Here is a 57,671-nt window from a genome sequence, read left to right as displayed (position 1 = left end):
AAGCGTTTTGGTGAAACTGTGATTGCCGAAATGCGCGGTGTGAGCGATGCCGATGGTCATTCACCTTTCTATGGCTGGCTGCAAAAACACTTTTTAGGCATTGATTTTATTCAGGCGGATTATCTTTCTGGCTTAGGTAAAAAGGCATTTATGGCCGAAATGATGCCACGAAATCCTGTCTACGTTTGTCTGTTGCCGGAAGAAGCGCAGAAAGTGATTGGCGAAGTGCATACCAATACCCGTCCCGCATTAAGTCTGCTGCAGGCCGAAGGTTTTAGATGCCGCGGTTATGTGGATATTTTTGATGGTGGTCCAACGGTTGAGTGTCGTTTATCGGATATTCGCGGTGTGCGTGAAAGTCGTTTATTGACCGTCGATATTGGTGACATGGTCGAAGCCGACAGCCAATTTATTATCTCAAATACCCAATTAGCCAATTACCGAGCGACGTCTGCCGCACTGGCCGTGGACGACAAATCCGAACATATCATCATTAGCCCTGAGCTGGCAGCGGGTTTGTTACTCGCAAAAGGCGATCAAATCCGTATTTTGGCAATGTAGGAATAACCAATGACACATTATATTCAAGGCCAGTGGCATGCTGGCAAAGGTCATGACGTGACCTCAATTAACCCTGCCAATGCACAATCTATTTGGACCGGTAAAACGGCCACTGCAGAACAAGTTAATGCCGCCGTTGATGCCGCGCGCGCCGCACAGTTTGATTGGTTTATGTTAGGTTTCGATGCACGTTTAGCCATAGTTGAAGCGTATCGCACCCAACTTGAAGCCAATAAAGCGGAACTGGCAGAAACGATTGCCCAAGAAACCGGTAAACCTCAGTGGGAAACCGCGACCGAAGTCGGCGCCATGATAGGCAAAATTGCTTTATCGGCCGCGGCTTACAATAAACGTACGGGCACAGAAGCCAATGATACGCCAGCAGGACGTGCGGTTATCCGCCATAAGCCCCACGGTGTTGTGGCGGTGTTCGGTCCTTACAACTTCCCTGGTCATTTGCCGAACGGCCACATAGTCCCTGCGCTGCTGGCTGGGAATACCGTGATTTTCAAACCTTCAGAGCTCACGCCTAAAGTCGCCGAGTTGATGGTCAGCCTATGGGATAAAGCGGGTCTGCCAGCTGGCGTACTTAACTTAGTCCAAGGTGAGGTTGATACGGGTAAAGCACTGGCTTCTCACCCGCAGCTCGATGGTCTGTTCTTTACCGGCAGCTCACGCACAGGTCATTTTTTACATCAACAATATGCCGGTCATCCAGGCAAGATTTTAGCACTTGAGATGGGGGGTAATAACCCACTGATCATCAAAGGTGTGCAGGATATCAAAGCCGCAGTGCACGATATTTTGCAGTCGGCTTATATTTCATCTGGCCAACGTTGCACTTGTGCGCGCCGTTTATATGTCGAGCAAGGCGAGCAGGGCGATGCGCTGATTGCCATGTTAGTCGATGCGGTTAAACAGATTAAAGTCGGTCCTTGGAATGCGCAGCCACAACCTTTTATGGGCTCAATGATTTCTGAAACTGCCGCCAAAGGTATGGTTGCGGCGCAGGCGAATCTGCTGAGCTTAGGCGGCGTGTCTTTGGTCGAGTTGACCCATCTAGAAGCGGGTACAGGCTTAGTGTCTCCTGGCCTTATCGATGTGACAGCGATCGATGCATTGCCGGATGAAGAATACTTTGGACCTCTACTGCAGCTGGTGCGTTACAGTGATTTCGATCAAGCGATCAAATTGGCTAACCAAACGCGTTACGGCTTGTCTGCGGGATTACTTGCCGATAGCCGTGAAGATTATGACTATTTCCTCGCGCGTATTCGTGCTGGCATTGTTAACTGGAACAAACAAATCACTGGCGCATCTGGCGCGGCACCTTTTGGTGGCGTAGGGGCTTCGGGTAACCACAGAGCGAGTGCTTTCTATGCCGCCGATTACTGTGCTTATCCGGTCGCTTCGGTCGAGGCTGATGCCGTGAGTTTACCCGCGACATTAAGCCCAGGTTTGAGCTTGTAAGCGGGTAGATATTTGACTTTTATGCGGTAAAGAATATGTGGGAAAGAGGAGGAAGGACTAATGTTCTTCCTTTTTAATAACAAGCAGTAACGTTACTTGAGTTTCTACTGTGGGTATGTGTGACGCTACAACAGTGGCATTTAGGTCGTTACATTTAGTGTTCGCGGCAAAATAACAGCAATAACCGCAGCACAATAAAAGGAGTTTTTATGCATACCGACATCAACGCGTTATTTGCCGCTCTGTGGCAAGACTATATTCAAATGACCCCTTCTGCGGCAAAAGTGCACGCGTTGTTGGGTCATGGTAAGCCGATCATCAACGACCATATTGCCCTGCGTACTTTCAATATCGCTAAGGTGAATTTGGATGTACTGGCTAAGCATTTCACTTCGTTAGGTTATGTACCTTGCGGTGATTATAAGTTTGAACAGAAAAAACTGATCGCTAAGCATTTTGAACATCCAGACTCGACTCAGCCTAAAGTGTTTATCTCTGAGCTGTTGGTTGAAGAATTTAGTTCTGCGCTGCAAAAAACTATTCAAGGCTTAATCGCCCAAGTGGACGCTGCAGCGACTACCGCTGACAACTTTATATACTCAGGCCGTCATTGGTCTTTAGATGCTAAAACCTATCAGGACTTATTAACTGAGAGTGAATATGCAGCTTGGGTAGCGGCTTTTGGTTATCGCGCTAACCATTTCACTGTGTCTATCAATCACCTCGATGGTTTTGAGACTTTAGAGTCAGTGAATGAAGCTCTGAAGCAAACGGGCTTTGTGCTCAATAGTTCAGGTGGTGAGATCAAAGGTTCGCCAGAAGTATTATTAGAACAATCGTCGACTATGGCCGATAAAATTGGTGTTGAATTTACTGACGCGACAGTGGAAATCCCAAGCTGTTTCTATGAGTTTGCGCTACGTTATCCTATGGCTAATGGCGAGCTCTACACAGGCTTTGTGGCGGCGTCTGCCGACAAGATTTTTGAAAGCACCAATGTGAATAAAGCCTAACGTCCTCAAATTGCTTTCTGCATAAAAAAACGCCATCAATTCGATGGCGTTTTTTATGGATATTTCAAACAAGGCATTTAATACGATTGGCATAGCCTGGGCTAGCTAAAGGTCAGCTCGATCCTCAATCCACCTAAGCGAGTGCTGTGATTAAACTGCAGTTCAATCTCGTATTGCTCGGCAATTTCTTTCACTATTGATAATCCTAAACCGTGACCCATCACTGACTCATCAAGCCTTGTTCCTCTTTGTGTGAGCTTATCTAGCTCATCATCAGCAACCCCTGGACCATCATCATCAATACAAAGGCAGAGACGCTCTTGCTGACGCGATAGCTGAATGCTGACTCGGCTCTGGGCCCATTTAAAGGCGTTGTCTAGCAGGTTGCCTAAGAGCTCCATGCCATCTTCTCTGTGAATAGGCAGTCTGAGAATATTGGGATCGAGTTCGAAATTGCATTCAATGGATTTATTGCGGTGAACCTTATTTAGCGTGTTGGCTAGGCTATGTAAATCCCTAGGGATAACCAATTGCGCTGCGGGGAGCATGTCGCCAGTGATCCTCGCCGCAGCCAGTTTACGCTCGACCATCTTGTGAATCGAATCAAGTTGCTGCTGCAGGGCAATGGCAGTTTCAGGATCTTTGAGGCCAAGAGCTTCAACCTGTTGCTGCATCACGGCAAGTGGCGTTTTGAGCCCATGGCTCAAATTACCTAAGTTATTGCGGCTACGTTCAATTTGCTTGGCTGTGTACTCAAGTAGTTCATTATAGGTTTTTGCTAATGGTTGTACTTCGGGGGGAATATTATTGAGCTCAAGCGCGTTAATTTCCCCTTGTCTTAGCCGAGAAAGTGCGTGCTGTATGTGCTTAACTGGCTTAAAGGATTGACGTAGGATCAAGAATATCCCCGCGATCATAGCAACTAACATCGCCAGATTGACACCAAGCTTAGTGCCATAAACCTCGCTAAACACACGTCTACCGATACTCAAATCTTGCGCAACGGTTAAGGTGGCGCTGACATTGGCACTGCTGGAATTTAATCCCAGTGATAACAACTGCATATCGTTATTTTTTGGCCCTTTAGCTTGCCAGACGCGGGTTTGATTCGGTGCCAGTGGCTCGATATCTAACTGCATATCCCACAGGGAGCGTGAGCGAATCACTTCATTTGGCAGGTTAAGCTGAAAATAACGGCCTGAATAGGCGGGCTTGTAGAAACTGGAAAGCTGGCTTTGATCTATGCTGATCTCCCCATCGTGGATATGGGTTGCCAGCATGATATGTTCGAGATCTTCTTCTAAGCGATTGATAATAGAGTCGTGGAAGGCCTGACGTAGCATGGACTCAAACAGTATCAGTCCAATCACAGTACCTAACACGAGTAAGCCAGTTAACCATAAACTGAGCTTAGTGCGGATCGAGATCATTCAATAATGCCGTGGAAGATGTAACCTTGGCCGCGACGGGTTTCGATCGTGGTTTTACCCAGTTTCTTGCGTAGATGGGTGACATACACCTCGACCACATTACTCTCTTTTTCATCGTCAAACTGATAGAGCTTATCGGTTAGCTGCGTCTTAGATAGCAGCTTCTTAGGTGACATGAGGAAGATTTTTAACAGCCTGAATTCCATTGCTGTGAGTTCATACAGATGCTCGGCCACTTTTACCGTTTGCTCTGCTTCATCTAAAACCACGCCACCATAACTCAATTGTTTACTTGAGGTGTTTAGACGACCATGTGCACGGTGGATTAAAGCTTGGATTCGGGCCAATAATTCCTGGGCGTGGAAAGGTTTACCTAAGTAATCGTCGGCGCCAGCATTAAAACCTTCTACTTTTTCATGCCATTGGCTGCGGGCCGTCAGCATGATGACTGGAGTGCTGATCCCTTGATTTCGCCAGCCTTCGAGCAGTTCGAGGCCGTTGCCATCGGGCAAACCTATGTCTAAGATTACGCAATCGTATTGGGTTTCTTTGATCAGATAATCGGCTTCAAGCGCTTTGTCTGTAATATCGGTTACATAGCCAGCGAGTTTGAGTTGTTTCTCCAGCTCGGTGACTAGCATTGGGTTATCTTCAACGAGTAACAGTTTCATGTTTTCGACATTCGCTCGGTAGTGCTATTGATTGATCGGCTTGACCATTTGTTGCATCAATACTGAGATTAACGATTTGGCCACGCTGAACTTTGATTTGCAAATCATAGCGCCATTTATGATCTTCTTGATAGAGATGAGCATCAATTAGTTCACCTTGGCAAAATTGGTTTACTACGGCGAGTGTACCGTTTAAGGACAATATTTGCCCAGAGTTAACTAACGCCTTGGCTTGATAATGTTCTAATTCAATAGGTTCGGCATGCAAGATTATTGGATGCACCAGCGTGAATAGGCTGAAAAAACAGATTAAAAACAGCCGTTTCATTTGAGCTCCCCAATAAAAAATGGCCTAGAATTTATTCTAGGCCACTTTAATAAGGCAGGCTTAAATCAAGCTGAAGACTAGCTTAACGGGTACCGTATACCACGATTGTCTTACCATGAGCTTGGATCAAATTCTGTTCTTCTAACATCTTCAAGATACGACCCACAGTTTCCCGTGAACAGCCAACGATTTGGCCTATCTCTTGACGAGTGATCTTAATCTGCATGCCATCAGGGTGTGTCATAGCATCAGGTTGTTTAGCCAGATGTAATAGAGTTTGAGCAATACGGCCTGCAACGTCTAAGAATGCAAGGTTACCCACTTTCTGGCTGGTACTTTGTAGGCGATAGGCCATTTGCGCAGACAGCTTCATCAGAATTTCAGGGTTAACTTGAATTAACTGTCTGAATTTCTTATATGAAATCTCAGCGATTTCACAAGCTTGCTTAGCACGAACCCAAGCGGTACGTTCGGCTTGTTCTTCAAACAAACCTAGTTCACCGATAAAGTCACCTTGATTCAGATAAGAAAGGATCATCTCCTTACCTTCTTCATCTTTAATCAATACCGCTACAGAACCTTTTACTATGTAATAAAGGGTATCTGAGTCTTCACCAGCATGGATAAGAGTGCTCTTTGCAGGGTACTTATGAATGTGACAGTGTGATAAAAACCATTCCAAAGTTGGATCAGGTTTTGGCTTACCAATCAGAGCCATGTTGGTGTTCCTCGATTGATTAAAACGAAAGTAAGAGTATTCTAAATAAGCATTTTACGTCAATTAAACTCACAAAAACTTGATGGAAGTCTTAGTTTAGAATAAGTGAATAAATGCAATTAACCATCTAAAATTAGAGCTTATTTTGCTACTTTAGTGATTTAAGTCAACTAAATCGGTATGAAACTCGCTGGATTCACTTAACTCTGTCGAGTTAATCACATCTTACCAGTCTATTTCAGCAGTTTTATTATAGATTATGAATAAAATATGCCACTAAATTACACAATAACATGTTTCACTTTTTAAATTTGACATTCCATTTGGCTTAACTTCCCCCATTATCCTGAGGTTTGTGTGTATTTAGGCTCGACTTATGGGGTTAATTCTGGCTAACTTTGAGGGCAGTTGTTTTTAAGAGAGGTAAGCAAGTGAAATACAGATTATGGGTTTTAGGTGCAGGTTTAAGCTTAACAATAGGGCTGAGCTCTGCGGCGCACGCATTTTCTATCCCGCAGCCAGCAGCTGAACTTGCGGCCAGTAAGTTTGTGCATATTCAGGTGACGGCAGAGCAAGGTGATGCCGATGCTCAATTTTTGCTGGGATTAATGTATCTCTCCGGACGTTTTGTGTCGCAAGAAGTGCCCACTGGATTGCACTGGATCTCACTTGCCGCCGAACAACAACATGAAAAAGCGCAGCAAACCTTAGCGGATCTGTCATTTGAAGGCCAATTGATCAAGCGTGACTTGTCAGTCGCTGAGCATTGGTATAAAGCGTTGAGTGAGCAGGGCAGTCGTTGGGCTCAATTCCGTTTAGGCTTTATTTATGCGTCTGGCGGTGACGGTGTGCAGCGCAACTGCGGTAAAGCGGTCGAGCAATTTTCCCAAGTGGGTGATGATGTTGCTTTGGGTAATGTGGCGTGGATTTTAGCAACTTGTCCCGAAGCAGAATATCGTGATGGCAATAAAGCGGTCGCGTTGTCCTTAAAATTACTCAAAGTGAATGAAAACGATCCTACAAATCTTGATAATTTAGCCGCGGCTTATGCGGAGTTAGGCGATTTTGGTGCTGCTATTTCGACGCAGCAGAAAGCGATCGAAGCGTTGAAAATGAATGCTGAAATGACTAAGACTGATGAGTTTATGCTGCGGTTACAAACCTACGAGCAAAAGCGTGCCTATCGCGAAACCTTACGTTTACTCGAATAGGGCTTTCTTCATCATCGCTCTCTAGTTAACTGCTATTTTTATTTTAGTATTGATTCATAAGTTTAAAAATAAAGCCTGAGTGGATACTCGGGCTTTTTGTTTTTGATTTAAGGCTCACCGAGCGCCCAAGAATCTAGGATGTGATATTCGACACCCGTGCTTGTGCTTTTTGAATGGTATAAATGCAAATTATCGGGCGTTAACGTCAGCGTATTCATACCTTTGAGTTGCAATAAAGCCGACTCATCTAGTGTCCATTGTTTTGCTTTTCTAAATAAACTGATGTGCGGGCAAAAGTTGTGCTCATTCCGATGCAATTGCAGTCGGTCAGCAATTTCTTGCGTCTGTTTAGCGAATTGCGCTAACGGAGGCTCAATATCATCGCCTTTCAAGCAACATACTTGCGCATTGGGCCATACATCGAGCTGGTTAAGCCGAACGCTAAATCTTGGCTTCACTAAGCGGTCAACCGCATCAAGGAGGGCGATTTTTTGCTCGTTGTTAGCTTGACCCATAAAGCAGAGCGTTAAATGCAGATTGCTGACACTCACCGCTTTCGCCTCAGGATTAAGGTGGCATATCAATAGCTGCTGCAATTCACTTAGATATACCCTTTGACTATCTGTGGGAGCGAAGCCGAGGAATAGCCTTTGTTGCATCGGTTTATCATCCTTTTGGAGGGCTTAATATGGATTATCTCAGCGAACACTTTGACGTTAAGCGCATTTGAGCGTTAATCTAGCTGTTGAATTTATCAGCTAATTTGTGACTCAAGCAGACGTTTAATTCACTGTGAGCCTATACTTAATGCACGTCGATAATACCTTAAATGGATTTTTAGGTAAGGAAGAGACTTTTCATGTCAGTAGGTTTAGCTAATCCACTCCAACAGGCTTTGGTCAGTATTTTTAGTGAATCCCCGCTAGAAACCTTAGAGCAGAATGTTGACAGAGCGCTTGAGACTATTACTTTGCAACTGCATTGTGACGGGGTATTTGTATTAACCGGAAGCCAGTCACTGGATCGTTTACGCACGCGTAATTTGTATTTAAAACCTCAATTTGCCCAAGGCCAACAGACACGAGTCTGGCCCTTGGCACGAATGCCATTTTTTCGCTCTCTTGTCCGTACTCCGCGTCTATTAAATCTGGCTGATGTAAATACCTTACCTGCTGATGCTCAGGCTGAGCGAGCTTTATTAAGGGATTGGGACGTCAAGAGTCTATTAGTATTGCCGCCAGTCGTGTTTGGCGAAACCCGTATTGCCTTGGGGGCTGTCAATTGCTCAGAATGTTGTGAATGGAGCGAAGAGTTTATAAGTGATTTTAATCATGCCGCTGTGATGATTGGCTCTGCGATGGAATTGACGCGTATTGCTTTAAGCATGCTTGCCAGTGAACATAAATACTGTGAAGTATTCAACCAGTTGCCCTTAGCTTGCGCCTTGTTAGATAAGCATGATCAATTGACTATGCTGAATAAAGTCGCTCTGCAAACCCTGCCAATTCAACATGGCTATGATTTATTCGACATGGTGCGTGAGGAAGAACACGCCATGCTAACTGATACCTTACATGTGGTACGAGAAGGCGTGCTCGGCCAAGCTTGGTGTGAATTACCTTTAAAATCAATTCATCAATTAACTTGGTTAAAACTGAGTTTTAGCCAGATTAGCGGCGATAAAGATACTTTAGTGATGATTGCCGAAGATGTCAGTGAAAAGTACCGCTTAGCCGATGAGCTTTCGTTCCATGCCAATTATGATGCGCTCACAGGATTGCCCAATCGGTTACATTTCGAAGCCCTATTAGAAAACCTACTACACGCCCACGACGATATGCCTATTTGCGTGGCGTTTCTCGATTTAGACCAATTCCAAGTCATTAACAATATCAGTGGCCACCAGGCGGGCGATAAACTGCTTTGCCAAGTCGCATTACGTTTGAAACAGCTCGTACGTAAAGGCGATATTGTTGCCCGTTTAGGGGGCGATGAGTTTGGTATCCTGATGCATTACTGCAATGTGGACTCTGCGAAACAGATTGCTAAGCGGATTTGTACCCAGTTAGCAAATCATGAGTTTATTTGGGAAAGTCGTAGTCACAATGTCAGTGTTAGTATGGGGATTGCTAGGCTAGATAAAAAATCCGCCGATATTTATACCGTCATGAGTCAAGCTGACGCTGCTTGTCGATTAGCGAAGGATCAAGGCCGAAATGGCTGGCATTTATACAGTGCGAGCGATCCTAAAATGAACCGTCTCTACACCGAGATGATGGCCTCTGTTGATATCGTCGGCGCACTCGCGTTAAACCAATTCGAGCTTTATTTTCAAAGCATAGTGCCGTTAAACCGCGAGGAAACTGGCTTACATTTAGAGATCCTACTGCGTATGGTGCAGACTAACGGCACTATAGTGTCTCCAGCTATCTTCTTACCCGCCGCCGAGCGATACAACTTGGCTTCTAAGGTTGATCTTTGGGTGATCGATAATTTGCTCAAGTGGGGTGGTAGTCATTTAGATATTTGGCAGCAATTGGATCTTGTGTCTGTGAATCTGTCGGCAACTTCTTTGGGCGATCATGAGTTTATGAATTGGCTAGAAATGCGCTTGATGGCCGAACCTGAGCTGGTGGATAAGCTTTGCATCGAGATCACAGAAACCGCGGCTGTGAGTCAGCTCGATCAAGCGACAAAGCTACTCGAGATACTTCGTCCGCTCAATTGTAAATTAGCCCTCGATGATTTTGGTGCAGGCTTTTCTAGCTTTGCTTACCTTAAGCGCCTCAATGTGGATTTTGTAAAGGTTGATGGCCAATTTGTCGTCAATATTTGCGAAGACTCTGCGGATCAGGCGATCGTAAAATCCATCTGCCAACTTGGTCAAGATATGGGGTTTGATGTGGTTGCTGAATTTGTCGAATCCCAAGAAATAGGGTGGAAATTGCAAGCCTTAGGCGTCGACTATGCTCAAGGTTACGCCATCAATAAACCGATACGCTTAGCTGAACTACAGTCAGGGCTCAGTCAACCTTGGCTCGAAAAGCGTGAGATTTTTGCTCCCTATCCACAGCTGTAATCTTGGGCATGGCAGCCTTTAGCTGTTACTTATGTCAGCACTGACTTGATAATGTTTGCTGTGAAATGGTACTCAAAGCCGATTGTTAGTACACTGACGCCCTGTCTTGGCCGCTGATGTCTTTTTCTTGAACTCTCTACCTATTCATAGCTTATTAGCACCGCTGCGCGCGGCTTTTTCTCGTCACGCCCAAGTGATCCTCGAGGCACCGACAGGTGCGGGTAAATCAACGGCGTTACCTTTGGCTATGTTGGATTGGCCAGAAATCAGCGGACGCATTTTAATGCTCGAACCGCGGCGTGTCGCGGCGCGTAGTGTGGCGCACTATATTGCCAGCTGTCGCCAGCAAAAGGTGGGGCAAGAAGTCGGCTATCGCGTCCGCGGTGAAGCTAAAATCAGCGCTAATACCCGTTTAGAAATTGTCACCGAAGGCATACTGACGCGAATGATCCAACAAGATCCCGAGTTAACTGGGATTGGAATGATCATCTTCGATGAAATTCATGAACGTCACCTCACCACAGATTTAGGTCTTGCCCTAGCGCTCGAAGTGCAAGCTTCACTGCGGGACGATTTAAAGATATTAGCTATGTCAGCGACTCTATCTGGTCTTGCCTTAGCTGAACTCATGCCAGAAGCGGTGACCTTGCACAGCGAAGGCCGGAGTTTTCCTGTCGACATCGAATATCGCCCTGTGCCAACTCAGCAGCATTGGATCGATCACCTCGGCCGCTGCGTGCTCGAACTGGTTTCGGCCAGCAGCAGTGCCAGTGTTGATAAAACGGCTGCCAATAATGCCGTGCTCGTGTTTTTACCCGGTAAAGGGGAGATCTTACGATTACAGCAGTTTTTGCGCGAGCGCTTAGCGGACGATGCTTTTTTGATTTGCCCTCTTTATGGTGAACTTTCGGGTGCCGAGCAAGATAGTGCGATCGCTGTAACTATAGATGGCAGGCGCAAAATTGTGCTAGCCACTAACGTGGCGGAATCGAGTTTAACTATTGAAGACATAGGGTTTGTCATCGACAGTGGTTATAAACGACAAGCGAGTTTTAACCCTAAAACCGGTGTCACCCGCTTAGGCTTGAAACGTATAAGCCAAGCCTCCGCAACTCAGCGTAGTGGTCGCGCCGGGCGTTTATCAGCGGGTGTGTGCGTTCGCCTGTGGAGCCAAGAAGAACATAGCCGCATGCTCAGGGCCGATGAACCCGAGATCAGCCAAGCGGATCTGGTGGCTATGGCCCACGATTGTGCTTACTGGGGCGCAAAATCCTTTAGCGACTTGATGTTGTTAACGCCGCCACCTAGTGTGCATGAGGCGCTGGCGTGGAAACTGTTACAAGATTTAGGCATGGTCGATACTCAAAATAAACTCACTCCCCATGGTAAAGCGGCCTACGAGCTAGGGTGTCACCCAAGGCTTGCTCATATGTTATTGGGCGCAAAAAGTTTGGGCGCAAACAATGGGGGAGTCAATAATGCTAACGAACAAGCAACGCAATTGGGCAGTTTGGCCTGCTTGTTGTCGGGGGTTTTAGAGGCGCGCGGTTTGCCTAAAAAGGGCGCTGATATTATGAATTACCTGCACTTTGCCTGTCATGGACAAGCTGGGCAACAGGCAAAACAGTGGCAGAAAAAGCTAGGATTAGCGGCGGATTTGTCTAAGATAGCGACCCATGCACACCACAGCGATGTGGGGTTGTTATTAGCACTTGCTTATCCGGATCGTATTGCTAAAGCCCGCGGTGTTGAGGGCTACCAATTAGCCAATGGTACTGGCGTTGTGCTCGTAGCCGATGATGCATTGGCGCAAACGCCGTGGATGGTGGTGGCGGATTTTCAAGAAACTGAAGGCAGAAACGCTGGGCGGATTTACTTAGCGAGTCAGCTTCAGCCAAGCTTGTTCGACGGCGAGCTAAAAGGTTTACTGGACATTCATGAGATTTGTGGCTGGGATGAAGCTAAAGGTCGAGTGATTGCGCAGCGCCAATACAAGGTCGGACAAATTTTAGTAAAAACCGAGACGATTGCTAAGCCTGAACCTAAGCAAATTGTCGCGGCCTTACTGGGCTATATTCGCCAGCAAGGATTACAAATCCTCAATTGGAACGCTAACTTAGAACAGTTTCAATACAGGCTCAAACTGGCAACTGAGTTTGACGCGGGCGGTGACTGGCCCAAGGTTGATGATGAAGCATTATTAGCGGGCCTAGAAACTTGGCTGGCGCCTTACCTCGAAAATGTGAATAATCTGCCGCAATTAGTTAAGCTTGATTGCTTTGGTTTTGTGGCAAACTGTTTGAGCTGGCAGCAGAAACAGCGACTTGACGAGTTATTGCCAACCTCTTGGCCGTTAGTGACTGGTACCTCTGCGCCAATAGCATACGACGAGTCTGGGCGTGCGCTACTGCGTGTACGTCTGCAAGAAACCTTTGGCATGGCGCAGAGTCCTATGTTGGCGCAGGGCAAACTAAAGGTGACGATGGAATTACTCTCTCCGGCCCAGCGTCCATTAGCCTTGACGGCAGATTTAGCCAGCTTTTGGCAGGGACCTTATGTGGAAGTTAAGAAGGAAATGCGCGGTCGATATCCAAAACATCTGTGGCCAGACGATCCTGTGAATACACTGCCGACAAAATTTACCAAGAAGAAAACCTTGGGTTTAGCTCAGCCCTAGCACCACGCCGCTGGTTTTATAACATTTTGTTATGAAGCACTTTGATTCGCACCACGTTAGCTTTGTGCCTATGGCTGATGTCTTTAAATGCATGAATGATGAAGTAGATATGACAACTAAGACGACAAAAAAATCACCCGCTTCCCGTCGGGCTAATCATGGCCGCGGTTTATTTCGACGAATTTGGTCTATCAGTTGGAAATTAGGCTTGGCTGGATTAGCTGTAGTGACTTTCTACAGCATTTATCTTGATCAAATTATTGCGCAAAAATTTGAAGGCCAAAAATGGCATTTGCCAGCGCAGGTGTTTAGTCGTTCTATGGCGCTGTACCCCGGTGCGGCAGTCAGCCATCCGCAAATGATGGCTGAGCTTAAGTTGCTCGGCTATCGCAAAGTCGCTAACCCACGCCAAGTGGGAGAGTTTTCGGCATCGAGCACTCGTATTGAATTGTGGCGTCGGCCGTTTTTGCATCCAGAAGGCGATCAAGTCGAACAAAGAGTCATGATCAGCTTTGACAGCAATGGCATCAGTTCGGTCACTCGAGTCTCAGACAAGCGTCAACTTGCCGTATTCCACCTTGAGCCAGTATTGCTCGACCGCATTATTACTGGCGACGGTGAAGACAGGCTGTTTGTGCCGACCGAAGAAATGCCAAAGTCGATCGTGCAGGCGTTACTGCTGGTGGAAGATCGTAGTTTTTATGAACACCATGGTGTGAATCCCTTCGCGATTGCGCGCGCGGCTTTTGTGAACATCAGCGCCGGTCGCACTGTGCAAGGTGGCTCGACGTTAACTCAGCAGTTAGCGAAAAACTTTTTCCTTTCGAGTGAGCGTTCCTTGCTGCGTAAGGTTCGCGAAGCCTTAATGGCGGTCATTATTGATTTTCGTTACAGCAAAGACGAAATCCTCGAAGCGTATCTTAACGAAGTGTATATGGGGCAGGATAAATCCCGCGCCGTCCATGGTATGGGGTTGGCCTCACGTTTCTATTTCGGCCGTCCTATCAGTGAGTTGACTATCTCCCAGCAGGCATTCTTAGTGGCTGCGATTAAGGGACCGTCTTACTACAATCCATGGAAATATCCGGATCGTATTCAAGAACGCCGTGATCTGGTATTGCGCTTGTTAATGGATGCGGGGGATTTAACCACGGCGGAGTACAAGGTGGCGGTAGAGTCACCCTTAGGGATCCGTAATCTGAATAAACCAGCACATCAAAAATTACCTTCTTTCTTCGCCTTGGTAAAACAGGAAGTGAACGAGCGTTATGGCGATGCGCTATTGAAGCAATCTGGGGTGAAAATCTATACCACGCTTGATCCTATGGCCCAAGAAGCCGCCGAAATTGCGGTGACTCAAACCCTCAAGAGCTTAGATAAGAGCAATAAATCATTGCAGATTGGTATGGTCGTGACCGACAAATACACGGGCGGTATCGCGGCTATGGTCGGCGATAAAACCCCAGGATTTGATGGCTTTAACCGCGCAGTTGAAATTCGTCGTCCTATTGGCTCGTTAATTAAGCCTTTTGTGTATGCTACGGCTTTGGCACCTAATAGCCAATTTACCTTAGCGACCCCTCTTAAAGATCAACCTATTACCTTAAAAAGCGAGCAAGGTAAGACATGGTCACCACAAAACTTTGATAAGAAGTTCAGTGGTCAGGTGCCTTTGTTAACGGCATTGAAAAAGTCGATGAACGTACCGACGGTAAATCTTGGAATTGCTGTGGGTGTGGATGCGGTCGCCACAACATTGGCTAAATCGGGTTGGCAGGAGCCGTTAAACGAGTATCCCTCCATGTTACTCGGCGCCGTCAATGGCTCGCCATTAATGGTAGCGCAAGTGTACCAAACCTTAGCTGATAGCGGTGTTTACCGTAAGTTAACCACAGTGACCGCTGTGCTAGATTCTGATAAGAACCCATTGCCAGTGACGCGATTGCCTAAAGAGCAAGCTATAGCACCTGAGACAGATTTCTTAATTCAATTTGCTATGCAGCAAGTGGTGAATACGGGAACGGCGACGCGTTTAGGTAATGCTTTCCCTGGCGTTGGACTTGCGGGTAAGACTGGCACCAGTAACGACAGCCGCGACTCTTGGTTTGCGGGCTTTGATGAGCGTAATGTCGCCGCCATTTGGGTTGGTCGTGACGATAACGGCAAAACCAGTTTGTATGGTAGCAGTGGCGCCATGGCCGTATATCTTGCCTTCTTAAAGGAACGTCCACCTATTAGTCTGCGCTCAATTCCAGTGAACGGCGTAGTGAAGGGCTTTTTTGACCGAGATACAGGTGTGGCTAAGGAATCCACTTGCAGCAATGTCGATGCGCTTCCGGCATTAGCTGCGACCTATCGTCCAGTGAATAACTGCGGCGACCCTTTGCAGTGGTGGCAGAAAATTTTCTAGGTTAATAGGGTCGATAATGGGCCAATAACGCACTTATGCGTTGGATATAAAACCTTTTAGTCAGTAGAACCTGTGCCGATGGAAGTGGTGTGATCGAGGGCAAACTCGGGGCGCCAATCTTCCCTTTGCACGGGACGTTAATCCAAAGTGAGAAATGACATGTTTAAAACCGCTGCCGCTGTGCATATTTTAGTGAAACACAAAGAACAGGCTGAGGATATTGTTAAGCAGCTGAATAATGGTGCTAATTTTGCTGTGCTCGCTAAGCGTTTTTCCTCTTGCCCTTCTGCCAAAAAAGGCGGCGATTTAGGTGAATTTAAAAAAGGCCAAATGGTGCCACAGTTCGATAAGGTTGCATTTTCAGGTGAATTACTGGTGCCACATATAGTGAAAACTAAGTTTGGCTGGCATGTGGTTAAAGTGCTGTATCGCACTTAATACCCCAGTAATAAGCACATCTTCACCGAACGTTATTTTCGACTAATCAAATAGATTGGAAGATTAGGGAGCGATCAGCATGAAATTTAGTTTTAACACCGAAGATGCGAGCCAAGTTTGCGTAGGGGCTTTTGCCCTTGCGGTTCCCGTTGCATTTTCTGAGGAAGCGTGGCATCTCGGTGAGACTTTACCTTTATTGAATATCGGTATGCTTTTTAGTTTATCGCTGCTCTTTCTTGGGGTATTCACCTATCACAGCGTGTTCCAACAGAATATTGCTTCCCGCGTTCCTGTGTTTATTTTTCGTATCGTGGTGGCGTATTTGCTCACTGCCCTCGTGGTTTTCCTCGTGCTGCTTTGCCTCGATAAAGTGCCATTTTTTGAGGATCCACTAACCTCTATAAAACGGATCATAGTGATCACTATGCCAGCCTCTATGGGCGCTATTGTTGTGGATAGTTTTGATAAAGAATGACACTGTTTCGCTAAATCTCATGACTTTTGTCACTGGTTGATTGCGGTTGTCTTGCGCATACTTATTTCCATGTTCTGACTTTGACATTGATTAAGCGTCATAAGCAGACCTAAATTTTGAGCTTGATAACGATAACGCCAATAGATAAAGGAAATGACTATGAACACTGGTGCCCTCGCTTTACTTATCCCAATACTCGCAATTGTTGGCGGATATGTGGTCGCTATAATGAAAATCCGCAACAAACAAGGTGTGTCGACTCGTGAGCAAGTGGCCGAAAACCAAGCTTTGCAGACCGAGTTAGCCATCCTTCGTCAGCGTATCGAAGTGCTAGAGCAGTTAGCCACTGACGATGGTTTTCAGTTAAAGCGTGAATTTAAAAAGGTTTAACGATTTATTCCTTGGCTTATCGGTGGCTAGGCAATACTTACGTTTTAGATGTTATTTGTTCTGACAAGGTATTGCTCGCCAAATGAAAAATGATGTTGAGTTATTTTAAATGAGTCACGAGTGATGAAAACGGCCTTATTTAGCTAACATTTCTGCGGCATTATCGGCTGTTATATGTCGCGTCATCTCGCCATACAGGCTCTATCTTGCATAAAATTCCGCCTAATATCTGCAGAATAAACCTGAAACGTCAACAGATCCTGATACCCCTGTCATTTGTTTGGCTTTACAAATGTGGGCAGGGTGTTACTTTGTACGCCTTACGTGGGTCAAGTCATCGGGTGAGTTAAATACCTATTTTAAGGTAGACTCGTGATAATTTTGTTATCCATCCCTGTATTGAGTTATTACAAATAGAGTTTATATGTTTCTAGCGCCTTATTTTTCTAAGCAAAATCAAGCTATTTCCGTTTCAGCACAACAAGCCAGTGACTTCGCGAAGAAAATTGCGCAGGACTTTAATCCTATCCACGATGTGGGGGCAAAACGCTTTTGCGTACCGGGAGATTTACTGTTTGCCCTAGTATTGACTCAATATGGTTTGAGCCAGAGCATGAAGTTTAGCTTTGCGGGTATGGTGGGTGATAGCGTCGAACTGCAATTCCCTGAACAAGTGAGCGAGAGTTTTTCGATTCGCGATAGTCGTGAAAAAACCTATCTTAATGTCAGCCGTCATGGCGATGTGAGTTGTTGCGATGCGCAGACCGAATCCTTTATTCGTCAATATGTTGCTTTCTCTGGGCATAATTTTATCGATATTCTGATCCCTTTGATGAAACAACATCAAGTGATGATCAACCCAGAACGGCCTTTAGTGATTTACGAAAGTATGTCGTTTGACTTAACCACCCTCGATTTTGTGCAAGTGACCTTATCCCTCGTTGGCCAAGATTTAAAAATCGATGGTAAACGTGGCGATGTGACATTGCACTTTGAATTACACAGTGGCGACACTTTAGTTGGCACAGGTATCAAAACCTTAGTGATGAGTGGATTACGTGCTTACGATGAGGTTCTTGTACAGCAAATGCGCGCCACCTATGAAGGTCGTAAAACTGATTATTGATTGACGTAAAAGCAATAGGTTGGCGTTTTGTCTTTTAGATAAAGCGCCATGCAATCCTTGATAGCGCGATTAAATGCTAGCAATTAATTGTTATTGACTGATAGCTGCGACACGATTGCTGAGACGTTTTCCGCGCCGCTACGTATTTCTCCCATCACTAATGTTACCTCCGCTAACTGTTGTTTTCCTTCCAGTGCAATACCTTCAACTTCGTTCATCATGCTAGTTGCACTTGTGGTGAGTTGTGTATTTTTAGTGACGACGGCGGCAATCTCACTGGTTGATTTACTGGTTCTGGAAGCAAGCTGCCTCACTTCATCGGCGACAACGGCAAAACCTCGGCCTTGTTCCCCCGCTCGTGCGGCCTCAATTGCGGCATTTAATGCTAGTAAATTAGTTTGATCGGCAATCGAACTAATGGTTGCGACTATCGCTTGAATACTTTGAGATTGTTCATTGAGTTGAGTTATCGCCAAGGTCGCTTTATGGGTTTGCTCGGCAATAGCATTAGAGGTATTTACAGTCGCATTGAGTAAATGTACGCCTTGTTCTGCTTGCTCGACGGTACGTTGTGACGTGGTCAGTGCAATATTGGCGGCTTCACGTACAGCGTGGCTTTGCTCGATCCGCTTGCTGATATCGCTCGCAAATTTAATCACTTTAACCACTTTACCTTGCTCATCCATAATAGGATTGTATGCTGCTTCTAACCAAATCGAATCGCCATAAGCATTTTTACGTTCAAAGAGACCGCTGCTATATCGACCTTGCTTTAGATCGTCCCAAAAGTGTGGATTTTGTCGATAAAACTCATCAAAACAGAAAATACGATGGTGTTTACCAATAATCTGCTCTTTGCTAAATCCCATTGTCTTTAAGAAGTTAGTATTGGCTTTCAAAATCGTGCCATCGGTAGTGAATTCAATAATGGCTTGCGAGCGATTCAAGGCATTAAAAATGGCCGCTTGGTCGTCAAGTTGGTGCTTATCTTGGGTGATATCAACGGCTGTTTTCATTATTTTAACGACTTTACCTGCCTGTTTTATAGGGAAGTAAGTGGCTCTAAGCCAGATCTCTTGGCCATTTTTATTCACTCGTGCAAAATTGCCTTCCTGTGGATGACCTGCTTTTAGATTACTCCAAAATTGCTGGTAGGTAGCAGAATTACCATAAGCCGCCGAGCAAAATAGCTTGTGATGTTGGCCTACGACTTCATTAAGTGAATAACCTACCGTTTTTAAAAACAACGCATTAGCATCGAGAATTAAACCATCAGGCGTAAATTCTACTGTGGCAATACTGTGCTTAATCGAGTCGATGATCGACTCCGCCTCTTGGCGTTTACTTTCGCTCACTTCTAGGCTTTTACGTAATGAAGAGTTGAACACTGAGATACTCCTGATGAGTCTAACTGACTCAAAAACTGCAGTTCTTTATTGAAAGCTCGATATTTCGAGCTAGATATACTGATAAATATAGCTGTGATTTTAATATGTGGTTTATTTCTATGAAACGCGTGATCGGGATCTATATACCTAAATTGAGTAAAAAAGATCACTATTCCTCGGTTTATTCGCGAATAGGCATAGCTAGAAAGCATTAATGATGCGATTAGACTTAATCAGATTGAATTAACGCTAAAGAAAAAGCTGCCAAAGGGCAGCTTCTTAAGTGTCATCTATGCTCGGCGGTTAGCTTAGTTTTTCAATCTTAGCTGGCAGCCCTTGTCTGGCCGAAGCGCCACTTGCCCAATCCACCAGCGGGTAGCGGCCGTGGCGACTCGGATCAAACAGATTCAAGTCGTTCATATTGATGCCGACTCGGATCAGCGGATTGGCGGCGATTTTAAGGTTGTCGATCACTACGTCCCGCGCGCCGAGTTCCTTATGACCATAACCGTGTTCGATAGCGATACAGTCAGGGTGCACTCCGGCAACACATTCCACTAAGGCGATTACACTGCCGTTGGGCGTGCTGATCTTGACCGTGTCACCTGTGCTGATCCCAAGGCGAGTGGCGGTTTTTTCGTTCAGGCGCACCGGATTATTAGGGTGCACTTGGCGCAAACGATCCGAGCCAATACTCATAGAGCTCATGGTGTGGGATTTGTAACTACTGATCAGCAAAGGCCATTGTGATTTATTAAACGCCTTATCGAGCGGTGTGCCATTGGCTAAGGCGGGTTGATATAAGCGTGGGCAGCCACTCATAAATTCCCCTGTGAGACTGTTACGGCGACTGCCCACTTCGGGATTCCACAGCATCATAGGTTTTGGCCAAACCTTGGTTGGATTCCCCACTTCATCCCGTGCACCGCTCATATTTTCAAAGCGGCCGCCGCGGGCAAATAAGTAGCTGACTTTTTTGACTTCATCTGGCTTGAGTCTGGCGTTGAGCTCACTTTGGATACGACTCACACTGCTAAGATACATGTCCTCAGCGTTAATATCGGCGACGGCTTTACCCAAATAGGCTACATTGGCGGCGCCATAGAGTGAGTAATCCGCTGCGCGCGTTAACGGATGTAAGCTGCCATCGGCGGCCTTAACGGCATTTTCGCCAAAGCCGGGTAGTTGCAGTTTCATCGCCACTTGGCTTAAGAAAGACTCCATGCACACCACATCACCACTGGCCATCTTTGTGACCCTTGGTTCGACAATCGGCCAGCGACCTGTCGTTTCCTTCGTCAGAGTCCCATGCCACGAAGGGCTCCAACCCCATGACTCGTAAGTTAATGTGTCGGGCACGATATAATCCGATAGCGCCGAGGTTTCGTTAATAAAGCTGTCGATACTGATAAACAGTGGCAGCACTTTGGGATCTTTCAGTTGTTCACCAATGGCTTCACCTAGGCCCGCTTGACCATAAATCGGATTGCCCATGTGGTTAATCCATGCTTTGAGTCGATAGGGATAACCGTGCACCGCTGCGGTTAAATGTTCGCCAAGCAAGGGTGATGAAATCGGAAACCAAGGCTCCTTTGCAGGATAAGGCGATTCGCCCGCTTCGACTTTACGGCGATACTCTGAGGTTTTCTCGTAGGGGAATTTAGATCGCGATAGGAATACGCCCTTAGGCTCGACCATGCCGTCAAACTCCTGCAGATTATACCTTGGGCCTTTACCAAAGGCGGGAAAGGAACCGCCGGAAGCTAATGCGCCACCTTTTAAATTGATGTTACCTATCATGGCGTTGAGCATCATGATTGCCCACGCGCTATAAAAACCATTAGCGCTCATTGTACCGCCGTGGGAGATCACCGCAGCCTTAGTGCCATGGCTGGTAAATTTATCCGCGAGGGCGATAATTTGCGCCTCGCTGATATCGCACTCCTTGGCATAGTGTGCCATCTCGAAGCTCTGCGCCGCTTCGCTTAATAGCTGGAAGCTAGATTTAACCGCAATCATTCCCTTAGGTGTGTCGACGCTTTGGTCAACGTCGAGCTTAGCTTTCTGACTTTGGCTAGCCAAAACTATCTTGCCACTCGCGGCATCGACAACCAACTGCGAGTCTTGCTCGCCATAGGCTTTGCCGTCGAAAGGTAAGCCAAGATCGCTGGCAAAGAGATATTGGCCATATCTTGGATGGGGAGGTTCGCTGACGATCAAGAAACCTGCGTTACTGAAGCCACGGTAACCTGATGCTTTTGCGGCATCGACATTGGGCGCACTCAAAAAATCGGCGGCATAGCGCTGGTTATCGATAATCCAGCGCAACATGCCCATAGCGAGTGCCGAGTCGGTGGCGGGGCGGATCGGCAGCCAAGTGTTGTTGCCCGCACAAGGTTGATTCGAAGTATTGGGCAGCATGGGCGACACCACCACATAACTGAAATTAGTGTTATTCACCCGCGCGTTAGCCAATTGTCTTGCTTGGCGTTTAAAGGGATTGCCCGATTGCTGCGGTGAAGTGCCGATAAAGAGTAAAAATTCGCTATGGTCCCAATCGGGTTTCAAGTGGGCGTATTTTTTCAAATCATCCAATAAGGCGCCTGCTCCGGCGCGGTAGGTAAATCCACAGTAAGCGCCGTGGTTGGCAAAGTTTCGGGTGCCAAAGCTGTTGAAGGTGAAGCGTTTGATAATGGCATCGCGGCCTTCATCTGATGCGTTTGAGACCAGTAACTGATTAGCTTTAGGGCCGTATTCTGGATTATTGGCGTCGAGCGGCGTGGCGATATCACGAATCCCTCTTAGCCCTTCGACTTGGCCCTCACCAAATAAATCACCACCTTCGACGACTTCATTCAGCAATTGCTCAAAGCTAATGCTCTGCCATTGGCCGCTGCCGCGCTTACCCACGCGTTTAAGACATTGGGTAACGCGGTGTGGGCTATCTAATTGTTCTAGCATGGCATTACCGCGGGCGCAGGCGGTGGAACGTCCTTGCAGACCCTGTTCTTGAAAGGCGCTAAGCCCAACAAAGGCGGTTTTGATTGGCGTATCGAAATCGATATGTTCCCGCGATGACAACGGATGATAAGGATTACCGCTGATACGGATGATTTTATCGGTTTTTTGATCGATACGAGCGCGCACGCCGCATTTGGTCCAGCAACCTAAGCACATAGTATTGGCGATGCGTTGATCGTCATTGCTGATTAACTGGCCTGACTGTAAATCGACTTTGTATTCAGGTACTAAGGAATTGCCGTGCAGCGGATCTTGGGTTGGTTTTCCTGAGGTACCATTGACGACACCTTTACCTATTTGCGCTAATGTATGGCTATAACCCGCGGCAAATAATCCCACACCACCCGTTACAGCGGCCCCTTTGATAAAACGACGTTTACTCTTATCCATGATGGACTCCTTAATTCTGTAAACTAATTGGGTGCTCAGCGAGCAAGTTTTGCCGCAGGCGTGTGGCGAATAAGTTCGGAGACCAGCGCCATTAATGCTAACCAAAGGCCGAAGGTACCAGCTATGCCTAATAGCCCTTCAGGTCCCCAAGGCAGTTGATAGAGATAAGTCCCCGCGCCGTATTTAGGATCGGTTTGCGCTTGAATTAACACTATCCAGCGAAATCCCCACGCAAGGTGAATGGCCGTGAGGCTGACGACGATCATTGCCGCATTGGGTAAGTGACGAATGGCGAGCATTAATGCCAGCACGGCGAGTGTGATTAGCACCCAAATCGCGGCCAGTTGCCAGCTTGGGCTGGTTTCAAGCAATAATGCGGCTTCAGGGGCCGAGCCCTTATCGAATAACGCCCAGCCGATAAGGCATAGGGCGAATAGACCAAAACTCGCTCTTACCCAGAGTAATAGGCTGTCTTGGGTGCGCTGTTGGTAGCCCTTTAATAGTCGATTCAGTACCACCAAAGTGCCGCAGGCGGCGAGCAGGGCACTCATTGCCATCAAAGGTGGAAGCCAATAGGTATGCCACAGTGGCCGCGCCTTAATAGCCATGGTTTCCATGCCAGTGTAGAGGGCGATACTGCAGGCACTCAGGGCCGTGAACAGTGCGATCGGCTTGATGAATTTGTCACTGTTCCAATCACCGAATCTCAGTAATTGGCCTATTTTATTCACCCAATCTGAGTCTTGATTCGTGGTGTGCTTAGGCAGATATTGACGCAGTAGCAGCCAAGCAAATACTGCGCTGGTGCCCGAGAATACGGGCAGTAAAAAGGCGCCATACCACATCCAAGAATCAGGGCGAACTTGCGCATAAAAATGCCAAGCCCGCAGCGGTTGGTGTAAATCGGCGAGTAAGGCGATAGGAGCGACTATGCCTGCGGTTAACATTAAACAGGCGCAGAGCTTCAGCAATCTGTCATCGGGTTTGGGTTGGCTAAACAAATGTATTGTCGCTACCCATACGCTGGCGTAGGCGAGCCCCATCATAAAAAAGTATTGCACTGCCCAAGGTAGCCAAGTAATGGCGATATCTGGGGTAAAGATTTCTTTAATGACCATGGTGGATCTCCTCGCCAGTATCGGTAAGTAAGGTTCTAACGGGGGCTTGGCCGCTAATCTTGTCCTCAAAAGCGCTGCTCATGCCGATGTAGAACACCCGTGGCGCAGTGTTGGCCGTCGGTTTGAGCACCTTGATATCGGTTTTGTTGGCGGCAAGCAGTTGGCTTATCTGGCTGTTGGGATTATTCAGATCGCCAATCACACGGGCTTCTCCTACGCAGGTTTCGACACAGGCAGGCAGTAATCCTGCATCTAACCTATGGGCGCAGAAGGTACATTTGTCGGCGGTATTGGTGTCGTGGTTGATAAAGCGCGCATCATAGGGGCAGGCTTGTACGCAATAGCCACAGCCAACACACCATTCATTATTGACGACCACTATGCCGTCCTTGCGCTGGAAGGTCGCGCCCGTAGGACAAACTGGGATGCAGGGCGGGTTTTCGCAGTGATTACAAAGTCTTGGTAGCATTAAAAACGCAGGCGGAGTGGTATCTTCCTGCTGCGAGACTTCATACTGCTGCACTGTGGTGCGAAATTGCCCGAGGGGCGGTTGATTCTCGATAGTGCAAGCGACGGTACAGGCTTGGCAGCCCACACAGCGGCGTAGATCGATCACCATACCGTAACGTTTACCCACTTGGCCTTCGCTGGCACTGTGCATTTGAGGGCTGCGCTTATCATCCTGTGCATACACTTGCACGACAGGGATGAGTGCGGCGCCAACACTGACGCTGGCCATTTTGCCGAGAAACTGACGTTTACTCTTGTCCATACAGATTTCCTTCACTACTTGCAGATGGCGAATAAACTGGCTCATAGACCTAGAGTTAAGGTTTATGGCGAGGTTTACAGGCATTCTGTAAAAGGGGAGGCGGCATAACTATAGTGGTTTTCCACATATCGGGTGTGGACTTGATCTAGCGCAACAAATATCCGTTAGAATAGCCTTCAAAATGCTAGGGTTTTATTTTTTGTTACTTGAGTTTGGCCTTTTCTTAGCTTGAGTTGGACTTGATTTTAGTTTGAGTGACTGGGGATAAAGGATTGCACTTCATGTTATTGAGGATGATGAAAACTGTGTTTCGCTTCGCTGTATCGGTCAAGTGTCCGTTATCGATTCTAAGCACTCCACATTCCGTGGCAATACCGAGAAAAAAGCCAAGGAACGCAGTGTTATTCCTATGCTTGCTGGCTTCAGTTAAGGTGTTTGCTGCGGAGCCACTGAATCAAAGTGCGCATTCGGGATTAACTGACCCTGAGGTTGTTGCTCAAGTTGCTATCGAAGAGCCCAGTTATCAAGTGGTCGATGTTGGCGTGTTAGCCATCCGCGGTTATAAGGCAACCATCAACCGCTGGCAACCTTTGATGGGGTGGCTCGAAACCCAAATTCCCAACAGTTACTTTAGGTTACATCCTCTCACCCTCGATGAGTTAGCCAAGGGCGTTGAAACCCAAGGGCTCGATTTTGTGATCACCAACCCAGGGCAATCCGTGTTGCTGGCGCGGCAATATTCCCTCACTTGGTTGGCGACCCTGCGCAGTCCGTTAAATAATGGCGCGGCAATGCAAGTGGGCTCGGCGCTGGTGGTGCGCGCCGATTCACCCTATCACACCTTAAGTGATCTTAAGGGACGTCGACTCGGGATCGTATCGAAAAATGCCTTTGGTGGTTACTTGACCTTAGTGTACGAAGCGCAGCTAAAGGGTATAGATTTACCTCGTTTTGTGGGAGAGATCATTCCGCTGGGGTTCCCGCTAGATAACTTGATTTATCAGTTAGATAACCGAAAAAATTCCACAGAGCGACATCAACAGTTAGATGCTGCGGTCGTGCCCGTGTGTCAGCTTGAGCAGATGCAAACGGAAGGCCTTATTAACATCGCCCATTATCGAGTGCTCGATAATCAAGCGCCTGCGGGATTTAATTGCCAAGTCTCGACTCACCTTTATCCCAACTGGTCTATGGCAAAGACCAATCACGCCTCCCAGTCTCTGGCTAAAAGTGTGACTCAAGCTTTGCTGGCGCTGCCCGAAGATCATCTCGCCGCTAAGTCTGCTGATTCTGCGGGCTGGACCACGGCCGTGAGTCAGCTTGCGATCGATCAACTGCTTAAAGATCTCGATATGCATCCTTTGCAGGCACCATGGTGGCAAAGGGCGTGGCAGTGGATCAAGTTACATCAACAATGGGCTTGGCTTGTTTTGGGGATTTTGGTTTTACTCAATGTGTATCATTTTTGGCTTGAATACCGCTTTAGTCGCCGCGGCCGTGAGTTGATTAACACTCAGCGTCAGCTCAATGAAAACCGTGCGTTACTGGAACATGCACAGCGTATTGCTATCGCGGGCGAGCTTGGCGCGAGTCTCTCCCATGAACTCAATCAACCTTTGGCGGCGATTGGCCATTATTGTCATGGCGCCGAAGTGCGATTACAGCGGGGGACGAGCCCTGAGGAGTTGCAATCTGTATTGGCGCTGATCCAGCAGGAAGTTACACGGGCCGACAGCATTATCAGCCGTTTACGCAATCTGTTGAAGAAACGGCCCGTATCAAAACAACCTTTGTACTTGCATGAGCTGGTCAATGAGACTGTGCCGCTACTCGCCTATGAGTTTGAACAACATCAAATCAATCTTGCCGTAAACGTGAGCGGCGAGCCCTATTTACAGTCCCTCGATGAAGTCGGCATGCAGCAGTTGTTGCTTAACCTGCTGAAAAACGCCGCCGATGCCTGTGTTCAGCGGCTGGAACTTGAACCCAGTGGCACAGAACAGATCATCACGCAAAAGCCCTATGCGCCGACGATCGATATCGATCTTCGCTACCAAGAACGCACACTCTTGCTGACAGTCACGGATAATGGCACGGGTTTAACCGAAGCCGCCAGCCTGCTGATGCAAGCCTTTTATTCCACTAAATCAGAGGGATTAGGTTTAGGCTTAGTGATTTGCCGCGATATTGCCGAGAGCCATGGCGGGACGTTTAGCCTAGAAAGCGCTATGGGTGGCGGTTGCCAAGCGCAGGTGGCTATACCGCGTAAACCTGAACCTAATGGAGCACTTTAATGAGTCTTGCGTTACCTGTGTATTTAATCGATGACGATGACTCAGTGCGTCGTTCTTTGCGTTTTATGCTCGAAAGCTATGGCCTCAAGATCACCGACTTTGATAGCGCCGAAGCCTTTTTTACCGCCGTAGACTTAACCCTGCCGGGTTGTGCGCTGGTCGATGTGCGTATGCTGGGCTTGAGCGGCCCGCAGTTGCATCTTGAATTAGTCGCCAAAAATAGTCCGTTAGCGGTGATTTATTTGACCGGCCATGGCGATGTGCCTATGGCAGTAGAAGCGCTCAAACTCGGTGCGGTGGATTTTTTCCAAAAGCCCGCCGATGGCGCTAAGTTAGCCGAAGCGGTCGTCAAAGCGTTGGAACATGCTAAAACGCATTATCAAGACAATCAGTATCTTGAGACGTATCAAGCGCTCACACCAAGGGAGCGGGAGATACTCAACCTGATTGCCCAAGGCCTGAAGAACCAAGAGATTGCCGATAGCCTCTGTATTGCCATGCGCACGGTCGAGATCCACCGCGCCAATTTGATGAAAGGCATGCAAGTGGGATCGCTGGCGGAAATGATGCTGATTTATAGCCGGATCGCTGATCGCCTGCGCCTTGAAGATAACCGCTAAAATTTACCTTTTACTGCGCTAATTGCCGCTTTGTTAGCCGCCTATTTTGGCTAAGTTGTCGTATCATTGGCGGTTAGTATTGGCTTTGCTAGTAGCTTAGTTCTGGGCTTAAAGAAGAGCTTAGTTCTGGGCCCAATTCTGGGCGTAAAGATTGTGAGCCATGGCATTAGTGCAGCGCCGCTTAATTGCCAATACACCGCGATTGCCTTATTTTAGGGGCACTATTTTTAGGTCATGATTTTAAAATCACTTTTTACAGTGCTTTTTAAGGTCTGTGGCCCTCTTGGATTGTTTTCTCTTTGTCCTGTAGAAGGCTTCTGCAGCTTAGATAAGACTCTCCCGTTTGCATAAGGAATGAAATGGCAAGCTTGATTCGTATTGTGCTGATTGATACGCACCTTCCGGGCGTTGTGGAACTCGCCCTCAATGGCCATACCAACATTTGTGGTACTAACGCCTCGGGTAAGACGACATTACAACGTCTAGTCCCTGTTTTTTATGGCGAATACCCAAGCCGCGTGGTGCCTTCGACCCGCGACAGTTTCGAGCGTTGGTACTTGCCACACGATTCAAGCTACATCATTTACGAATATCAAAAAGCCGATGGGTTACTGTACCAAGCCGTGCTGGCCTCGGCGGGCGATGGCAAGGGCGTTAACTATCGCTTTATCGCCAAAGGTTTTGAGCTAAGCGATTATATTAAATCGCAAAACGGCGACATTATTCTGTGCCATACCATGGCGGAATTAGGCCGTGATTTAAAACGTGCCGGCATCGCCACCACTAACTTGCTCAACACCCGCGAATATCGCGCCATTATCCAAAACGATCGCACCCTATTAAGCACGGGCAGCAACCGCAGCGAACTGCGCGGCTATGCGCGCCAATTTGCCCTGTGTGAGGGCGAGCATTCCCTGCGCCACATCGAAAAACTCGCCAAAGCGGTGCACTCCAAAGAAGGTAAGATGGAGACGGTCAAATCCATGATCGCCGCTATTTTGGAGGAAGACGGGGTTAATCCGCCCAGCTCTCGCTTAAATCCGCAGCGCGTTGAAGCGTGGATCCGTGAAAGCCAACTTATCCAAGGGTTTGAAGTCATTCGCCCTGAGTTTGAAAAACTCGAGCAAGAATTTAACCAATTGCTCAGCGCCGAACTGCGCTTATCAAGCTTGTCCCGTGGTTATCGTAACGATGAAACCTTAGAAGCCGATCGCCAAGATATTCAGCAAACCTTATCTAAAGAGCTGAATTTAAAACTCAGATTGCTCGATGATGAATGGAAAGAGCAGCGCGATGAGCTCAACCTCGATTTATCGGCTGCCAAGGGCGATGTGGCCAAGTGCGAGTATGAACTCGATGCCATTGAAGATCAGCACAGCGCCTTTTTAGATGCCAACATAGAGCAAGCTAAGGCCGATCTTGAGATGCTGCCGAATTGGCGCACCGATGTTGAAAACTTAAGTGAACGCCATAAGCTGCAAACCGAGAAGCACCAAGATATCGAGGCGGCCTACAATGCCCGTCGCAGTAAGATTGGTGAGCAGTTAAACCGCGAGCTAGAAGGTTTGCATGCCGACCAAGACAAGCAGCGTGAAGCCCGCGATAAACAACGTGAAGTGGCGCGCACCGATATTGACGCCCTAGAGCTGCAATGGCGCAACCAAATGGATGCGGGCAAGGCTAGCTTTAGCGAGCAGGAATACCAATTCAAACTCACTGCCGCCGAACTTAAATTACGTGTCGATGGTGTGACTTACACCGAAGAAGAAAAGCTGAGTCTCGCGATTTTCGACGAACGTATTCATCGTGCCGACGAAGAACAAGAAAGCTGCAATGCCAAGGTTGAGCGCTTAAGCAGTGATGAGCGCAAGCTCAGAGCCAAACGTGACCAAGCCAACGAAGCCTTGCGTATCGCCACCTTAAGGGTGAATGAGCGTCAAACTGCGCTGGATGAACTGCACCACATGCTGTTCCCGCAATCCCACACCCTATTGGAGTTTCTGCGTAAAGAATCCCAAGGCTGGGAGCAAAGTTTAGGGAAAGTGATCGCGCCTGAACTACTGCATCGCACTGATTTACATCCAAGCTTAGTGACTGAATCGAGCGAAGCTTTCTTTGGCGTGCATTTAGATCTTAAAGCGATCGATGTGCCTGAATATGCCGCCTCCGAACAAGAGCTGCGTATTCGGTTAAGCAAAGCCGAAGAAGCCCACACTAGTGCCCAAGAAATGCAGGCCGAGGCCGAATCTCAGCTGGTGGCCATTAATGGCGAGTTGGATAATCTCAGCCGTGAACTGACCTTTGCCCGCACGGCGTACAAAAATAGCCGTGACGATCTGCGTCGCCTATTTGATGAAAAGCGCAGCGAGCAAGAGAAAATCAACAAAGCATTGAGCGAGCGCAAAGCCCATGCGGGACAAAGACTGACTCAACTCGATGGTGAGCTAAAACAACTTAAACATCAGCACGAACTCTGGCTCGAAGATCAAAAAGAGCAAGCGCTCGAAGCGCGCATGGAAAAGAATGCCTATTGGCAGGAAGTCATCGGCGCGCTCGACAACCAACTCGGCCAAATTAAAGCGACTATTGAAGGACGCCGCGAAAGCGCCAAAATCGAGCAGAAAGCCTGCGAGACTTGGTACAAAAACGAGCTTAAATCCCGCGGTGTGGATGAGGATAATATCCTCAAACTCAAGCAACAAATTCGTGAGTTAGAAACCAAAATCAGCCGCGCCGAGCAGCGTCGCAGCGACGTACTGCGCTTTGACGATTGGTATCAACACACTTGGCTTGCGCGCAAACCTAAACTGCAAACTCAGCTTAGCGATGTGAAGCGCGCGGTATCGGAAATCGATCAACAGCTTAAGGCGAAAACTCAGGATGTTAAGGCCCGTCGTCAACAACTTGAAACCGAGCGTAAAGTGTCCGATGCGGCGCAGGTTGAAGCTTCTGAAAACTTAACTAAGTTACGTGCCGTAATGCGTAAACTCGCCGAGCTTAAGTTACCGACCAATAACGAAGAAGCCCAAGGCAGCCTAGGCGAGCGTCTGCGGCAAGGTGAGGATTTGCTGCTAAAACGCGATTACCTGATGGGTTCGGTGAAGCAATATGTAGAGCATTTCGACTCAGTGATCGCCAGCAAGTCAGGTTCTGGCCTTGCGGAAACCTGGGAGCGTGCCCGCGAAGAATCGAGCTTTATCAACGACAAAGGCATTCGTCTGCTGGATTACCGTAAGTTAGTGCCACAGCTTGAGCAATTGCTGAACGTGATCGTGCCGCAATCGATTACTGCGCTGCGTGAGCAGGGGCGGATTTTCGGCGTCGACTTAACCGCTTTCTACGATGTGTTAGCCGATATCGACCGCCGCATTGCCTCCCAAAGTGCGCGTATTACCCGCGAAGTGGGCGAAGAGTTATTCCTCGATGGCGTGTCTGAATCGGCTGTACGTATTCGTTCGCGCATCAGTGAGTTAGAGTTCTGGCCTGAGCTTGAACAGTTCGTCAAAGCCTTTAAACATTGGAAAGCCGATGGCTTTAATGGCTTGCCCGATGAGGATTACACCAACAGCATGCGCCGCGCCTTGGATATTATCGGCCGCGCCGCGTTAACGGGGGGCATCTCTAAGTTGCTGGAAATCGAGTTGCGCCTTAAAGAAGGTAACAGCGATCTGATTATCCGCACCGACAGACAGCTTAACGAATCCTCAAGCCATGGTATGGCGTATCTGATTTTGTGTAAGTTCCTGTTGGCATTCACGCGCTTGCTGCGTGGCCGCGCCGATGTGACCATTCACTGGCCAATTGATGAGTTGGGCACTTTGCACCATACCAACGTGAAGAAGATTTTTGACGCCTGCGAAAACAACAATATTTGTGTGCTGGGCGCCTTCCCGAACCCAGAGTCCGAGGTGCTGAACTTGTTCGCCAACCGTTACATTATCAACAAACAAACTAAGAAGTTGCAGGTGGTAAAACCTAAGGTCAACCCAATTGCCGACATGTTGAATAAGCGTTTGTCGAAGGAGGCCATCTAATCATGCTTGAATTAAAACAAACCAAGATGTTGCAGGTGGTAAAACCTAAGGCTAACGTGAAAAGCGCAATTGCCGACATGTTGAATAAGCGTTTGTCGAAGGAGGCCATCTAATGAGTGATGCAACCCAAACCGTATTAGTTGGCACTGGCGCTTTGATTGAGCTGTTACTCAAGGGCGAGTTTATTTGCCGCACCACTAATGAAGAAGGCTGGCGCGCCCTTAAAAATAGCAGTACCCGCGAGCGGGTCGAGGCCTATCTCAATCAAATCAATCGTACCGTGGCGTCTGCCGCTGAAGGTGATGTGTTCTTCTGCGGTTATTTGCAGCTCGGCGATAGCGAACGCAAAGTGATTTCATCGCAGTTTAAAGATATCTGTCAGGCATTGATCCCGCTGGTGGAATGGTTGGTATTAGTGCAAGAAGCCAGTGGCCAAGATGCGCCGCTGAGCGAAGGTGCGCCCGTGCGTTTAACCGAGCTGCAAAGCCGCATCGAAGACACGCCAGCGTTTCGTGAGCAGTTAGCCAAACTCAGCCAATATCGTCTATTTGGCTCGACCAGTACCAACAGCGATGCGCAAATCAAATTAGTCTTCAAACGCTTAGTCGAACTCGGCTATTTAGTACGACCCAATGCGGAGAAGCAAATCTATATCGCCACGGGCAAGCTGGATTATCTGTATGAAGTTATTCGTTTTATCGATGAAACCGAAGGTTTAAGCCTAGAAGCGCAGGCAGAAACGGCGACCCAGCGGGACTTGATATAATGTTGGCACTGTTAACCCTAGGTAAAAGCTGCGACCAAGGAGGCCATGATGAGCAGTAACTTACATCAGGCGGGTGTGAAACTGCTCAAGCAGTTAGGTCGCCATGCTGACATTATTATGGACACCTATTTGGCGGGCTCTCTTAACGAGGATGCACACGATCCAAGCGTGGTCGAAAAGCTTAAACAGGCAGGGATTTTATGGCGGCCAGAGCCAGATCAGGAGCTGCGGCTTAAGCGTTCTGTGCGTGCCTTACTCGAAGAAGGTTTAAGTGATGAGCGCAATCGTCAAATCGACTCTAATGTCGGTTCGGCCTTAGCGACCATTAAAACCTTGGCCGATCATTATAAAGAGGCGCGTCATAGCTCAGACTACAGCGCCGCCGAGGCCTATTTATCAGATTTAAGCGAGCATGTTTATAGTTTCGCCGACAGTCTGCGTTATTCGATCCGTGTGCTCTGGGGCCGCATTAATAACGAGTTCGGTTATGTGGGTACGATCAACGCTAAGATCCGCGAAAACGAATTAGCTCAAAGCCAAGTGTCTGAATTGCTTAATGGCTTAGAGATGTTCCAGTTTAGTGAGCTAGGCGAAATCGCTGGCGATATACGTGAACTGCGCAAGCTCTTAGTGACGACTTTGCAGGAAACCATGAGCGACTGCGCCCAGGAACTGAGCGTAGTGCAGGGGCGTTTACTCGAACTCTTAGGCCGCTTCAGACAAATCCGTGGGCGTACCCGTTTGCTCAAGGGCTGGTTGCTCTACACTGATTTGCATCCGGATTATCGTCCTGCGGACCATGTGTCCCACAAGGAAATCCCGAGTCTATTCAATCGCGCCGAAATCTTGCTCGCCCCTGCATCGGTAGATGTGCACAACGCCAGCCAAGAGTTGGAGTTGATGGGGATAGTCGCGCATATCAAAGCCATCAGCCGCCATCCTGTGATTGCGGCGGTGCGTGAGCATGATGTATCTGTTTCTATCACCCAAAGTGAAGACTTCGATGTGCCGGATAATCCGCTCAAACAAGCGGTGGATGAGTATTTCGTCGATGTAATTGAGTCTGGCCTGCGCCAATCGGCGCTGGAATATCTGGCGGATAAGGCACTGCCTTGGGACGCTGAAAGCTGGATTTATCAAGTGATTGGCGGCTACGAAGGTCTGCCCGATGAGCACAAAGCTTATTTTGAGCTTGAGCCATTGGGTGAACCGCATCCCATCTATAGCGGCAACTTTATTATTCGCGATGTTGAGTTATGGCTCGCCTAGGCCAACAACAATTACAACTGTTGGAGAACGCTTTTATTAAGCGTTCTCCCAAGGTTAAGCTCACGGCTAACTGGCGTGCGATTTATCGCGAGTTAGAAGTGGGTGAGTTAGACGGATCCGAAAAGTATCTGTGTTTTGCGCCCAAAGATTTTGAACTGCTAAGGCAAAGCGTGTTGGCGTTAATGGGGCTTGATTTAAGGCAGCTTGATTTCAATGTCGATCGCATGGCGATGTCTGCCAAAAGTCACGATGAAAAGCTCGCTAAGATCCGTCCCGAAGCCGAATACGTTTTGATGAAATATCTAGGTTTCGAATCTTCACCAACTGGGATTTCAACTCGCACATCACTGCGTATTCCATTGGATGAAGCACAAAAGCATTGTCATGAACTCAATGTCGCAGCCATCCTAGTGGTTGAAAACTTAGATGTATTTGATGTTATCCATCAAGCGTGTTTACCTGAGAATTTAACTCATGTGATGGTTATCTACCGAGGTAGCGGTCATCATTCCCCGATTGGCGTGCGGCATTTTTTGCAAGCGATGGCAGATAAATTGCCGATCATTGCCTTTACCGACTTAGATCCCGCAGGGTTACAAATCGCCCATACCTTAATGGGCGTGACCCATTGCCTTGTGCCACAACTTGCGCTGACAGCACCTGCTGAGTTATTGGCAATAGCACAAATTAATTCTACTGATGATTTCGACAAGCAAGCGAAACAGGCTAAGTATTTGCAAAATGCCGAGTTAAAGCATTGGCAAAAATTAGCCGTTTGGCTAAATCAACACCATATTAGTATCAAACAGCAGCACCTGCTGCATCATCGGCTTGAGCTAGTACTACTGGCATACAGTTAACCTTTATCCTTCCCCATATCTCTGTAAAATGCGATATAAGTGGTTTTAAATGCTGATTAAAGTGTTTATTCAGTTTTTAAATCTAGAGTTATCCCAATAAAACCCGTTAATCGTGATTTTTTTGTTTTAATTCTGTTATTATTTTTATTTTAAAATAAAGTGGTCAACTGGTTGTTTATTATTCAGTTGTTTTTATTTTATTTAAAATCATATGGATATAAGTTTTTTGTGATGTGTTTTGCTTAATTTGAAATTAAATAAGTAAATTTATTCATTGAATTAACGGCTAGCATGTTTCACTATCCCCGCCTGAGCCAAAAATGGATTGGCAATTGTGCTCATCATGGAAGATGAATAACAAATAAATGACCTTTCTGGGGAAATCACAAGCATGATGAAATCACTTTCGACGCGGATCTTTATTGGTCTGTTTGCCGGCCTTATTTTCGGCACAATAGTGCAATACTTCTTAAACGATATCGGTTTTTTCTCGGGTAATTTAGTCGAGCTTGCCGGTGGCGTTGGTACTATGTTCGTCAATATGATCATGATGCTGGTTGTGCCACTCGTGTTTGTGAGCATCGTTTGTGGTGTCTGTGAGCTGCAAGATCTCAAAAGTTTTGGCCGCTTGGGCGGTAAGACCTTCGGTTTTTATATCATCAATACCTTTGTCGCAATCGCGACGGCATTATTAGTGGCACTGCTACTCGAACCCGGTAAAGGCGTTGATATGAGCAGCACGGATGGTGTAGCCATTACCGCAACAGAGTTGCCAAGCCTGATGGCGCTAGTGATCGACATAGTCCCACGTAATCCTGTGACGGCTTTTATGTCGGGCAATATGCTACAAGTGATCTTTATGGCCTTGTTGCTTGGCGGTGTGATTAAGTCCCTTGGTGAGCATGTTGCGGGTGCTGTCCAAGGTTTTCAAACCGCCAATAAAATCATGATGAAATTGATTTCTGTGGTGATGAGTCTTGCGCCCTATGGTGTATTTGCCTTGATGTTTAAACTCGGCGCGACCTTAGATGCAGGTGTGTTTATGAGTGTGGTTGAGTATATGGTGCTGATCCTCGCGCTGCTGCTACTGTGGATTTTTGTGGTTTATCCTATGGCAGTGGGGATATTTACCCCAATTTCAGCCAAAACCTTCCGCGAGAAGACCCAAGAGCAAGTGCTGTTTTCACTCTCGACCGCAAGCTCAAATGCGACTATTCCCGTGACCATGCGTACTTTAACGGACAAGTTAGGCGTGAACCGTGCTGTTGCTGGTTTTGGCGTACCGCTGGGGGCGACCATGAACATGGGCGGTGTGGCGATTTATATCACTATTGCGATTTTCTTTGTCGCCAACGCCTTTGGCATGCCCATTACCACTGAGCAATTGCCTTCGCTATTATTTAGTGTCTTCCTATTATCTGTCGGTGCGGGCGGTGTGCCCGGTGGCGGCATGGTGATGATAGGTGTGTTAATCCATCAAATGGGTTTACCGATTGAAGCCTTTGCCATAGTGGCGGCCTTAGATCGGATTATTGATATGGTGCTGACATCCTGTAACGTGGTTGGTGATACTGCGGTGTTGACTATAGTGGATCAAACCGAGAAAGTGCATCAGCTTGAGTCAGCGAAGAGTTAATGTGCCATTAAGTCGTATTTTATAAAAAAAAACCACTGAAAACAGTGGCTTTTTTTATGTACTTATATAGGCCTAGGTGCCTATTGGACACAATCTTGTTTCAGCTTAGCAACTGCATCGGCAAAGCCTACGGCGACTATGTTTGAGCTAGTGTATTTACTTGATCTGAAGGAAATGGCTTCAAGGTGTAAGTTTGGAGATTGGATCGTACTTAAACTTTTCCACAGGTCTGAATTAGTTTTGTTCCCGCTGCTGAAATTCATCAGTGAGCCAGTGCCATGCAATTTCAGTTTAGTTTGTTCGCCACTGGTAATGATGAGTACGCTAGGATCCCCATAAAATGCAAAGGATTCCGACATAGTGACATTAATGCTAGGTTGTAGATCTCCAACGGAACAGGCCAAGGTTAATTTGAGATTTTTATCGATAAAATCGATGTTATGACTCTTCAGTGGTATTCCTTCTGCGTTTAAAGTTGAGGCCAAATCTTCCTTGGCATGGGCGTAGCCAATATGGCTGACGAGCATGAGAGCCAGTAACTGTGTTTTCACTTTACTACCTTGCGATTACAGGGATGTTTATTTGCAAATAGATGCATTGGTGACGAGTTTGTCAAAAAGGTGGCGATTATAGATTTTTTTGACACCTTTGGGTAAGTATTTTTAATAGATTTAAACCGTATGACTGATATCCAAATATTTAACACAACAAGTGAAAGAATAGATATTACAAATAGCTGTATTAGGATTTAAATAAGTACTGATTAATGAGTCAACAAGGTGAAAATAAAGTTAGGATGTGTGGGATCAGTCACGCGTTAAATAATGGGAAAGATGTTCCTATTAAGCTTGCTTTACGGTTTAACTTTGTAAAAAGCCACTCAAAAGAGTGGCTTTTTAATTTAGCAGAAACGAATAAAACGTTATCTTCGATTAGGTTTTGCTCTCAAAACCATCCACAGCGTTAACACCGTGATCGCTCCACTTATAAGGCTTGAACTTGCTACTTACCAGTGCGAGTCATTTTATCCAGATAGCCCATGGCAAAGGCTGATAATACAAAGGTGATGTGTATTAACAGATACCACATGATTTTGTCGTTATCGATATTCTTCACATCCATAAAGATTTTCAGTAGGTGAATAGACGAAATCGCCACAATCGACGCCGCCACTTTGTTTTTCAGTGAGCCAGAATCTAATTTACCCAGCCAACTTAGCTTCTCACTGTCTTCGCCCACATCCAGCTGCGAGACAAAATTCTCGTAGCCAGAAAACATCACCATCACAATCAGGCCGCCCACGAGGGTGATATCAATCAAGGACAGGGTCACCAGCACTAAATCCACTTCAGTCATCTCAAAAATGATCGGCAGAATATGGAAGATCTCTTGGAAGAATTTAATGCCTAAGCCCAATAAAACAAAGCTGAGTCCTAAATAAATTGGCGCCATAATCCAGCGCGATGCATACATTAATTTTTCAAATATTTGTTCCATAATCCATTAAACCCTTTATCTAAAATGCGGTAAAAAAATCGAGTCACTAATGACTAAAACAGTAACATAATGCACTTTATGCGCGCTATTACCCAATCACAATGGCGTGAGTTATATGCTGTTATTGTATTTTTTTTGTAACCTCTGTGGTTATTTAAACCCTATGTTAGGTGTTAGTAGCGCCACATCGTTTAATTTGCACTGCCTTTGATATGTCTGAACGTCGCTTTTTCAACCTAATACCAAGCAAATTCAGCCATGGATGATCATTTTTCTTGGCATTTTAGGGCTTTGATGAAGGAAGTGACATTTGTCATCCTAGATTGCTGACAACTCACACTGCCGTGATGGACATTTTACGCAGATACTTAAGTCATCTAAACAAGGAGGCTTAATCATGCAACATAAATCACTGGACCAACAATTAATCGAATACCGTCAACAACGTGCTTTAGCTATGCCCTTATCTGGCATGATTGTGTGGATCCTACTGTTTGTATTGAGCCTTGTATTACCTCCTTCGCAGTTGGTGATGGCGGTCTTTATCGGTACTGGTTCTATTATCTACCTTGCCATGGGTATTTCGCGGCTGACAGGCGAGAATATCTCGTTTAAGAAAAGCGCTGAGCGTAATTGGTTTGAGACTGTGTTTCTCGCTGCGATGGGGATGAGTTTTTTAACCTTTAGCATCAGTATTCCCTTTTTTATGGAAAATTATCTGGCTTTGCCTTTCGCCCTTGCGGTGCAAACAGGTTTAATGTGGTTAGTCCACGGTGTTTTAGCAGCGCAAAAGGTGGCCATAGTGCATGCGATAGTGCGCACCTTAGCCTGTGTGGCAGCTTTCATGCTCTGGCCCGAGCTGAGCTTTCAAATTCAGCCTCTAATCGTGGTGTTTTGTTATGTTTTTTCAATTCCCGTGATGCAGCGCCGTTGGAAGATTCAGCAAAATCTGTGTGCTAGCAATTAGTGGGTTATTTTTGGGTTATTGTGTAGATTTTGGCTTTGCGGCCTAATGGCCGAGGTGCATCAAAGTCGTGGGGCTTCAGCCCTGACGCTTAATCAAGAGTCTAACAAGGTGATCTCGCCCTAGATCGATTTGTATGTCTGCCAGCGCACAGAGCTCAAACTGGTGTTATTGCATTATGGTTATTACCCTGCACTTTTTGCAGTGTGAAGGAGCTTATAATGCAAACCATGAAACTTACGTTCGTTACCGCTGGTGTTGTTCTCGTTGGTAGTTTGCTGCTTAACGGTTGTGATAGTGGCAATGTGAATACTCAAACAGGTACACCAGACTTAACTGTAACAACCGAGGATGGTACTGGTGATGATATTAAAATTGCCACAGCAGTTAATACTGCGTTGATCGCTGATCAGCAGCTACAAAATTTAGATATTCAGATAGAAACCCGCAAGGGCGATGTCACCATTTCCGGCAATGTAAATAGCCAAGCTCAGAAAGACCAAGCTGAACGGGTCACGGCAGCAACCTCTGGTGTGCACTCGGTAAATAATCGGTTGGAAGTAAAATAGCAATGTCAGTAAAGCCGCCTGTTTGATGTATTCAATTGACAGACGACAAACAGGAGCGGCAGCTCTTATCTGGCTTTAATTCACCGCTTATGCCACAAAATACCAATCCCCGCCAACCATGCTGCGGGGCGTTGGCCTTCTTGATTTATAAATGTGTGAGTCCAGCTATGGTCACTCACGCTGGCCTTGCGGCTGCTGTGGCAGATTTGTGCATTGGAGTTTGTACCCGTCGTGACTTTCTTTGCGCCACATTTCGCACTTGCTACGTAGCTTTTGGCTTTGTGGCCTTACGGCCGAGGTGAATCAAGGGGCTTCACCCCACACCCGATAATAGTGCTGGTTTGTTTGGTGTTGAATTGGCAAGGTTATCGCTGTGAGTATGTTAGCAATTGCGGCCTTACGTCCGAGGTAAGTCAAAGTCGTGGGGCTTCACCCCACACCCGACCAAGGAGGACTGCTCGTCCTATCCTCCTTGGATTCTCCAAGACGCCCCCAACGGAGTTGAAAGCCCCTTGGGCATTAAGCGTTCTAATGCTATCGCGCCAGACGCTCGTCCCTGATTCGACTGACGCTATCTCGGCATCCATGCCTCGCTCACGCAACGAACGCAAATGCCCTGCGGCAACTCCGAGGGGATGCTGTATTCTGTTGCTTTGGCGTTGACTGTTAATCTAGAACGAGTAGTGTCTGTCGCATCTTTCAATTACTTAAAATCGATAAAACCAGCATCACTAAGCCACTGTTCAAATATTTTTGGAGTTAATGTATAGCCTGAAACAACGGCATTATTCATCCCAAAAAGCGTAGATTCATTTTCCTTACTTCCTGGAGAGCCTTCATAAGTAATACCGATAATTAGGGGGTTATCTTCTCTATTTTCAGCGTGAAAAATTGGTCCACCACTAATACCACTGAGATAGTAGTCACTATCACCGTTTAATTGAGCATGAAACGAGAAACTATTGTGATGCTGTGACCAGCCACTAGAAATACGACCCGTAACTAAAACTAACGGACTTGATGTAACTAAACCATTTTGAGTTTTATGCTCTGTTGGAAATCCAAATGCAACAGGAGTTATAATCTCATTTTCAAGTGGCTCTTCCCATCTATCAAGATCGATAGCTTTTCTAAAATTACTATCAAAATGTGTACTTTTGACTTTGTCACAGAATTTAATAATGGCTATATCGGGATAAGATTTATCACCATTTTTTTGTAGTGACTTAAAGCCCCCATAAAAATTTTCTTCTGTAAGATGTATCGGTGGAGTACCGTAGCCATATAAGGCTAATATTTTGCTAGAGTTCTCACATTCACTTACGTGCGAGTTAGTGATCCCCCATAGTTGCCCTTTATACTTAAGGTAGGTGATAGTTCCATTGCTCTTTTTTATATTTTTCTGCTGACTTAGTGGTCGCGTTGAAATAAACAATGGGTCACAGTAATCAATTACTAACCGACTAAGATTTTCTGGTATTTCTTTGTCTTCTTTCGTGAATTCCATATCAGCTTCCCAGTAAATTTGGCTATCCATTCAGAACCTAAAGCATAATGTTTTTCGGTTAGCTTACAACTTGTTCAGGCTAAAATTGCTTTAATAAGTATCAAAAGGCCAAAAGATGGGATAGGAATAAATCTCTGCATTTTCTATTTTTCATGCACCTAACCTTTATTTTAAGCTGTAACTTAGAATGAATTTTCGCCAATTTTTAAATCACTTGTGAGCTATGACTGCAATCTTGGCAGGTGAGGGTATAGTTCAGGCTGCGTTTTTGTATTTTGATATTTTTGCTTTGGCACTGTGGGCAGGTTTGTTTCATTGGCGTGTTTTTGGTGCATTGGTTGCATTTGATGTAGTAACCAAACTTACCGTACATTGGGGTGTAGTTTGTTGATTCTCCGCAATGTTTACAGCTAAGAATGCTGTGTGTGGCAGATTGAGTTATTGGTTGGGTTTTGACTTCAACTGCTTTGATAACTTCAAAGTGTGCAACAGGCTCATTGATTTGTTGTGTCTGCGCGAGCGTTATTTCAGTCGCTAATTTATGTGGGTCTATATGTCGATCGATTAAGAAATTGGCAATGGAATTGAGTTCTTGTTGATTAAAGTCGGGGCGGGTGTCGCTTACATTTATAATGCGCATGAACTTACTTTTAAGATTCATGATCTTTTCAAGTTTATCGACTAAAAACTCTGTTTTAACTAACAACTCAGAAATAGCCGTTGGCATAGTATCTCTATTGATTACCGCATCACTTGAGACCGCGCACAGATGGTCCCAGCAACGCATGCCAAAACTTTGTTGTCTTATACCAAGTAATTTTCCTAGAATTTCACTTCTATGCTGTTTTAGCATTTCTTTAAGCAGTGCTTGTTGTAGTTCAACTTGCTTGATAGGAGACGGCATACCAAACCATTTACTTCCGTGACTGCGAGTCCATTCACCCTGTTGGTTAACTTCCACATGGCCTTTTATGCTCTTGGATTCAATTAGCACAAAACCGTAGGTGTAGATAATTAAGTGATCAATTTGCGCGGTTTCGTCATTAAAGGTGAATCGAAAATCATTGATGACCAACACTTCTGGATGATCTTTGAAGGCGCGGCGTAAATAGAAGGCAACATCCTGTTCTTGTTTTTGACCCGCGATAGCTTGTGGTGTTTGGGTATTTTGAAGTGATTTGGTTTTTAGAATCATTTATCAACAGCATCCATTCATAACTTGATAATAATCAGCCTCATAATACCCACTTTGCCATTGAAAGATAAAGATAAAAATAGTTAAACGTTAACCATGGGACTGTAACTATTGATTATCAGATATACACAGGGCCCAACTGGATTAAAAAGAGAGTACAGGCACTAATCTTTTGGGATAAACAGCTAACTCTAAGATTTCAGAAGTTCATCTTCCCCAGCGAAGTTGCAGAAGGGCGTTGAAGACTTTTTATTACAGGCAAAAGAGCAAATAGGCTTCATTTTTATGCCTTAATTACTTTGCAATAACTCCAGTGTCTGAGGAATACACTATCCCCTCGGAGTTGCCGCAGGACGAATAGACAAATTGCGTGAGTCTCGGCATGGATGCCGAGCTAGCTTTCGCAGGTGCAGGGACGCATCCTTCGGAAGCGATAGCAAATTTGCCAATGAGCACAAGGGGCTTTCAACTCCGTTGGGGACGTCATGGAGCATCCAAGGAGGATAGGACGAGCAGTCCTCCTTGGTCGGGTGTGGGGTGAAGCCCCACGACTTTGATTCACCTCGGCCGTAAGGCCGCAATTCCTTCGTCGGTTATGTCGCATCAAAAATCAAAATGTCGCATTCTGCGAACCAATAAAAAAGCCACTGTGGTCAGTGGCTTTTTATTCTAAAAATCAGAAAGTAAGCGATTCTGCTTACTCTAAATCAGGTTCTTCGCTGTAGTCCAAACCATGATAGCTCAGGCAAGCGTCGACTTCGTTAGCGCTACCTAAAATCACCGCAACACGTTGGTGAATTTGCGTTGGTTGAATATCCAGAATGGTTTCATAACCCGTTGAGGCTTTACCGCCGGCTTGTTCGACTAAGAAAGCCATTGGATTGGCTTCGTACATCAAGCGCAGTTTGTACGGTTTTTTAGGATCTTTATTGTCGGTTGGGTAGGTGAAAATACCGCCACGTGATAGCACGCGGTGTACGTCGCCGACCATGGCCGCAATCCAGCGCATGTTGAATGATTTTTCGCGTGGGCCAATTTTACCGAGCAGTAAATCGGCAATATAGGTCTGCATTGGCGCTTCCCAAAAACGTTGGTTCGACATGTTAATGGCAAACTCTTGGGTATCTGGGCTAATGCTCATGGCGGCGTTAGTCAGTAAAAACTCATTGGTTTCTGGGTGCAAAGTAAAGAGTCGCACGCCTTGGCCTGTGGTTAATGCCAGCATGGTTGATGGACCATAAAGTACATAACCTGCGGCTAATTGCGCTCGGCCAGATTGTAAAAAGCTAGTTTCTGTCAGCTCGCCAGCAGGCGCGGGCAGGACGGAGAAAATGGTGCCGACTAACGAGTTGATATCGATATTAGATGAGCCATCTAGCGGATCGAAACACACCAGGTATTGACCATTTTGGCTGACTTCAACCACATGATCTTCTTCTTCCGACGCCAAACCGCGCACTGTACCGTCAGCTTTTAATGCATCTTTGAGCATGTCGTTGGTGATGATATCCAGTTTTTTCTGGGTTTCACCTTGGACGTTTTCTTGCTCAGTCGCGCCTAACACGCCCGCAAGTGCACCGTGGCGAACGGCATGGCTAATGGCTTTTGAGGTGTCGGCTAAGGTTAAAATTAGGTGGGAGAGGGAGTCGTTCACTGCCTGTGAGGTCAGGTGCTGGGCCAGAGTCTGCATGTTATGTCCTTTAGAGGTTCAACAATGAGGTCAATTTCGTTATTTGCCGCGAATGATAACTCAGTTAGTCGACAATTTCAGCGATGTTGCTGATGCTTTTAGCGAATATTGGGGCTTTTTGGGATTATTTGGATTGAGCTTGGCGCAAGGGCCTAATTTGTATCGGCATATTGCATGCTCTTTCTATTTATAGGCGGCCTCTGGCACAATGTCGGCTTGTTTTTAATCGCTGACATCTTAGGCGATTATGCTCCCAAGGAATAATAATGATTAAAAATAGGTTAACTTGGTTCCCTGCGTGCTCACTTAAGGTGCGCGCCGTTCCCCTACTGATAGCGAGCCAAATGGCCATGATTTCGACAGCTATGTTTTCAATTACCCCAGCTTTTGCAATGGAAGGCGGCAAACTGCCACTGACGATTGAGCGAATGAATGCCTCGCCCGCATTAGCGGGCACCAGTCCTCGTGGTTTGAAATTGTCACCCGATGGTCAGCGTGTCACTTATCTTGCGGGCCGTAAAGACAATCAAAACTTTTATGATCTCTGGCAGATGGATGTAAAGACGGGCAAATCTAGCCTATTGCTCAATGCCGATAAGTTGGCAAGCAATGAATTATCCGATGAAGAAAAGGCCCGCCGCGAACGCCAACGTATTTATGGTGAAGGCATTATGGAGTACTTCTGGGCTGATGATAGCCAAGCGCTATTAATTCCGGCTGCTGGTAATCTGTATTATTTTTCATTAGTGGATAACAGTGTAAGCCAACTTCCCATTGGCGAAGGGTTTGCCACAGATGCGCGCCTATCGCCCAAGGGACATTTTGTGTCTTTCGTGCGGGACCAAAATTTGTATGTGTTAGATCTGGCAACCAAAAAACTCCAAGCTATGACAACCGATGGCGGCGGGGCGATTAAAAATGCCATGGCCGAGTTTGTCGCTCAGGAGGAAATGGATCGCATGACAGGTTATTGGTGGGCGCCCGATGAATCGGCCATCGCTTTTACCCGTATTGATGAGTCCGGTGTCGAGCAAGTAACCCGTAACGAAATCTATGCTGACGGTATTAAACTTACTGAGCAGCGCTATCCCTATGCCGGCAAAAACAACGTCGATATCGCCCTCGGTGTGGTCACGTTAAAAGGTAAGGCTATCAATTGGGTGACCCTGCGCGAAGAGAACAACGAAGACAAGAGCAAAGATATTTACCTGCCGCGGGTCGATTGGTTGCCCGATAGCAAACATTTGTCGTTCCAGTGGCAGAGCCGCGATCAACATCAGCTAGATTTGCAACTGGTGGCGTTAGATTCACTGACTAAGCCAAAAACCTTAGTGAAAGAACGCAGTAACGCTTGGGTGAACCTCAATAACGATCTGTACTTTTTAAAACAGCAATCGGCTTTTATTTGGGCATCTGAGCGTGACGGCTTTAATCATCTGTATCTTTTTGACTTAAAAGGCAAACTTAAAACCCAATTGACTCAGGGCGAGTGGGCTGTCGATGCGTTGGAATACATAGATGAAACCGCAGGTTGGGTATATTTCACTGGCCGCAAAGATACGCCAATCGAGAAACAACTTTATCGCGTGCCTTTAGCGGGTGGCAAGGTTGAGCGGGTAAGCAAGCAAGCGGGCATGCACGACCCTGTGTTTGCCGACAATCAAAGTGTGTATCTGGATTATTTCAATAGCTTATCTCAGCCACCGCAGATCAGTTTACACGGTGACAAGGGCCAACAATTGGCTTGGGTTGAGCAAAATGAAGTCAAGCAAGGCCATCCTTTATATGACTATGCGGGTCTGTGGCAAATCCCTGAATTTGGTGAACTGAAAGCCGAAGATGGCCAAGTGTTACAAACCCGTTTATTCAAACCTGTGCCGTTTGATGCGAGTAAGCAATACCCCGTCGTAGTGCGGGTTTACGGTGGGCCGCACGCACAGTTAGTGACCAACAGTTGGAGCGAGCAGGACTACTTTACCCAGTATCTGGTTCAACAAGGCTATGTGGTATTCCAGTTGGATAACCGCGGCAGCGCCCACAGGGGCACAAAGTTCGAGCAAGTGATTTACCGTCATTTGGGCGAAGCTGAAGTGAATGATCAAAAAGTGGGAGTGGACTATTTGCGCAGTCTGCCATTTATCGATGCCGATAATGTGGCGATTTACGGCCACAGCTACGGCGGTTACATGGCCTTGATGAGTCTATTTAAGGCACCCGATTACTTTAAAGCCGCGATTTCGGGGGCTCCTGTCACCGACTGGCGCTTATATGACACCCATTATACTGAGCGTTATTTAGCTCATCCCGAGGGGAATGAAAAGGGTTATGAAGCCAGCAGTGTGTTCCCTTATGTGAAAAACTATCAATCGGGTCTGTTGATGTATCACGGTATGGCCGATGATAACGTTTTGTTTGAAAACAGCACTCGGGTTTATAAAGCACTGCAGGATGAAGGCAAGTTGTTCCAGATGATCGATTATCCTGGATCTAAACATTCGATGCGTGGCGAGAAAGTGCGTAATCACTTATATCGCTCACTGGCAGATTTCCTCGATAGGCAGTTGAAAAACGCCAAATAGCAGGCATAAAAAAACCAGATCCTAGGATCTGGTTTTTTGTGAATTGATTTTTATCAAACCAATCCAGTTTCTAATGCGGGTTGCTTAGCGGGCTATTAGCCTTCTAAGTTACCGCAAAAACGATAGCCTTCACCGTGAATAGTTGCGATGATTTCTGGCGTATCTGGCAAGCTTTCGAAATGCTTACGGATACGACGGATAGTCACGTCTACGGTACGATCGTGTGGCTTAAGTTCACGGCCAGTCATTTTCATCAGTAGATCGGCACGAGTCAAAATTTTGCCTGGGTTTTCAACAAAGTGCAGCATAGCGCGGAACTCGCTACGTGGCAGTTTGTAAGATTCACCCTGTGGGCTCACTAATGAACGGCTGTTGATCTCTAAGCTCCAATCATTGAAGCGGTAGTATTCTACTGAGCTCTTTTCTTCGACTTCAGCGCCAGCGCTGTTGACACGAGTCAGAAGGTTACGAGCACGAATCGTTAATTCACGTGGGTTGAACGGCTTGGTAATATAATCGTCCGCGCCAATTTCAAGTCCAAGAATTTTGTCGACTTCGTTGTCACGACCTGTCAGGAAGATAAGACCGATGTTGTTGATTTCACGTAGTTCACGTGCCAACAATAGACCATTCTTACCTGGCAAGTTAATGTCCATAACGACCAAGTTAATTTTGTTTTCCTGCATAGCCTTATGCATTTCTGCGCCATCATTGGCCTCAGTTACCACATACCCTTCTGCCTCGAAAATACTTCTCAGCGTGTTACGGGTAACGGCTTCATCTTCAACGATCAGAATGTGCGGATTTTGCATATTATTTACCTAAATTTTAATCAGTTTATACTAACCAATAAGAGCAACTTACTTCGGGCTCTTATATTCATAAAAGCGTTGATACTTCCTTGAACTGCTTTGTGCTCAAAAGGAAAATCTTTACGGTGACATCTATATCTTGATGTAGATTAAGTGCACGTTTAAGTGTAATACGAGAAAACGTAATCAGTACCAACTTCGATAAGCAATAGTTAGAATAAGTTCCTTAACTATTGTTTTTTTTAAATGTTTAAAAGACAAATCAAATGTAGAACAGATTTTAAACAGATGCCCGGTCAGTTCACGTTACTTTAAGCGATATATGTAACAAACTGTATTGAACGATAAGCATCTTGCTCAATCTGTTTCAACTCACCAGTACGTACATTGTACTCGTTTTAGTCATTTGTTAACAAATGAAATGTTAACAAATTTTAGGTGAGCCGGGGTTTTTACCATGATATTTACTTTAGCTATTGATTAGTATAACTAATGTATTTCTTATTCCTGTGAGCCAGTTCACGCCTCTTTGGATTTTACAATCACTCTGCTACACTAGCTTGGGTTCATTTTTCGACTAGACTACCAATGGACAATACGACTCAAAATTTGTGGCAATGTTACCAAGCGCCGTTGTTTTTGCTGACTCAAGCATTATCCTGTGATTTTTCCTTTGCTGTTATTACCGCTCATAATCCCGCTTCAAAGCTTCTCTCTCCTAGCCAAAACCGTTTACTCGATCGCCAACTTCTCCGTGAAATTGAATTACTCGGTAGCCCTTATCGTGCTTTAGTGGGCGCTGCACCGGATTTATCCCACATGGAAAAAAGTTGGGCCGTGTTTATCGATAGAACGATGGCATTGCAATTGGGTAAGAAATTTAATCAATATGCGATTTATGTTGTCGAACAAGGGGATGTGAGTTTAGTGCCTTGCACCTTGGATGGACATGATGAAGTGTGTTTAGGCAAATTTAGAGATTATGTGCAGCTGGTATACGAGCTACCCGATTTGAACATTTAGTTGTTTTCAAAAGATTTTATTTAAATTGTTCATTTGTTATGAAATTAGCATTGACTTCATTAGGGGTTTATTGCTACTTTTTTCGTCCCTTTCCTAGGAAAGGAACAGAAGAGGAGCGTTAACTAGATAGTCGGTCAGAGGAGCACAAACTCCAGCGATGACTGATGAGGGAGATTAACGCCGAGGCATAGATATGGTTGCTGCATGTTTATGTCGGTCGCTCAGGCTGAATCCTGACGATTGTCACCTGTAATTGGTGGAGAGCTTCTGGTGACGATTGCTGTTTCCCTTCTTTTGGGGTGCGTTATCATTGAGCACCAGGCTCTTCGAACGAAGTCAGTTCGGAGTGTGATCATGTTAGTTAATCAATATCTTATTCAATTTGTGTTTATTTGTTGCCCTACGTGTTTCACGGAGGTGCGCTAATGTCCCTCGTTGTTGCAAAATTTGGTGGCACCTCAGTCGCCGACTATAACGCTATGAATCGCTGTGCCGACATAGTGTTAGCTAATCCTCATTGTCGTTTAGTTGTGGTCAGCGCTTCGAGCGGCGTGACAAATCTACTAGTGGAATTGACCCAAGAATCGATCAACGACGATGGCCGATTACAGCGATTAAAACAAATTGCCCAAATTCAATATGCGATTTTAGATAAGCTCGGTCGTCCTAACGATGTGGCCGCCGCATTAGATAAATTATTGAGTCGCATGTCGGTATTGAGTGAAGCGCTCGCATCACAACGCAGCAAAGCGACTATGGATGAGTTGTTGTCCCTCGGTGAGCAATGTTCTTCGGCGTTGTTTTCGGCGGTGATCCGCGAGAAAGGTGTTAACTCAAGTGCCTTCGATGTGCGCCGAGTGTTACGTACTGACAGCCACTTTGGCCGCGCCGAACCTCAGGTCGAGCAGATTGCGACTCTAGCTCGTGATTATCTACAGCCACTGTTAGCGGAACAAGTGATTGTCACGCAAGGCTTTATCGGTGCCGATGAAGCCGGTCAAACGACCACGTTAGGTCGCGGCGGTAGTGATTATTCTGCTGCGTTGTTAGCCGAAGCGCTACGCGCCTCAGCGGTCGAGATTTGGACCGATGTCGCTGGGATTTATACAACCGATCCTCGCCTTGCACCCAATGCCTTTCCGATTGCCGAGATCAGTTTCAATGAGGCTGCCGAGATGGCGACCTTTGGTGCCAAGGTATTGCATCCAGCGACTATTCTTCCTGCCGTTCGTCAGCAAATTCAAGTGTTTGTGGGTTCAAGTAAAGAGCCTGAAAAGGGCGGAACTTGGATCCGTCATCAAGTGGAAGATGCGCCCGTATTCCGCGCTGTGGCTTTGCGCCGCGATCAAACCCTATTAAATCTTCACAGCTTGCAAATGTTGCATGCTCAGGGCTTTTTAGCGGAAACCTTTGCGACATTAGCGCGACATAAGATCAGTGTGGATTTGATTACCACATCAGAAGTGAATGTGTCTCTAACCCTCGATAAAACTGGTTCAGATTCGAGTGGTCAAGGTCTGTTGAGTGAGGCATTGCTGCAAGAATTATCACAGCATTGCCGGGTGCGCGTCGAAGATGGATTGGCCTTAGTGGCGATTATCGGTAATCGCATCGCGACGACACCGGGTATCTGTCGCCGTGTATTTGAAGTGTTAGAGCCACACAATGTGCGGATGATTTGCCAAGGTGCCAGCCCACATAATCTGTGTGTGTTAGTAGCAGAATCGGAAGCGGCGCAAGTAGTTAAATCGCTGCATCAAAATCTGTTCGAAGGCGCTTAATATGTTGCCGACAACATCGTCTTTGCAAATCGGGGAGCTTGCCGCAGGGCAAGCACTTACTTTGCCTATCTACCATTTTAAGCCGAGCGACGAGAAGGCGACTGGCCCCAAAGTGTATATTCAGGCCAATGTCCACGGCGCTGAAGTGCAAGGTAATGCGGTGATTTATCAGTTGATGAAGCAGCTTGAACACTGTGACATCCGCGGCGAAATCACCTTAGTACCATTGGCCAATCCGCTCGGGATCAACCAAAAAAGTGGTGAGTTTACCCTTGGCCGATTTGATCCTATTACGGGCGCGAATTGGAATCGTGAGTATTTGAATCATGCAATCGATTTAACGACTTGGTATGGCGAACATGCCAAGCTGAGTGATAGCGAGCTGCTCCAAGCCTATCGCAGTACTTTGGTTGAAGCCTGTCAGCAAAAATTGCGTCATGAATGGGGCATTACTACTGGCCATAGGCTCGCGGTTAATCTGCAGATTATGGCCCATGGCGCGGATATAGTGCTCGATCTGCACACCGGTCCTAAGTCTTGTAAGCACTTGTATTGTCCTGAATATGACTTAGCTGCTGCGCAGTTTTTGTCGATCCCTTATACGCTCATTATCCCCAATGCCTTTGGTGGCGCCATGGATGAGGCGGCGTTTTGTCCTTGGTGGCAATTGAGTGATTTTGCAAAAGCACAGGGGCGCGATCTAGCCGTTGCTGTGTCGGCGTTAACCTTAGAATTGGCGAGCCAAGAGCGCGTCTGTCTTGAGGATGCACGGGTTGATGCACAAGGGATTTTGGCATATTTAAGCCACAGAGGCGTAATAGCTGAAACCGTTGCACCCGCTAAAATGCCGCGCTTTGGTTGTTATCTAAAAGACTATAAAAAATATCACGCGCCAAGTTCTGGCTTAGTGGAATACCTTGCACCTGTGGGTGAGCCATTGGCCGCGGGGCAGCCCTTAGTGAATTTGCTGCGAATGGATTTATACGGTACGGCGGATGAGCTAAAAACGGTCAGTTTGCCGCAGGACTGCGTGCCGATTTTGCACTTTGCTTCGGCGTCTGTGCACCAAGGAACAGAGCTTTATAAAGTGATGACCAATGTGTTTGAGTTGCCAACGACATAATCGCCCGCTTAGAGCATAAGCATTAGCTCATAACATTCAGCTTATAAGAATGAACGAAAACAACGCCAATCCTAATTGATTGGCTTTGTTGTGTTAAGGTGGCTATAACCACTTAAATCGATAAAACAGCGCCATTTGCAGGGCGACGAGTGAGATTAATATGCCGCAGAAGGTGGCGAAGGCCCAAGTGTTGTCCGCGCCCGGTATCCCGCCAATATTGACCCCAAGTAAGCCTGTTAAAAAGCCCAACGGTAAGAAGATTGCTGACACTAAGGATAAGAAGTATAAGCGTTTGTTGAGTTGCTCCGACTGCTGACTGAGTAATTCTTCTTGAGTCACATTGGCTCTATCGCGCAGGGCATCGAGATCTTCAATGGTGCGGATAAGTTTATCGTTTGTTTCCCTTAGCTTGAGTCGCTCAGTATCTTTAAATAGGCTGAATTGCTCGGAAATCATTTTCGAGAATGCTTCGCGCTGTGGGGCTAAATAGCGGCGAATGGCTACAGTTTGACGGCGCAGTTCGGCGATATCGGTACGTAAATCTTTCACATTGCCTGAGACGACTAGCTCTTCTAAATCAGAGAGCTGTTCTTCCAATTTATCAATAAACTCGACTTTACGATTGGTCAGTCGCTCGCAGATTGCGACGATAAAGTCCCCCGTAGTTGTAGGCCCATTGCCCTCAAGGATTAGCTCGGCGACATCTTTGACCGACTGTAACTCGCGATCGCAGGTGGAAATGATCCGCTGTTTATCGGCATAGATACGCACTGCCACCATGTCTTCTGGAGCAGAATTGGGGTTGAGGTTAACGCCGCGTAATGCGAGTAATATGCCTTCACCTGTAATCACAGCGCGGGGACGAGTGTCTTGGGCGAGTAGGGCATCACTTTCGACCTTAGGCAGACCGCTATTGAGTATCCAGTGGCGTGCCTTTTTATTGCGATAGCGAAGGTGTAACCAGAGTAGGCCATCCTGAGGATCCCATTTTTCGATCTGTTCTAGGCTCAAGGTGGAACCCGCTTGGGCGCCGCTTAGCACTAAACTGTAGATAAATCCTTCGTGCATATCGCATTCCATTTAACTTTCAAAATCATCCAAACAAACTAACTGATTTTGCCATGAAAATGAAGTCAGTACTTATGCTTAACGACATGAGACAAACGTAAATTGACATAAATTTGATGTGCTGACGGATGCAAGCAACTTAGCCAAGGATAGGTTAAAATTAGCATTAGTAGGCTTAGATCAAAGAGACAATAAAATGGAATACGAATTTCGGCGTAACAGTTTAACTGGCACTTTTTTGGCTAGCTTTAGCATGGATCATGAAGTGCTTGGGCAATGGTTTACAGAAGAATTAGGGACTGAGTTAGCTAAAATTCAGCAAGTGTTGGGTGTGATAAAAGAAATTCAAGCCGATAAACGAGGTTCATGGCGTCTTGTTGGTAATGATTTTACCTTAGAGTTAGAGCGTGAACAGGCGCGAGTCTTTGCCAATACCTTAGGCTTTGAGCAAGAATATGAATTGGAAGAGGCTATGTCACTCTATGATGCTGAGTCAGAAGCTTATTGTGGCCTAGAGGATTTTGAGCAGGCACTATTGAGTTGGCAGACATTTATCGAGAAAGGTTTGTAATCATTTATTTAATCTCTATTTGATAAAAACATAAAGGCAATCATGGGATTGCCTTTATTGTTTGCGCTATACCAAGCTCATTTTCGTATCTTTAATTATTAAGGTAGCGCACCGCCATTTCGGTTCTCGATTTAGCATTGGCTTTACGCAGTAGGTTTTTCACGTGTACTTTAACTGTGCCTTCACTAATGTGTAAATGCTCTGAAATCATGCGATTACTTAAGCCTTCCGCCAGTTGCTGTAGAATTTGCAGCTCCCTTGGGGTTAGGCTTGAAATCCATTCTTGTTCATCGGTCGCATCTTTAAGTTCGTAAAGGTATTCCTCTACTTCATCGCTGATCACCCTGTGGCCAAGCATGGCATTTTTGAGTTTTTCGAGCAGCAAATCTGGCTCAGTATCTTTGAGCAAATAGCCGTCTGCTCCAGCGCGAAGTAAACGGATAACATCCTGTTTTGCATCTGAAACGGTGAGAATTACTATGCGTGAGGTAACACCTTCTTGGCGCATGGCGTTGAGGGTATCTAGGCCTGTCATGCCTTTCATATTCAGATCGAGCAATATGATGTCGGGTTCATCGGTGACCACTGCGGTTAATGCGTCTAAACCACTACCGGCTTCGCCAAATAGGCTGAAGTCAGGATCTGAAGCGATGAGCTGGCAGATGCCTTTGCGCAAGAGGGGATGGTCATCGACTACCAGTACGGAATAAGGTTTACCCATTTGAAGGCTCCTGTTGAGATGGGAAAATAAGCGTCACTCTAGTGCCACTTGACCCTTTGCTGTGCTGCACAAGGTTTAGTGGGCTGTTAGGTTTGAGTGCGTCGTCTTGTGCATTGCATCCTTGCTCAGTCGTGGTTGCCATAGCAGGTTTAAATCTCTTTAAATCATTGTCGCTGAACACGACTTTACCTGAAAGCTTACTGGCTCGTTCATGCATTATACCTATGCCAAAATGTTGATCTCGTTCTTTTAAATGTCCAATACCTATGCCGTTATCACAAACATCAATATTGACCATACCCTCGTCATCCTTATAGCAATGGATGTTAATGAGGCTGGCCTCGGCGTGTTTGATGGCGTTTAACGTCGCTTCTCGCGTGATCTGCAGTATGTGGATGTGCTGCTTTGCCTCTAGCCATTGTGGCGCAAGTTTATAGTCTAAGGTTATCTTTATATTCGTCTTTGTCCTGAGTTGCTCAAGCATAGCCTCTAAAGCACTTTTTAGATCGGGCTCTTTAATTGTGAGCCTAAAGGTGGATAGTAACTCCCTGAGCTGCACGTAGGCAGTGCTTACACCTTCGTTGATTTCGGTTAACTGCGCCTCAACGATCGGGCTGCGGCAACTGCAATCTAAGTTTTTGCGTAATAAGCTAATTTGGATTTTCAGGAAAGAGAGCACTTGACCCAAAGAGTCGTGCAGCTCCCGGGCAATCACGCCACGTTCCTCCATTAGCGCCAGTTGCTGTCTTTGCTCTGTGGCATTGTGGATCACGATTGAGCGCGTCAACATAATTGCGAAATTGTTAAACAAGGCGATATTGGGTGTTTGGTCGGCAATTAACTCTAAATAGCCTAAATTAGCCTGCTCAAATTGCAGTGGGAAACGGGTGCTCTCTTGAGTCATATCTGGCCAACCGCCATCGGCCTCAATCACTTCTAACTCTTGCTCTGGGTATTGAATGATGAGTCTTAGGTAGTCGAGTGATTCATAGCCTTTTAACTGATTCAGCGCCGCCTTGAGAGCCTTGTAATCGAGTTTATTTGCGTTTAATGTCAGTAGGTTATCATATAAGAATGCCAGCTCGTTGTTGGCCCTTGTCAGCGCTAAGGTTTTTTCTGCTACCTGCGATTCTAAGTTGCCATAAAGCGTCGCGAGTTCCTTCGCCGTTTTTTGTAGGGCATGGGTCAGCGCTGTAAGTTCAATATATTCGGTCTCGGGCATTTCTATTTCAAAATTACCCTTAGAAATCGTGTTGGCCGATTCCATCAGTTTTTGCAGCGGGATCACCACTTTCTTCTTTGTAAAACGCACGGCCACAAAAGCGATAATGAGCATGACGCCTAAGCCTAATATTTGGCTGGCGGCAAGGAGCCTGAGTTTAAAGGCGGCGTAGTGCTCCATCTCAAGCACCAGTAAATCAATGGTATCAACAAAGTCCTTCAGTGAGGCGACATAATCGCGGGAGTTTTCTTGTTCTATGTAGTGTTTCATCACCAGCCATTTATCGATGACAAGCTGATATTGAGCGGCAATTTCTGGCGGACTAAACCAACTTTCCGAGGGCTTTAACGTGCCGGAATAGAGCGTATTTTCGAATTCGGTAATTTTATCCTGCGCAGCATCACTGCCTGAGTTGGCGTAAAACATTAACCGATAGCTTTGCATCCTCAGCGACCCTGAGGCATTAATCGCCTTGGCGTCGCCTAAGCTGTAGGACAAATTGATGATAGCAAAAGTCGATAAACTACTAGAGAGCAGAATAAGTACTAACATTAATCCTAAGATTTTTGAGGTTAGACTACCTCGTTTCATTAATCCGCTGTTCATTTTGATGGCCGCTGTTATGGCACTTTGCAGTGGTTTTTACATTAGAAAATAATGTAATACATTAACAAAAGTATAGAAATGTGAACAACAACACCTTTACATTTTGATCTAGCGCAAACTTCAACCTAGATACCCCCTAAGAGGTATATTTTTAGCAGGGTTAAATCACTAAGTTTGACCATGGAGATGTCGTGATTTACAACAATAATGCAACACGGAGATGAGATGATGAAGAAGATGACAGGTAAGTCCTTTGCACTGAGTGCACTGGTTGCCGCCAGCTTCATGGCAGCGGGCGCAATGGCGAGTGATAAAACAGAGCCTCGCAACGAAGTTTATAAAGATAAATTTAAGAATCAATACAGTAGCTGGCATGATACCGCTAAAAGTGAAGAACTAGTGGATGCTCTTGCACAAGATCCTAATATGGTGATCTTATGGGCGGGTTATGGTTTTGCTAAAGATTATAATGCACCACGCGGCCACATGTATGCGGTAACTGACGTGCGCAACACGCTACGTACAGGTGCACCCGCTAATGCGGAAGATGGTCCTATGCCGATGGCATGTTGGAGCTGTAAGAGCCCTGACGTACCTCGCTTGATTGAAGAGCAAGGCGAAGATGGTTACTTCAAAGGTAAGTGGTCAAAGGGTGGCCCTGAAGTGACAAATACCATTGGTTGTGGTGATTGCCATGAAAAAAGCTCTCCAAAGTTACGTATTTCACGCCCTTATGCAGACCGTGCTTTTGAAGCTATAGGTACACCTTTTAGCAAAGCGTCTAAACAAGATAAAGAATCAATGGTATGTGCTCAGTGCCACGTTGAGTATTATTTTGAGAAAACTGACGACAAAAAGAATTTTGTTAAATTCCCTTGGGATATGGGTACAACAGTTGAAAAAATGGAAGTCTACTATGACTCAATCCAATTTTCTGATTGGACACACGCCCTTTCTAAGACACCAATGTTAAAAGCCCAGCATCCAGAGTATGAAACGTGGAAAATGGGTATTCACGGCATGAATAATGTGAGTTGCGTTGACTGTCACATGCCAAAAGTGACCAGTGCTGAAGGTAAGAAGTTTACCGATCATAAAGTGGGCAATCCATTCGACCGTTTTGAAGAAACCTGTGCAACTTGCCATAGCCAGACTAAAGAGTTTTTGGTTGGCGTGACTAATGAGCGTAAAGCCAAAGTCAAAGAAATGAAGTTGAAAGCGGAAGAGCAATTAGTCAAAGCACACTTTGAAGCAGAGGCTGCGTGGAAAGCTGGCGCAACTGAAGAAGAAATGAAACCCATACTGACAGATATTCGCCACTCACAATGGCGTTGGGATTTAGCGATTGCTTCCCATGGTGTTGCAGCTCACGCACCTGATGAAGCATTGCGTATTCTGGGAACTTCGGTAAGTAAAGCTGCTGATGCTCGTGTGAAGTTAGCGCAATTACTCGGTAAAAAAGGCATCACAGATCCTGTTGCGATTCCTGATATCTCTACTAAAGCTAAAGCACAAGCGGCCTTAGGTATGGACATGAAAAAGATGAATGCTGAGAAAGAAGCATTTAAGAAAGACATATTACCTAAGTGGGATGAAGAAGCGAAAAAACGCGAAGCCACTTATAAGTAGGTTTTAATCAATCGCGGTTGAGTTTTCGATATGAGCTAACCCCTCATGCAAACAAAAGCCCTCGCTGACTCAGCGGGGGCTTTTTTATGGAAAAAATATCGAGTAATGTCAGGCGTTGGTCATGCTGGCTGAAGAAATACCACGGGCTAAATCGCTATTTGATCAGTTTTAATAACGCCCTAAACCGCTCGCCTTGGGCTTGATGTTGTAATTCAAATAATAACGATTCTACGTTAGTTAATAGGGCGCCCCTGGCCGTCATCATTTGGATCCCGAGTTGTTTATTCTCAGCACTGCGTGACGATACGCAATCGGCGACTAAATGCACCGAATATTGCTGCTCGATAAGGTCACAACAGGTTTGGTAAACACACACATGGGTTTCAATACCCGCGAGTATGACGTGTTTGCGATTCGTCTTAGTTAATGCCTTTGCAAACGCGTCACAGTGCCAGCCGCTAAAATGCTGCTTGGCAATGGGTGAGCTGGTTTTCGCAAGTAAGGTTTGCAGCTCAGGGCTAGTTGCTCCGAGTTTATCGGGTAGCTGTTCTAACCACAGTATGGGAATTTCAAATAATTGTGCGCCTTGGATTAAGGTCTGTAGTTGTTGATGCAGCTTGTCACTGTTATCCATGATTTGTGCAAGTTTTCCTTGCACATCGACGATAACGAGAACACATTCTTCTGGTTTTAACATCGGGCCTTCCTTCTGCGCTTGATGATTGTCTTAGTGATGATCTTCGCTTTTGTCTAAGAGCTTGTGTTGTGATGCTCAGATTTCATCTCGATTTACGCTTCCCCCAGTAGACCCTAATTTAACCTTGTTACCAATAGGCCTAAGGTCGAATAGCTGCCGCACTTAAACTGCTCACTAAAAGAGTGCATCGCACCAGTTAGTGCTCGATTATGGTGCGTTTTTAACCTTAAAAAATAGTGTTAAACAATTTAA

General features: G+C 46.2%; 45 protein-coding genes and 1 riboswitch (1 of these 46 cut by a window edge). Of the genes, 26 read left to right on the top strand and 19 right to left on the bottom strand.

The genetic code is table 11. The features are described 5' to 3' along the window. From astA to RA178_RS18930, 3 genes are all read left to right on the top strand, one after another. Positions 1 to 561, top strand: the 3' portion of a protein-coding gene (gene astA / locus RA178_RS18940; protein WP_306683346.1) for an arginine N-succinyltransferase. It extends 459 nt beyond the left edge of the window; only the last 561 of its 1,020 coding nucleotides appear in the window; its start codon lies beyond the left edge, outside the window; it ends in the stop codon at positions 559 to 561. Positions 562 to 570: 9 nt separating this feature from the next. Next, complete coding sequence (gene astD, locus RA178_RS18935) at positions 571 to 2,031, top strand: succinylglutamate-semialdehyde dehydrogenase (RefSeq protein ID WP_263182527.1); 1,461 nt, start codon at positions 571 to 573, stop codon at positions 2,029 to 2,031. 209 nt (positions 2,032 to 2,240) lie between these two features. After that, positions 2,241 to 3,044, top strand: coding sequence for a DUF1338 domain-containing protein (locus tag RA178_RS18930; RefSeq protein WP_306683343.1), 804 nt, complete (start codon positions 2,241 to 2,243; stop codon positions 3,042 to 3,044). 101 nt (positions 3,045 to 3,145) lie between these two features. Here RA178_RS18930 and RA178_RS18925 read toward each other — a convergent pair whose 3' ends face one another. The 4 genes from RA178_RS18925 to crp all read right to left on the bottom strand — a co-directional run bounded on the left by RA178_RS18925 (position 3,146) and on the right by crp (position 6,191). Then, a complete protein-coding gene (locus RA178_RS18925) occupies positions 3,146 to 4,474 on the bottom strand; it encodes an ATP-binding protein (protein WP_113939137.1) in 1,329 nt (442 codons plus the stop codon). Then, positions 4,471 to 5,145, bottom strand: coding sequence for a response regulator transcription factor (locus RA178_RS18920; RefSeq protein ID WP_263202766.1), 675 nt, complete (start codon positions 5,143 to 5,145; stop codon positions 4,471 to 4,473). Before RA178_RS18920 ends, RA178_RS18925 begins: the two co-directional genes overlap by 4 nt. Then, complete coding sequence (locus RA178_RS18915; protein ID WP_105250261.1) at positions 5,126 to 5,473, bottom strand: PepSY domain-containing protein; 348 nt, start codon at positions 5,471 to 5,473, stop codon at positions 5,126 to 5,128. Before RA178_RS18915 ends, RA178_RS18920 begins: the two co-directional genes overlap by 20 nt. A gap of 82 nt (positions 5,474 to 5,555) precedes the next feature. Then, positions 5,556 to 6,191, bottom strand: a complete 636-nt coding sequence (crp, locus tag RA178_RS18910) for a cAMP-activated global transcriptional regulator CRP (protein WP_006080082.1) — start codon at positions 6,189 to 6,191, stop codon at positions 5,556 to 5,558. Between the two features lie 431 nt (positions 6,192 to 6,622). Here crp and RA178_RS18905 point away from each other — a divergent pair, with 431 nt between their 5' ends. Then, on the top strand, positions 6,623 to 7,402 hold the full coding sequence (locus tag RA178_RS18905; RefSeq protein ID WP_306683342.1) for a tetratricopeptide repeat protein: 780 nt from the start codon (positions 6,623 to 6,625) through the stop codon (positions 7,400 to 7,402). A gap of 107 nt (positions 7,403 to 7,509) precedes the next feature. Here RA178_RS18905 and thpR read toward each other — a convergent pair whose 3' ends face one another. Further along, on the bottom strand, positions 7,510 to 8,061 hold the full coding sequence (gene thpR, locus RA178_RS18900) for an RNA 2',3'-cyclic phosphodiesterase (protein ID WP_306683341.1): 552 nt from the start codon (positions 8,059 to 8,061) through the stop codon (positions 7,510 to 7,512). Positions 8,062 to 8,261: 200 nt separating this feature from the next. Here thpR and RA178_RS18895 point away from each other — a divergent pair, with 200 nt between their 5' ends. The 7 genes from RA178_RS18895 (at position 8,262) to RA178_RS18865 (ending at position 17,997) form a co-directional block, all read left to right on the top strand. Further along, the gene (locus RA178_RS18895; RefSeq protein ID WP_306683339.1) at positions 8,262 to 10,481 is read left to right on the top strand and encodes a putative bifunctional diguanylate cyclase/phosphodiesterase; all 2,220 of its coding nucleotides are present in this window, start codon (positions 8,262 to 8,264) and stop codon (positions 10,479 to 10,481) included. 127 nt (positions 10,482 to 10,608) lie between these two features. Next, positions 10,609 to 13,158, top strand: coding sequence for an ATP-dependent helicase HrpB (hrpB, locus tag RA178_RS18890; RefSeq protein ID WP_306683337.1), 2,550 nt, complete (start codon positions 10,609 to 10,611; stop codon positions 13,156 to 13,158). Positions 13,159 to 13,249: 91 nt separating this feature from the next. Beyond that, the gene (gene mrcB, locus RA178_RS18885) at positions 13,250 to 15,568 is read left to right on the top strand and encodes a penicillin-binding protein 1B (protein WP_168827694.1); all 2,319 of its coding nucleotides are present in this window, start codon (positions 13,250 to 13,252) and stop codon (positions 15,566 to 15,568) included. Positions 15,569 to 15,727: 159 nt separating this feature from the next. Continuing rightward, positions 15,728 to 16,006, top strand: coding sequence for a peptidylprolyl isomerase (locus tag RA178_RS18880; RefSeq protein WP_006084190.1), 279 nt, complete (start codon positions 15,728 to 15,730; stop codon positions 16,004 to 16,006). A 79-nt stretch (positions 16,007 to 16,085) separates the two neighbouring features. Beyond that, a complete protein-coding gene (locus RA178_RS18875) occupies positions 16,086 to 16,481 on the top strand; it encodes a DUF2391 family protein (RefSeq protein WP_105250257.1) in 396 nt (131 codons plus the stop codon). A 159-nt stretch (positions 16,482 to 16,640) separates the two neighbouring features. Continuing rightward, the gene (locus RA178_RS18870) at positions 16,641 to 16,871 is read left to right on the top strand and encodes a hypothetical protein (protein WP_219253244.1); all 231 of its coding nucleotides are present in this window, start codon (positions 16,641 to 16,643) and stop codon (positions 16,869 to 16,871) included. A 424-nt stretch (positions 16,872 to 17,295) separates the two neighbouring features. Beyond that, positions 17,296 to 17,997 (top strand): DUF3581 domain-containing protein, encoded by a 702-nt coding sequence (locus tag RA178_RS18865; protein ID WP_131525486.1) that lies wholly within the window; start codon positions 17,296 to 17,298, stop codon positions 17,995 to 17,997. A gap of 83 nt (positions 17,998 to 18,080) precedes the next feature. Here RA178_RS18865 and RA178_RS18860 read toward each other — a convergent pair whose 3' ends face one another. The 4 genes from RA178_RS18860 to dsrO form a co-directional block, all read right to left on the bottom strand. After that, complete coding sequence (locus RA178_RS18860) at positions 18,081 to 19,385, bottom strand: methyl-accepting chemotaxis protein (RefSeq protein ID WP_131525487.1); 1,305 nt, start codon at positions 19,383 to 19,385, stop codon at positions 18,081 to 18,083. A gap of 303 nt (positions 19,386 to 19,688) precedes the next feature. Next, positions 19,689 to 22,796 (bottom strand): tetrathionate reductase subunit A, encoded by a 3,108-nt coding sequence (locus RA178_RS18855; RefSeq protein ID WP_306683330.1) that lies wholly within the window; start codon positions 22,794 to 22,796, stop codon positions 19,689 to 19,691. A gap of 35 nt (positions 22,797 to 22,831) precedes the next feature. Next, positions 22,832 to 23,914, bottom strand: coding sequence for an NrfD/PsrC family molybdoenzyme membrane anchor subunit (gene nrfD, locus RA178_RS18850; RefSeq protein ID WP_306683329.1), 1,083 nt, complete (start codon positions 23,912 to 23,914; stop codon positions 22,832 to 22,834). Further along, positions 23,904 to 24,686: a sulfate reduction electron transfer complex DsrMKJOP subunit DsrO gene (dsrO, locus tag RA178_RS18845; protein ID WP_011790755.1), complete on the bottom strand. Its 783-nt coding sequence runs from the start codon at positions 24,684 to 24,686 to the stop codon at positions 23,904 to 23,906. The genes nrfD and dsrO overlap by 11 nt, the downstream gene beginning before the upstream one ends. A 281-nt stretch (positions 24,687 to 24,967) precedes the next feature. Here dsrO and RA178_RS18840 point away from each other — a divergent pair, with 281 nt between their 5' ends. From RA178_RS18840 to RA178_RS18810, 7 genes are all read left to right on the top strand, one after another. Further along, positions 24,968 to 26,980 carry a sensor histidine kinase gene (locus tag RA178_RS18840; protein ID WP_306683327.1) on the top strand — a complete coding sequence of 671 codons (2,013 nt, stop codon included), beginning with the start codon at positions 24,968 to 24,970 and terminating at the stop codon, positions 26,978 to 26,980. After that, positions 26,980 to 27,600, top strand: a complete 621-nt coding sequence (locus RA178_RS18835) for a response regulator transcription factor (RefSeq protein ID WP_306683325.1) — start codon at positions 26,980 to 26,982, stop codon at positions 27,598 to 27,600. Before RA178_RS18840 ends, RA178_RS18835 begins: the two co-directional genes overlap by 1 nt. Before the next feature lie 359 nt (positions 27,601 to 27,959). Further along, entirely contained in the window at positions 27,960 to 31,634 is a 3,675-nt protein-coding gene (locus RA178_RS18830) for an ATP-binding protein (protein ID WP_306683323.1), read from the top strand. Between the two features lie 112 nt (positions 31,635 to 31,746). Next, complete coding sequence (locus tag RA178_RS18825; RefSeq protein WP_006080105.1) at positions 31,747 to 32,400, top strand: hypothetical protein; 654 nt, start codon at positions 31,747 to 31,749, stop codon at positions 32,398 to 32,400. Between the two features lie 48 nt (positions 32,401 to 32,448). Further along, on the top strand, positions 32,449 to 33,669 hold the full coding sequence (locus tag RA178_RS18820) for a hypothetical protein (RefSeq protein ID WP_011790750.1): 1,221 nt from the start codon (positions 32,449 to 32,451) through the stop codon (positions 33,667 to 33,669). Further along, positions 33,657 to 34,529 carry a DUF7281 domain-containing protein gene (locus RA178_RS18815; protein ID WP_306683318.1) on the top strand — a complete coding sequence of 291 codons (873 nt, stop codon included), beginning with the start codon at positions 33,657 to 33,659 and terminating at the stop codon, positions 34,527 to 34,529. Before RA178_RS18820 ends, RA178_RS18815 begins: the two co-directional genes overlap by 13 nt. Before the next feature lie 391 nt (positions 34,530 to 34,920). Next, positions 34,921 to 36,165: a dicarboxylate/amino acid:cation symporter gene (locus RA178_RS18810; RefSeq protein ID WP_263256323.1), complete on the top strand. Its 1,245-nt coding sequence runs from the start codon at positions 34,921 to 34,923 to the stop codon at positions 36,163 to 36,165. 80 nt (positions 36,166 to 36,245) lie between these two features. On the opposite strand, the gene RA178_RS18805 is transcribed toward RA178_RS18810, so the two are convergent. Together RA178_RS18805 and RA178_RS18800 are read right to left on the bottom strand one after the other, a co-directional pair. Beyond that, the gene (locus RA178_RS18805) at positions 36,246 to 36,716 is read right to left on the bottom strand and encodes a hypothetical protein (RefSeq protein ID WP_263167820.1); all 471 of its coding nucleotides are present in this window, start codon (positions 36,714 to 36,716) and stop codon (positions 36,246 to 36,248) included. Between the two features lie 451 nt (positions 36,717 to 37,167). Beyond that, positions 37,168 to 37,662, bottom strand: a complete 495-nt coding sequence (locus RA178_RS18800; RefSeq protein WP_263167819.1) for a TIGR00645 family protein — start codon at positions 37,660 to 37,662, stop codon at positions 37,168 to 37,170. Between the two features lie 397 nt (positions 37,663 to 38,059). On the opposite strand from RA178_RS18800, the gene RA178_RS18795 reads away from it, so the two are divergent. Then, on the top strand, positions 38,060 to 38,629 hold the full coding sequence (locus RA178_RS18795) for a DUF7010 family protein (RefSeq protein ID WP_173496287.1): 570 nt from the start codon (positions 38,060 to 38,062) through the stop codon (positions 38,627 to 38,629). Positions 38,630 to 38,847: 218 nt separating this feature from the next. After that, positions 38,848 to 39,195: a BON domain-containing protein gene (locus RA178_RS18790; RefSeq protein WP_105250242.1), complete on the top strand. Its 348-nt coding sequence runs from the start codon at positions 38,848 to 38,850 to the stop codon at positions 39,193 to 39,195. Between the two features lie 703 nt (positions 39,196 to 39,898). On the opposite strand, the gene RA178_RS18785 is transcribed toward RA178_RS18790, so the two are convergent. The 3 genes from RA178_RS18785 to RA178_RS18775 all read right to left on the bottom strand — a co-directional run bounded on the left by RA178_RS18785 (position 39,899) and on the right by RA178_RS18775 (position 43,587). Next, positions 39,899 to 40,732, bottom strand: a complete 834-nt coding sequence (locus tag RA178_RS18785) for a hypothetical protein (protein ID WP_306683316.1) — start codon at positions 40,730 to 40,732, stop codon at positions 39,899 to 39,901. A 175-nt stretch (positions 40,733 to 40,907) separates the two neighbouring features. Further along, positions 40,908 to 41,897 carry a nuclease-related domain-containing protein gene (locus RA178_RS18780; RefSeq protein WP_306683315.1) on the bottom strand — a complete coding sequence of 330 codons (990 nt, stop codon included), beginning with the start codon at positions 41,895 to 41,897 and terminating at the stop codon, positions 40,908 to 40,910. 697 nt (positions 41,898 to 42,594) lie between these two features. Beyond that, positions 42,595 to 43,587 carry a class 1 fructose-bisphosphatase gene (locus RA178_RS18775; RefSeq protein ID WP_306683314.1) on the bottom strand — a complete coding sequence of 331 codons (993 nt, stop codon included), beginning with the start codon at positions 43,585 to 43,587 and terminating at the stop codon, positions 42,595 to 42,597. Positions 43,588 to 43,853: 266 nt separating this feature from the next. On the opposite strand from RA178_RS18775, the gene RA178_RS18770 reads away from it, so the two are divergent. Next, positions 43,854 to 46,166, top strand: a complete 2,313-nt coding sequence (locus tag RA178_RS18770; protein WP_306683313.1) for a S9 family peptidase — start codon at positions 43,854 to 43,856, stop codon at positions 46,164 to 46,166. A gap of 95 nt (positions 46,167 to 46,261) precedes the next feature. Here RA178_RS18770 and arcA read toward each other — a convergent pair whose 3' ends face one another. After that, positions 46,262 to 46,978 (bottom strand): two-component system response regulator ArcA, encoded by a 717-nt coding sequence (gene arcA / locus RA178_RS18765; RefSeq protein ID WP_006080127.1) that lies wholly within the window; start codon positions 46,976 to 46,978, stop codon positions 46,262 to 46,264. Between the two features lie 588 nt (positions 46,979 to 47,566). Here arcA and RA178_RS18760 point away from each other — a divergent pair. The 3 genes from RA178_RS18760 to RA178_RS18750 all read left to right on the top strand — a co-directional run bounded on the left by RA178_RS18760 (position 47,567) and on the right by RA178_RS18750 (position 50,905). Continuing rightward, positions 47,567 to 48,001: a DUF3293 domain-containing protein gene (locus RA178_RS18760; RefSeq protein WP_173247481.1), complete on the top strand. Its 435-nt coding sequence runs from the start codon at positions 47,567 to 47,569 to the stop codon at positions 47,999 to 48,001. 100 nt (positions 48,002 to 48,101) lie between these two features. Beyond that, positions 48,102 to 48,276: riboswitch (Lysine riboswitch) on the top strand. A 150-nt stretch (positions 48,277 to 48,426) separates the two neighbouring features. Next, positions 48,427 to 49,782, top strand: a complete 1,356-nt coding sequence (gene lysC / locus RA178_RS18755; protein ID WP_306683311.1) for a lysine-sensitive aspartokinase 3 — start codon at positions 48,427 to 48,429, stop codon at positions 49,780 to 49,782. A gap of 1 nt (position 49,783) precedes the next feature. Beyond that, the gene (locus RA178_RS18750) at positions 49,784 to 50,905 is read left to right on the top strand and encodes a succinylglutamate desuccinylase/aspartoacylase family protein (RefSeq protein WP_306683310.1); all 1,122 of its coding nucleotides are present in this window, start codon (positions 49,784 to 49,786) and stop codon (positions 50,903 to 50,905) included. A gap of 102 nt (positions 50,906 to 51,007) precedes the next feature. Here RA178_RS18750 and RA178_RS18745 read toward each other — a convergent pair whose 3' ends face one another. After that, positions 51,008 to 51,973 (bottom strand): zinc transporter ZntB, encoded by a 966-nt coding sequence (locus RA178_RS18745; RefSeq protein WP_131525184.1) that lies wholly within the window; start codon positions 51,971 to 51,973, stop codon positions 51,008 to 51,010. Positions 51,974 to 52,169: 196 nt separating this feature from the next. On the opposite strand from RA178_RS18745, the gene RA178_RS18740 reads away from it, so the two are divergent. Then, the gene (locus tag RA178_RS18740) at positions 52,170 to 52,544 is read left to right on the top strand and encodes a YacL family protein (protein ID WP_198571932.1); all 375 of its coding nucleotides are present in this window, start codon (positions 52,170 to 52,172) and stop codon (positions 52,542 to 52,544) included. Positions 52,545 to 52,635: 91 nt separating this feature from the next. Here the strand turns inward: RA178_RS18740 and RA178_RS18735 are convergent, their stop codons facing one another. Both RA178_RS18735 and narQ read right to left on the bottom strand, forming a co-directional pair. Then, on the bottom strand, positions 52,636 to 53,265 hold the full coding sequence (locus tag RA178_RS18735; RefSeq protein ID WP_105250232.1) for a response regulator: 630 nt from the start codon (positions 53,263 to 53,265) through the stop codon (positions 52,636 to 52,638). Then, the gene (gene narQ, locus RA178_RS18730) at positions 53,258 to 55,093 is read right to left on the bottom strand and encodes a nitrate/nitrite two-component system sensor histidine kinase NarQ (protein ID WP_198571931.1); all 1,836 of its coding nucleotides are present in this window, start codon (positions 55,091 to 55,093) and stop codon (positions 53,258 to 53,260) included. Before narQ ends, RA178_RS18735 begins: the two co-directional genes overlap by 8 nt. A 225-nt stretch (positions 55,094 to 55,318) precedes the next feature. Here narQ and nrfA point away from each other — a divergent pair, with 225 nt between their 5' ends. After that, positions 55,319 to 56,722, top strand: a complete 1,404-nt coding sequence (gene nrfA, locus RA178_RS18725) for an ammonia-forming nitrite reductase cytochrome c552 subunit (RefSeq protein ID WP_263163585.1) — start codon at positions 55,319 to 55,321, stop codon at positions 56,720 to 56,722. Between the two features lie 154 nt (positions 56,723 to 56,876). Here nrfA and RA178_RS18720 read toward each other — a convergent pair whose 3' ends face one another. After that, positions 56,877 to 57,419 (bottom strand): hydrolase, encoded by a 543-nt coding sequence (locus RA178_RS18720; RefSeq protein ID WP_263197667.1) that lies wholly within the window; start codon positions 57,417 to 57,419, stop codon positions 56,877 to 56,879. Positions 57,420 to 57,671: the final 252 nt, after the last annotated feature.

It is taken from the genome of Shewanella oncorhynchi, assembly GCF_030848765.1.
GTDB lineage: Bacteria > Pseudomonadota > Gammaproteobacteria > Enterobacterales > Shewanellaceae > Shewanella > Shewanella oncorhynchi.
This window is presented reverse-complemented; position numbering and strand designations above follow the sequence as displayed.

Coding starts and splice junctions, on each gene's coding strand:
- astD (WP_263182527.1), top strand. CDS start 571: ATGACACATTATATTCAAGGCCAGTGGCATGCTGGCAAAGGTCATGAC.
- RA178_RS18930 (WP_306683343.1), top strand. CDS start 2,241: ATGCATACCGACATCAACGCGTTATTTGCCGCTCTGTGGCAAGACTAT.
- RA178_RS18925 (WP_113939137.1), bottom strand. CDS start 4,474: ATGATCTCGATCCGCACTAAGCTCAGTTTATGGTTAACTGGCTTACTC.
- RA178_RS18920 (WP_263202766.1), bottom strand. CDS start 5,145: ATGAAACTGTTACTCGTTGAAGATAACCCAATGCTAGTCACCGAGCTG.
- RA178_RS18915 (WP_105250261.1), bottom strand. CDS start 5,473: ATGAAACGGCTGTTTTTAATCTGTTTTTTCAGCCTATTCACGCTGGTG.
- crp (WP_006080082.1), bottom strand. CDS start 6,191: ATGGCTCTGATTGGTAAGCCAAAACCTGATCCAACTTTGGAATGGTTT.
- thpR (WP_306683341.1), bottom strand. CDS start 8,061: ATGCAACAAAGGCTATTCCTCGGCTTCGCTCCCACAGATAGTCAAAGG.
- RA178_RS18895 (WP_306683339.1), top strand. CDS start 8,262: ATGTCAGTAGGTTTAGCTAATCCACTCCAACAGGCTTTGGTCAGTATT.
- mrcB (WP_168827694.1), top strand. CDS start 13,250: ATGAATGATGAAGTAGATATGACAACTAAGACGACAAAAAAATCACCC.
- RA178_RS18880 (WP_006084190.1), top strand. CDS start 15,728: ATGTTTAAAACCGCTGCCGCTGTGCATATTTTAGTGAAACACAAAGAA.
- RA178_RS18875 (WP_105250257.1), top strand. CDS start 16,086: ATGAAATTTAGTTTTAACACCGAAGATGCGAGCCAAGTTTGCGTAGGG.
- RA178_RS18870 (WP_219253244.1), top strand. CDS start 16,641: ATGAACACTGGTGCCCTCGCTTTACTTATCCCAATACTCGCAATTGTT.
- RA178_RS18865 (WP_131525486.1), top strand. CDS start 17,296: ATGTTTCTAGCGCCTTATTTTTCTAAGCAAAATCAAGCTATTTCCGTT.
- RA178_RS18855 (WP_306683330.1), bottom strand. CDS start 22,796: ATGGATAAGAGTAAACGTCGTTTTATCAAAGGGGCCGCTGTAACGGGT.
- nrfD (WP_306683329.1), bottom strand. CDS start 23,914: ATGGTCATTAAAGAAATCTTTACCCCAGATATCGCCATTACTTGGCTA.
- dsrO (WP_011790755.1), bottom strand. CDS start 24,686: ATGGACAAGAGTAAACGTCAGTTTCTCGGCAAAATGGCCAGCGTCAGT.
- RA178_RS18840 (WP_306683327.1), top strand. CDS start 24,968: ATGTTATTGAGGATGATGAAAACTGTGTTTCGCTTCGCTGTATCGGTC.
- RA178_RS18835 (WP_306683325.1), top strand. CDS start 26,980: ATGAGTCTTGCGTTACCTGTGTATTTAATCGATGACGATGACTCAGTG.
- RA178_RS18830 (WP_306683323.1), top strand. CDS start 27,960: ATGGCAAGCTTGATTCGTATTGTGCTGATTGATACGCACCTTCCGGGC.
- RA178_RS18825 (WP_006080105.1), top strand. CDS start 31,747: ATGAGTGATGCAACCCAAACCGTATTAGTTGGCACTGGCGCTTTGATT.
- RA178_RS18820 (WP_011790750.1), top strand. CDS start 32,449: ATGAGCAGTAACTTACATCAGGCGGGTGTGAAACTGCTCAAGCAGTTA.
- RA178_RS18815 (WP_306683318.1), top strand. CDS start 33,657: ATGGCTCGCCTAGGCCAACAACAATTACAACTGTTGGAGAACGCTTTT.
- RA178_RS18810 (WP_263256323.1), top strand. CDS start 34,921: ATGATGAAATCACTTTCGACGCGGATCTTTATTGGTCTGTTTGCCGGC.
- RA178_RS18800 (WP_263167819.1), bottom strand. CDS start 37,662: ATGGAACAAATATTTGAAAAATTAATGTATGCATCGCGCTGGATTATG.
- RA178_RS18795 (WP_173496287.1), top strand. CDS start 38,060: ATGCAACATAAATCACTGGACCAACAATTAATCGAATACCGTCAACAA.
- RA178_RS18790 (WP_105250242.1), top strand. CDS start 38,848: ATGCAAACCATGAAACTTACGTTCGTTACCGCTGGTGTTGTTCTCGTT.
- RA178_RS18785 (WP_306683316.1), bottom strand. CDS start 40,732: ATGGATAGCCAAATTTACTGGGAAGCTGATATGGAATTCACGAAAGAA.
- RA178_RS18780 (WP_306683315.1), bottom strand. CDS start 41,897: ATGATTCTAAAAACCAAATCACTTCAAAATACCCAAACACCACAAGCT.
- RA178_RS18775 (WP_306683314.1), bottom strand. CDS start 43,587: ATGCAGACTCTGGCCCAGCACCTGACCTCACAGGCAGTGAACGACTCC.
- RA178_RS18770 (WP_306683313.1), top strand. CDS start 43,854: ATGATTAAAAATAGGTTAACTTGGTTCCCTGCGTGCTCACTTAAGGTG.
- arcA (WP_006080127.1), bottom strand. CDS start 46,978: ATGCAAAATCCGCACATTCTGATCGTTGAAGATGAAGCCGTTACCCGT.
- RA178_RS18760 (WP_173247481.1), top strand. CDS start 47,567: ATGGACAATACGACTCAAAATTTGTGGCAATGTTACCAAGCGCCGTTG.
- lysC (WP_306683311.1), top strand. CDS start 48,427: ATGTCCCTCGTTGTTGCAAAATTTGGTGGCACCTCAGTCGCCGACTAT.
- RA178_RS18750 (WP_306683310.1), top strand. CDS start 49,784: ATGTTGCCGACAACATCGTCTTTGCAAATCGGGGAGCTTGCCGCAGGG.
- RA178_RS18745 (WP_131525184.1), bottom strand. CDS start 51,973: ATGCACGAAGGATTTATCTACAGTTTAGTGCTAAGCGGCGCCCAAGCG.
- RA178_RS18740 (WP_198571932.1), top strand. CDS start 52,170: ATGGAATACGAATTTCGGCGTAACAGTTTAACTGGCACTTTTTTGGCT.
- RA178_RS18735 (WP_105250232.1), bottom strand. CDS start 53,265: ATGGGTAAACCTTATTCCGTACTGGTAGTCGATGACCATCCCCTCTTG.
- narQ (WP_198571931.1), bottom strand. CDS start 55,093: ATGAACAGCGGATTAATGAAACGAGGTAGTCTAACCTCAAAAATCTTA.
- nrfA (WP_263163585.1), top strand. CDS start 55,319: ATGATGAAGAAGATGACAGGTAAGTCCTTTGCACTGAGTGCACTGGTT.
- RA178_RS18720 (WP_263197667.1), bottom strand. CDS start 57,419: ATGTTAAAACCAGAAGAATGTGTTCTCGTTATCGTCGATGTGCAAGGA.